Here is a 57,671-nt window from a genome sequence, read left to right on the forward strand (position 1 = left end):
ATGTCTTAACTTTTTCGTAGACGTGCTCTGTATCTCCATTTGGAAGTTTCTTAGTTTCTACGAAGCGGTAACCTGGAATATCTTTCTTAGGTTGTTCGCCATCTTCACTTGGATTTCCTGGAATTTCGTTTCCTTCTTTATCCTTGAATGATGTCTTAACTTTTTCGTAGACGTGCTCTGTATCTCCATTTGGAAGTTTCTTAGTTTCTACGAAGCGGTAACCTGGAATATCTTTCTTAGGTTGTTCGCCATCTTCACTTGGATTTCCTGGAATTTCGTTTCCTTCTTTATCCTTGAATGATGTCTTAACTTTTTCGTAGATGTGTTTTGTATTTCCTTTTTCGTCTACTTCAGTTTTAACAATCTTGTATCCTGGGATATCTTTAGTTGGTTTAGTTCCATCTTCTGTTGGTGAAAGTGGGTTGCCATCTTTATCAACGAATGAAGTATCAGGACGAACTGTTGGAGTGTAAGTAGCTGTTACTGGTGTACCATTCTTATCTACACGTTTAACGGTTACGCCTGTTGCTTTACCTACGAAGTCAGGTTCTGGGGTGAAGGTTACTTTACCGTTTTCATCGATTGTGTATGTTCCTTCACCTGGTACTTTCTTCTCAGTTGTGCCATCGTCAAATGTTGGTTTAACAGTTTCATCGATTTCAACTGGAACTTCCTTACCGTTGATTGTAACTTTTCCACCTTCAAATGTTGGTGTGCCTTCTTGAGGTTGTCCTTTAGGACCTTCTGATTCAGAATCTTTTGAAGTTGGTGTTACTGGAACGACTACAGGAGTGTACTTAGCTGTGATTGGTGTGCCGTTCTTATCTACACGTTTAACAGTTACACCTGTTGCTTGACCAGTGAATGTTTTCTCTGGGGTGAAGGTTACTTTACCGTTCTCGTCGATTGTGTATGTTCCTTCGCCTGGTACTTTCTTCTCAGTTGTGCCATCTTCGAATGTTGGCTTAACAGTTTCGTCGATTTCTACAGTTTTTTCTTCACCATTTACAGTAACTTTTCCACCTTTAAATGTTGGTGTTCCTTCTTGAGTAGCACCTTGAACATTTGTAGTGATGACATCTGAACTTGTTGGTGTTGCTGGTTTCACAACTGGTGTGTAAGTAGCTTTAACTGGCGTGCCGTTCTTATCTTCGCGTTGAACTGTGACACCTGTTCCTTTACCTGTGAAGTTCTTTTCTGGGGTGAATGTAACTGTTCCATCTGGAGCTACTGTGTATGTTCCTTCACCTTCGATAGTTACTGAATCAACTGGATCTCCTGTTTTCGGATCTACCAATTTAGCTGGTTTATCTTCATCAATTTCAACAGTTTTTTCTTCACCATTTACAGTAACTTTTCCACCTTGGAATACTGGTTTGCCTGTTTGAGTTGAACCTTGGATATCTTCAGTTACTGCGTCTGTTCCTGTTGGTGTTGCTTTCTTAACAACTGGAGTGTATTTAGCTGTTACTGGTGTGCCGTTCTTATCTTCGCGTTGAACTGTAACACCTGTTCCTTTACCTGTGAAGTTCTTTTCTGGGGTGAAGGTTACTGTTCCATCTGGAGCTACTGTATATGTTCCTTCACCTTCGATAGTTACTGAATCAACTGGATTTCCTGTTTTTGGATCTACCAATTTAGCTAGTTTATCTTCATTGATTTCAACAGTTTTCTCTTTACCATCGATTGTTACTGTTCCACCCTTGAATTCAGGTTTACCTGTTTGAGTTGAACCTTGAATATTTTCAGTTACAGCATCTGTTCCTGTTGGTGTTACTGGTTTAACTTCCGGTGTGTATGTAGCTTTAGCTGGTGTGCCGTTCTTATCTTGACGAACTACCTCAACACCTTTGGCTACTCCTGTAAATTGTGGTTCTGGCTTGAATGTTACTGTTCCATCTGGAGCTACTGTGTATGTTCCTTCACCTTCTACAGTGACTGAATCAACTTGTTCTCCAGTTTTTGGATCTACCAATTTAGCTGGTACTGTATCGTCGATTTCAACAGTTTTCTCTTCACCGTTAACCATAGCTGTTCCACCTTGGAATACTGGTTTGCCTGTTTGAGTTGCACCTTGAACATCTACAGTTTTAGCTGGTTCTGCTGTTGGTGTTACAGGTACGATAGATGGAGTATAAGTTGTAGAAACTTTTGTTCCATTTGCGTCCTCTGCTTGAACATCAGCAGGTGTAACATTACCTGTGTAAGATTTATCTGTTGGTGTGAAGGTTACTTCACCTGTTGCTGGATCAATTGAGTAAGTACCTACTGGAGTTACTCCGTCCTCAGCATATGCTGGAGTTGTTTGACCAGCTGGAACTTCATTTCCTTCTTTATCAAGAAGCTTGTAAGAGTTCTCTTTGATTGGAGCAATAGTGTCTCCAGGAGCGAATGTTGGAGTTCCTTTTTGAGTTTCACCTTGGATAGCTTCTGATGTAGCCGGTTCTGCTGTTGGAACTACCGGAGTAATCTTCGGTGTGTAAGTTGTTTCTACAGCTGTACCATTCTTATCTTTAGCTTGAACTCGTACTGGTTGTACTTCACCTGAATATGTCTTATCTGTTGGTTCGAATACTGCAACAGCTTTTCCATCTACAGTTTTAAGAGTGTACTTACCAATTACGTTTCCTTCTGGATCTTTAGCTGGTACTTCAGTAGCTGGTTGTCCATCTTCACCTAGAAGTGTGTAAGTAGATGGATCGATTTCTACAGTTTTTTCTTCTCCAGCAATTGTAGTTTTTCCTGCTTCAAATGAAACTGGACTTTCTTGAGTCTTACCTTGAACATCTTCAGTTGTAGCTGGTGTTGCTGTTGGTGTTACTCCTACGATATTTGGAGTATAAGTTGTAGAAACTTTTGTTCCATTCTTATCTTCAGCTTGAACTTTAGCTGGTTGTACTGGTCCTGTGTAAGATTTGTCTGTTGGTGTGAAGGTTACTACACCTGTTGTTGGATCTACAGTGTATTCCCCAACTTTTTTACCACTTGGGTCTAGAGCATCTACTGGTCCATTTGCTTCTGTTCCATCTGGATTTAATAATTTTACAGAACCCTCTTTAATAGGTACTTCTGTATTTCCTTCTGTAAATGTTGGTTTACCTGTTTGAGTTTCACCTTGTACTCCTGTTGAAGTTGCTGGAGCTGCTGTTGGTTTAACAGGTGTTACAGTTGGAGTGTATTTTGCAGTAGCTGTTGCTGTTACAGGTTGACCATTTTTATCTTGACCTACTGGTGCTGTTAATGATACATCAATACCTTTAGCAGTTCCTGTAAATTGTGGTTCTGGAGTAAATGTTACCGCTCCAGTTGTTGGATCGATTGTATAAGTTCCTTCACCTTTTACAGTTACAGTTGTTTCATCAGTTGGTTTTCCAGTCGCTGGATCTACTAACTTAGCTGGGTATTGTGCACTTGGTGTTACTGCATCTGGCGCAGTTCCATCACCATCTTTATCTACGTCAATTGAGAATTTAGGTGTTTTCGTTTGTGGTTTCCCTTGGATATCTGTTGATTCTTCAGGTGTTCCAACGATTTGTTTTGGAGTTACAGTTGGAATGTAACGACCATCCATAGATCCTTTAGTTGCTAAGCCAGTTAGTTGAACTTGTTCACTGACTAATTCTAGTTGGTCTTTAGCTTCACCTGCACCACCGATGATTTGGCGACCTTCATTACCCCAACCAGTAGTGTTACCATTGATATCTGTACGACGAATCGTAATACCATCTGCTGTACCTACAAAGTTTGCTTCTGGGATAAATTCTACATCTACATTTGCACCGTTATCAGTAATCTTGTATTTACCTTGCCCTGGTACAACGTAGTATCCATCAACTAGGTCAGCATCTGTTACTAATGTACCATCTGGTTTAACGATTTGTGATTTAACAGTTGTATCTATTGCATTGTCTTTATCAAAATCATAGTTCTTTTGACCATATGCGTTGAATGCTACAGTAGATGTTTGAGTTGCACCTTGTACATCTGTTGTTTCTCTCTTAGTTCCACGTGGTGGAATTGTTTGTTGGATTTGGAAATCTTCTACTTCACCTGAGTAGGCAATACCAGTAGGAGCCTTGACATCTGCTTTATCGTATGCAATACGAAGACGTGTAGCTAATTTTGTTGCACTGGTATCCACATTTTGAACTGTGTTTGTCCAAGTAAGAGTAACCTTACCATCAGCAGTCACTTCTGTCACACCAGCGGCTTCATCTTCATCGAATTTTCCATTGTTGTTAAAGTCAATCCAACCGTTAACGTAAGCTTTAGCTTCTCCGTCTAGGTGGGCATCGAAAGTCATTGAGTAAGTTCCATCATTAACTTTTTTCAACTTATAGTTATCATTTGGAGCAACATCATCACCCATCAATTGACGAGCACCTTCATCAGCATTACCGATACCATTGATATCATCGTATACAAAGGCATTTGTTTTGTTAATTGGAGTTGTTCGAACATCAACGTCAGCCGGTACAGAACCTAGATATGGTTGGTGTTGACCGTCAGACTTAGAAATAGAGTGGGCTACACGACCGTATGAAGCTGGAGCATCCCCTTCATCTAGGACCATAAATCCTAGCATAGATCCTTGTTGACCTGCAGAAAAGATGTACATACCAATGTTTTTAGCATTACGCGTCATTACCAATGGAGTAGAGAAACCTGAATCACGGTGAGTTGAGACCGGTCCAAAAACTTGTGTCCCTAATCCATCTGTGTGATATTTACCATCTTCTGCTTTCATCGCAATAACAGTATCTGATGTCACAGTTGTATTGAAGAAGCCAGCTGCTTTATCCGCTTTGAATTTTTCAAAGGCTTCTTTCCCTGAACCATTAAGAGTATATTCTACCCCAAATTGTCTACGATAACCATCTTGCCCATGTCCGGCAGAAGGCAATGTTCTGTATTCATAAGTTTCTGCAGTATAAGAACGAGCAGTACTATATCTTGGTGTCGTATTTGATAATTCAGTTACTAATTCAAATCCATCTCCATCTGTTTTGTAGATTTCAACTTCTGACGAACCAGCTTCTTCCCCTGTTAAGAATACAACGTTGGCTGGAACTTCTGTTCCATTTAATGTAGCTTTAACTGAGAATTCTACCCCTACGTTAGCTCCATCTTTAACAGACTGGATAACCGTTTTACCTTTAGTATCCATTCCGTTTGTTTTCGCAACAGAGTAACCTCCTTGCTGTACTACTTTTAATTCAGCTGGATCCCCATTTTTATACTCATTAACAGCATTTGCATCATAACCTGCTCCACCACGTTTTTTGTACTCATCCGTTGAGTTGAATGGCGCTAATTTAGTAACTGTTAAGGTTACAACATAGCCTGGAGAAATTTCTTGTGTAAACTTAGTACCTACTTGAAGTTTACCATCTGGGTCAAGATTTTCAATTTTCGCTTTCGGATTTGAAATGTCAAACCACTTGATTTGTTTTGTCAGACGTTCTGTGTTCTTATCTGCATACTTCTTCCAGTGGTTGATTTGTTCTTCTTCTGATAGAGGTGGAGTCGTAACTGTATCAGCAATGTCTGCTAAGACTGCTGAAAACTTACCATCACGACCAATACCTGCATTTTTCAGCTCGTTGTATACTGCAAGGATTGACTCATTTAAACGTGCAAGTTGTGCTTCTACTTGCTCTTTTGTGACACTCTTATCAGCTAGAAGAGATTTTGTTTCAGCAAGAACTGTTTGGTTTTTAGCTACTGCCGCTTCAACAGCCGCTTTGTTTTCTTCCTTCACTTCCTTTTTAGAAAGTTCAGCAGTTGCTAATTTATTAGTCACTTCTGCTTCAGATGAAGCTTTGTCAAGTGCTGTTTTAGCTTCTGAAAGAGATTTTTCTGCTGGAGTAGCTTTCTTTTCAGCTTCAGCTTTAGCAGCTGCTTTTTCAGCTTCTAATTTTTCTGTTGACCCATAGCATCTGATTCAGCTACGGCTTGACCCAATGCTGAAAGTTTGTCAGCTAAAGTATTCACATCCAATTGACTTGCTTCTGGATTTGAAAGTGTTGCTTTAGCTGCAGCTAAAACTTCCTTAGCTGAGTTTACTACAGACGCATCTGCATTTTTAGCAGATGCTAATTTCATTTCTAAAGTAGCAACATTCGCTTCAAGAGCTGCTTTATTTGCTTTCTTAGCTTCCTGTACTTTAACTTCAGGTTTTGCTTCTTCTACTTTAGTTTCTGGCTTCACGGCTTCCTTTTCTTTATTAGAATCCGCTTGATTTGCTGGGGCAGTAGTTGCCGCTACTGATGCTTCTGCACCTTGAACTTCCGTTGCTGATACCGCACCATTTCCAAGAAACATCAAACCAGCTGCAACTGCTACTGATGCTGCTCCAAAGCTATATTTCCGGATACCATAACGGATGTACTTTTCTACTCTATAATCTTGTTGTTGCTTGCCTTTCATTTAGACCCACAACCTCCTTTTTTTATTTTGATGTCGATTTACAAGTTATTGATATCGCAAACTCACATCTAACCTCAGATGAAAACAAAAGATGTTAGAAGTCATTTTCAATATCATAAAATTGTCTACAACATACAGCTTTATGATATCATATTTCCTAGTCTATGGCAAATAAAATGGCTTATTTTTTTATTCTAAATTTAAAATAAATATTTTCCAAAAACACAATAATTTTCTGACTATTTAACTTGTTTTGTTAGATATATCAAAGAGTTATAGGTTTCATACTATATTTTGTAGTTTTAATATATTAATTTAAATTAACTCTACATGTATATTTTGCTGTTCACAGACAAAAACTTGTCTCTACTGTAAGATACAATTTTTTTGATTCATTATCTATTTTTTCAATAATTTACTCTCCAGCTCATTAGATTTATTTTAAATTCCAGTCAATTAAAAACTCTAGCTAGTTCATAACTCTAAAAATAGCTATCTTTATTTTAGACAGAATGAAGTAGATAGCAAGTAACCTTCTATAAAGAAAAACTTTCTGTCTACTTTATTCCCCCTAACTGTGCTATACTTAATTTAGTACATTCTTTGAGATTGGAGCTAGTATGAAAATCCATAAAACTGTGAATCCTGTTGCCTATGAAAACACCTATTACCTGGAAGGTGAAAAATACCTCATCGTTGTCGACCCTGGTAGCCATTGGGAAGCTATTCGTCAGACAATAGAGAACATCAACAAACCTATCTGTGCTATTCTCTTGACCCACGCCCATTATGACCATATCATGAGTTTAGACCTAGTTCGCGAAACATTTGGTAATCCTCCTGTCTATATCGCAGAGAGTGAAGCCAGCTGGCTCTACACCCCTGTCGATAATCTCTCTGGGCTTCCTCGCCACGATGATATGGCAGATGTGGTCGCAAAACCTGCAGAGCACACCTTTGTCTTTCATGAAGAATACCAACTAGAGGAATTTCGTTTTACTGTCTTGCCAACTCCTGGTCACTCTATCGGTGGTGTTTCTATCGTCTTTCCTGATGCTCACCTAGTCTTAACAGGGGATGCTCTTTTCCGAGAAACAATCGGACGGACCGACCTTCCGACTGGTAGTATGGAGCAACTCCTTCATAGCATCCAGACCAAACTCTTCACCCTGCCAAACTATGACGTCTATCCAGGGCATGGTCCAGCTACTACTATTGCTCACGAAAAGACCTTCAATCCTTTTTTCTAGCTAGCAAAAAACCAAGGAATTTTTATCCTTGGTTTTTGTGTACTGCTATTCAATTCTCCATTCTTTGATTTTAGAATCTAGTCTAGTATTGAATTTCATCGAACATTAGTTAGCTGGCTCAAATTCTTTCCATTCAAATTTAGCTAAATCAAGTTCATTAGAAGAAATCTCTAAGATTTGCTCTGGTTTTTGATCACTACCAATTTGAAAAATACCTTCTTTAATCTTCTGTACTCCGTCTTTATCAAAAGCATACAAACTTAAGTTCATTTCTGGTCGTGTTGACTGCCAGTCTGCATATCTGACTTGACCGTTTTCATAAATAACTAAACTGGAACGAAAACCACCTGCAGAAGCTACATAAGCTGTATGAAGCAACTTGGGTTGTTTATTCTCTAAATAGTAAATGGCCCCTATATATTTTTTATCTCCAATAATCAATTCATCCTGACCATCCTTATTTAAATCAGCAAACACATAATGAAGACTAGCTGGTTTATCGTAGGTGCTTAGTGTAAAGATATAGCCATACTCTTCAGAAAAAATCTTGTTCTGTTTCAACTTTTCATACAAGGATTCTCGGTCGCCACTACTTAAAAGTGCCTGATAGTGATTGTACCGCTCTATTACTTCCTTGTACAAATCTTTTCCTGTTTCGCTTTTCGTTTCCATTGTTGTTGACGGCGTTGCCATTGAAGAACTTGTACTAGTTTGGCTCTCTGACTTCGTAGAGCTTTCCTTCTGTTCCTCTTTGGTAGAAGATGATTGTGTTGCCGAAGGTTCTATTTTTTCATCTTTTTTGTTTGCACCACAAGATGCTAAAACAAAAACAGTAAGAATAGCTGAAAATATCATTAAAAATTTCTTCATATTAACCTCTCTAACCCATCCTATACAGATTTACGGATTTTAGTATTAGATTCAATTCATTACCAAATAATCACGCGGTCTTCTGGTGAACGCCACATACCATCTCCTTCTTTGACATCATAGGTTGTAAAGAAATCATCGAAGTTTGGTACTTGCACATTGACACGGAGTTTGGCTGGTGCGTGCACATCGACACTAGCCAAAAGTTTCATAAATTCTGGACGACCTTTCATGCGCCAGATGCGACCGAAGTTGTAGAAAAATTCTTCTGCTGAGAAGTCTGGTTCTCTCTTGGCTGCTTCAAGCGCTGCAGCGATTCCTCCCAAGTCAGCCACGTTTTCTGATACAGTCAATTTACCGTTGATGGTTGCTCCATAAGAATCTTGTCCATCAAATTGGTCAATGACTTTTTGTGTTTTCTCCTTGAAGGCAGCATAGTCACTCTCTGTCCACCAATCCTTTAGGCTACCATTTTCATCAAAGGAAGCTCCATTGGTATCAAAGGCGTGGGAAATTTCATGGGCAATAACTGCTCCAATACCACCGTAGTTAGCAGAAGATGACTGATGCAAGTCATAGAAAGGTGCTTGTAAAATAGCCGCCGGGAAGACAATCAGGTTCTTCTGTGGATTGTAGTAGGCATTGACCATATGAGCAGGCATGCCCCACTCCTTGTAGTCTACAGGCTGATTCCACTTGCTCCAACTGTGTTTGATTTCCACACGCGCAAAGGCCAGAGCATTGTCAAAAAGACTAGCAGTCTCATCCACTACCTTGTCCTTATAGCGTTCTGGCAATTCTTCTGGGTAACCGATATAAGGCTTGATGACATTGAGTTTGACGATGGCCTTATCACGAGTTTCAGGAGTTAGCCAGTCATTTTTAGCCAAGCGTTCCTTATAGACATCAATCATGGTTGCCACTTTTTTCTCCACATCTGCCTTGGCCTCTGGAGAGAATTTTTCATGGGCATACCAGAGACCCAAGGCTTGTTTGAAAGGACCTTGTGCTAGCTGGTAGGCTGCCTTGACCTTATCTTTGGCTTCTGGAACTCCTGAAAGCGCACGGCTATAGGCACCTGATAGGACACGGATTTCTTCTGTTAAATAGCTGGTAGAGAGATTAACAACACTTAAAATTAAGGTTGCCTTGAGGAGAGGCCAAGCTTCTTCACTATAGAATTGGTCTGCTGCTTGCCAGAAACGTTCCTCGTCTACGATAACCTTGTCTGGTACTTGGCCAAGAATGGCTTGGAAGAAGTCATCCAAAGGTAGGGCAGGCGCAAATTTCTTGAAATCTTCGTAATCATATGGATGGTAGAGTTTAGCATATTCCGAACTTTCTTCATTAGAAAGCACCACTGCCGCAACTCGACGGTCCAATTCAAGTCTTTTCTCAAGCAAGTCTTCAATTTCTGCATCAGAGAAATCATAAGCCTTGAGGAGATTTGCGCTGGTTTCTTTCCAAAGAGTCAAAAGCTCTTCGCGCTGAGGATGGTCTTCTGCATAGTAGGTCGTATCTGGCAAAATCGTGCTTGGAGCGCTGGCCCATAGAACATTGATTCTTGCATCCATAAAGTCTGGCGATACACCAAAAGGAAGGAAGTTAGGTTTTCCTGCAAGCTCAAACTCTGCTAGTCTAGCTGTAAAATCCGCAAAAGTCTCCAATTCTTGGAATTCTTTAAGGAGTGGTAAGACAGGTGTGATACCGTCAGCTTCTCTCTTGTCAAAATCACGAACTAGGTGATGGTATTTGACAAAATTTTCTAAAATAGCATCCTCAGGCACTTCTTCTCCTGCCAACCACTTGTCTGTTGTCGCCAACATCAGGTCTTCAATTTCCTGGTCTAAATCAACAAAACCTCCCGTTTGAGACTTATCTGCTGGGATTTCAGCTGTTTTCTGCCATTCTCCATTGATAGCATCATAAAAATCATCTTGATAACGTGTCATCTTGTTCTCGCTTTCATTTTTTTAAGTTATTGCTAGCTTAACAAAAATTACCTGGGAATGCAATTAAAAATGAACTTTCCTTTTCTTTCATTTTTCAGTTATTATTTTAAATTTTTCAAAAATTAACTTGACTTAATTTTTTTTTTAAGGTATATTAAGAGTCAGGAGGAATACAACTGTATGATACGTATCGAAAACCTCAGTGTCTCCTACAAAGAAACGTTGGCACTTAAGGATATTTCACTAGTGCTCCAAGGACCAACAATTACAGGTATCATTGGTCCAAACGGTGCTGGAAAATCAACACTTTTAAAAGGTATGCTGGGAATTATCCCACATCAAGGTCAGGCATTTCTCGATGACAAGGAAGTAAAAAAATCCTTACACCGAATTGCCTATGTCGAACAAAAAATCAATATCGACTACAACTTTCCCATCAAGGTCAAGGAATGTGTCTCACTAGGACTATTTCCCTCTATTCCTCTCTTTCGTAGTTTAAATGCTAAACATTGGAAAAAAGTAGAGGAAGCCCTTGAAATCGTCGGTCTAGCTGACTACGCAGAACGGCAAATCAGTCAACTGTCTGGAGGTCAATTCCAGCGGGTATTGATTGCCAGATGTTTGGTTCAGGAAGCCGATTATATCCTCTTGGATGAACCTTTTGTTGGGATTGACTCTGTCAGTGAAGAAATCATCATGAATACGCTGAGAGATTTAAAAAAAGCTGGTAAGACGGTTCTCATCGTTCACCATGATCTCAGCAAGGTTTCCCACTACTTCGATCAAGTCTTACTTGTCAATCGAGAAGTGATTGCCTTTGGTCCGACCAAAGAAACCTTTACCGAAGCCAATCTCAAAGAAGCTTACGGTAATCGACTCTTTTTCAATGGAGGTGACCTATGATTGCAGAATTTATCGATGGATTGCAAAAATTCCATTTCTTACAAAATGCCTTGATAACAGCTATTGTCGTTGGGATCGTAGCTGGAGCTGTGGGATGTTTCATCATCCTACGCGGGATGTCACTTATGGGAGATGCCATTTCACATGCTGTCTTACCAGGTGTAGCCCTCTCCTTTATCTTGGGCCTTGACTTCTTTATCGGAGCCATTGTCTTTGGACTGCTAGCTGCTATCATCATTACCTACATCAAGGGAAACTCGATTATCAAAAGCGATACCGCCATCGGCATTACCTTTTCTTCTTTCTTAGCCCTCGGTATCATCTTGATTAGTGTCGCTAAAAGTTCAACTGACCTTTTCCATATCCTTTTTGGTAATATCCTAGCCGTCCAAGATACGGATATGTTTATTACTATGGGTGTTGGGGCAGTCATTCTCTTGTTAATCTGGATTTTCTTCAAGCAACTCTTGATCACTTCCTTTGATGAACTCTTGGCCAAGGCCATGGGAATGCCTGTCAATTTCTATCACTACCTTCTCATGGTACTCCTGACTCTCGTGTCTGTGACAGCCATGCAAAGTGTCGGAACTATCCTGATTGTAGCCATGCTGATTACCCCAGCTGCAACTGCTTATCTTTATGCTAATAGCCTGAAAAGCATGATTTTCCTTTCCTCAACCTTTGGAGCTACAGCTTCAGTTTTGGGACTCTTTATCGGTTATAGCTTTAACGTTGCGGCAGGTTCTAGTATCGTGCTTACAGCCGCTAGTTTCTTTCTCATTAGCTTCTTTATCGCTCCAAAACAACGATATTTGAAACTAAAAAATAAACATTTGTTAAAATAAGGGGTAAAGCCCCAATAAATTGGAGGATCTAATGAAAAAATTAGGTACATTGTTGGTTCTTTTTCTTTCCGCCATTGTTCTCGTAGCATGTGCTAGCGGAAAAAAAGATGCAGCTTCTGGTCAAAAACTAAAAGTTGTTGCTACAAACTCTATCATCGCTGATATTACTAAAAATATTGCTGGTGACAAGATTGATCTTCACAGTATCGTTCCTGTTGGTCAAGACCCACACGAATACGAACCACTACCTGAAGATGTTAAGAAAACTTCTCAAGCTGATTTGATTTTCTATAACGGTATCAACCTTGAAACAGGTGGCAATGCTTGGTTTACAAAATTGGTAGAAAATGCCAAGAAAACTGAAAACAAAGACTACTTTGCAGTCAGCGAAGGCGTTGATGTTATCTACCTTGAAGGCCAAAACGAAAAAGGCAAAGAAGACCCACACGCTTGGCTTAACCTTGAGAATGGAATGATTTTTGCTAAAAACATCGCCAAACAATTGAGCGCTAAAGACCCTAGCAACAAGGAATTCTACGAAAAAAATCTCAAAGAATATACTGATAAGCTAGACAAACTTGACAAGGAAGCTAAGGAGAAATTTAACAACATCCCTGCTGAGAAAAAACTCATTGTAACTAGTGAAGGATGTTTCAAATACTTCTCTAAAGCCTATGGTGTCCCAAGTGCCTATATCTGGGAAATCAACACTGAAGAAGAAGGAACACCTGACCAAATCAAGACCTTGGTTGAGAAACTTCGCCAAACAAAAACTCCTTCCCTCTTTGTAGAATCAAGTGTGGATGACCGTCCAATGAAAACTGTTTCTCAAGACACAAACATTCCAATCTATGCACAAATCTTTACTGACTCTATCGCAGAACAAGGTAAAGAAGGCGACAGCTACTACAACATGATGAAATACAATCTTGATAAGATTGCTGAAGGATTAGCAAAATAATACTCTTCGAAAATCTCTTCAAACCACGTCAGCTTTATCTGCAACCTCAAAGCGGTGCTTTGAGCAACCTGCGGCTAGCTTCCTAGTTTGCTCTTTGATTTTCATTAAGTATAAGCCTCTGAAAAACGTCATTCTTTTTCGAATTGGCGTTTTTTCTATTCCCATATTTCCGGTCAAATAATTGGAAAATTCTAGCTTTTTCAGCTAAAATGGAAGAAAAAAGATTGGAGTATCCTATGGTAACTTTCCTTGGAAATCCTGTTAGCTTTACAGGTAAACAACTACAAGTCGGCGACAAGGCACTTGATTTTTCACTCACTACAACAGATCTTTCTAAAAAATCTCTGGCTGATTTTGATGGAAAGAAAAAAGTCTTGAGTGTCGTGCCTTCTATCGATACAGGCATCTGCTCAACTCAAACGCGTCGTTTTAATGAAGAACTGGCTGGACTGGATAATACGGTTGTCTTGACTGTTTCCATGGACCTCCCTTTTGCCCAAAAACGTTGGTGTGGTGCTGAAGGTATTGAAAATGCCATCATGCTCTCAGACTATTTCGACCATTCCTTTGGACGTGATTATGCCCTCTTAATCAATGAGTGGCACTTATTGGCACGCGCAGTCTTTGTCCTCGATACTGACAATACTATTCGCTACGTTGAATACGTGGACAATATCAACTCTGAACCAAACTTCGAAGCCGCAATTGCAGCTGCTAAAGAACTAAATTAGAAGCCATTGTGGCAGATAGCTAGAGAAATCTAGCTTTTTTTGATATACTAGATAAAGATATTAGACAAGAGGAAACGAATGACCCCGAATAAAGAAGATTATCTAAAGTGTATTTATGAAATTGGCATAGATTTGCATAAGATTACCAACAAGGAAATTGCGGCTCGTATGCAAGTCTCTCCCCCTGCCGTAACTGAAATGATTAAACGGATGAAGAGCGAAAATCTCATCCTCAAGGACAAGGAATGCGGCTATCTACTAACTGACATCGGCCTCAAACTGGTCTCTGAGCTCTATCGTAAGCACCGTTTGATTGAAGTTTTTCTAGTCCATCATTTAGACTATACGAGTGACCAGATTCACGAGGAAGCTGAAGTCTTGGAACACACTGTCTCTGATTTATTCGTGGAGAGACTAGAAAAATTACTTGGATTCCCCAAGACCTGCCCTCACGGAGGAACTATTCCTGCCAAGGGAGAACTCTTAGTTGAAATCAATAACCTGCCACTAGCTGACATCAAGGAAGCTGGTGCCTACCGCCTGACTCGGGTGCACGATAGTTTTGACATTCTCCATTATCTGGACAAGCACTCACTTCACATCGGTGACCAACTCCAAGTCCAGCAGTTTGATGGCTTTAGCAATACCTTCACTATCCTCAGTAAAAACGAGGATTTACAAGTAAGTATGGACATTGCCAAACAACTCTATGTCGAAAAAATCGACTAATTTCTCAAGCACCCTACCAACCCTGAAAGTTTTATTTTCAGGGTTTTATTTCTATCATTTGATTTTACTTTCATTTAGTTGTAGAATATTTGTAAAAAAAAAGAAAGATAGTTTAACCTATGAAAAAATCACTAAAAATTTTTGCGACATCCAAATGGTTTGACCTCTTCGGGGTTGCTTTGGTCGTTGGGATTGCGATTGCATCTGGTTACCTCAACTCCCGCCTCGATAAATTTGTAGACTGGGGACCATGGACAGCACTTGTACCCTTTGGATTGATTTCCGTAACCAACGTTGGGATTTCCATGTTATCCACTCGTTTCACGGGAAAATTAAGCAAATGGGGAAATTACTTTGGTATTGTTAATACCATTTTGTCCGGTGCTATTGATTATATCCTTGGAAATAAGGCAGCTATCATTACCTATCCCGTCACCTTCCTCATTTATACCTTTGCTATTAAGAAATGGGAAGCTTCGCAAGAAGGCAGACCCAACCAAATGAGCCAAAAACAGGTAAAATTAGCGGCCATCATCATTTCAATCATCGCCTTCCTCTTTGCCTTTGCGACCAACTATATCGGCTATGGTGGCAAGATGAATCTCCTTGCCTACGTAACAACTATTGCCTTTGCACTGTCCCTCATTGCCAATGCTTTTAACGCATTGAAACTAACAACACAGTGGGGCTTCTGGTTGATTTACAATTTCGTTCAGCTGACAAAAGCTGGTATTCAAGGAAACTTTGCCAATATCGGAAAATACATCTTTTATATCCTCAATGCAATCGGAGCTTTATTTGTCTGGAATGATGAAGAAGTTAGGTAATAGAAGAAAACTTAAATAAAAAAACAAGTCGACTTAAGAGAATCTCCCTTCTGCTATTTTTATCATTTCACTTGTAACTCCCATTCTTTTGGAGTAGAATGAAGCTAGATAAAAGAGGGAGGTCATCTTATGAAAAATCTCTTTAGACTCCATTTCGTAGCAATTGCAGTTATCGATTTGCTACTATTGGCATTTTTTAGCAAAAGACCCGAGACATCTTTGGACTGGCTCTTGCTCTCTGGTTTTATTTTCCTCCTTGCTCAGAGTCTACTACTATTTCGCTTGGTCGTCCGACTCAAACATCAATTCGCTGAGATTTATCCTCAAATCAATAAAAAGATTCGCTTCTACTATTTAGGGGTTCTCTCCATTGATTTTCTATTTTTTGTCCTCTTAGCCTTCATTAGTTCTCAGCGTTTTTACTCTCTTATGCCAATCATCACTGCTTGCCATTCTACTTTATATTATATGACGGCTGACTACCTAAGAGAACACTATCCAGACTTTTACGACAAACATATCTCTTTATGGAAGTGTCTCTAAGGAAAAGGAGGTTTTAGCATGAAAAAAATCATCTCCATCAAAACCATTCAACTCCTTATCATAGATGGAATTATGCTTGCACTTTTGACATTTAAAGGGGGGCTTACTTGGGACTGGATTTTGATTTATAGCGGTTGGCTCATTTTCTTTCATCCTGTGCTATTGACCTATCTTTCCAACCAACTTTGTGACCACTTTAGTCAACTCTATTCCCAGATTAGACTCAGATTCTGGCGTTTTGCCTTACAAATCATTCTATGGGATATCTTGATAATTCTCTCCTTGATATGTTTAAGTGGTATGCCACTTTTCCTTCAGGGAACTCTCCTAATCTTAGGACACCTCATCTTCTCCTACCGCATAATCCAAAGCCTGAAAAGAGATTTCCCCAAGGCATATCAGGAACCGATTTCATTTTGGAGTATTTTGTGATAGATAAGAAAAACCAAGCCGACTGGGCTTGGTCTTTCTTATCTATTTTTAGTATCAAGGATAATGGTAACTGGACCGTCATTGACCAGTTCAACCTGCATATCCGCTCCAAAGATGCCTGTCTGAACGGGTACTTCTTGCGCTAATTTTTTATTGAATGCATCATAGAAGTCTGATGCCATATCAGGCTTGGCTGCACCTGTAAAGGCTGGACGATTGCCTTTCTTAGTATCCGCAAAGAGGGTAAACTGAGAAATAGAGAGGATTTCTCCTTCAATATCTTTGACAGACAGGTTCATCTTGCCTTCTGCGTCTGAAAAAATCCGCATGTTGACAAGCTTTCTCACAGCATAGTCCAAATCTTCCTCTTGGTCCTCTGGTCCAACACCAACCAGCAATAGGAGCCCCTGATTGATTTTTCCCTGAACCTGACCTTCGATACTCACTTGGGCTTTTTTAACCCGTTGGATAATGATTTTCATAATAGCCTTTCTAGTAAGAGCTAGGACAATTAGCCATTGGTTCGTTTGACAGAATAAACTTCTGGCACACTCTTAATCTTGTCCACGACCGTGGTCAGCGTCGAGAGATTGGCAATGCCAAAGGACACATGGATATTAGCAAACTTCATATCCTTGGTTGGTTGAGCATTGACCGTTGAAATATTCTTGGTTGTGTTTGAAAGAACTTGCAGTACATCGTTCAACAGTCCTGTACGGTTGAGGCCATAAATATCGATATGAGCCATATACTCCTTATTTGAGCTAGAATACTGGTCTTCCCACTCCACATCAAGGAGACGTTGCTCGTAGTTTTCTTGGGCACGCAGGTTCATACAATCCACACGGTGAATAGCTACACCACGACCCTTGGTAATATAACCAACAATATCGTCACCAGGAACAGGATTACAACACTTAGCAATCCGCACTAAGAGGCCTGATGCACCTTCAATGACCACACCACCCTCATGCTTTACCTTGAGGGTTTCTTTATTTTCAACCTTGATCTCGCCACCTTTGACAAGTTCTTCTGCTTCAGCCTTGGCCTTGGCACGTTCTTCCTCACGGCGTTCCTTTTCAGTCAGACGGTTAAAGACGGTAATAGCACCGATTTCTCCAAAACCAATGGCCGCAAAAAGGGATTCTTCTGTCTTGTAGCTAGTCTTTTGCAAAACTTGGTCCATGTGACGCTTGTCCATGAATTTATTAGCTACATAGCCGTTTTCTTGGAACTGAGCCATCAGCATTTCACGACCCTTGTTGACAGACAATTCCTTATCTTGATTTTTAAAGAACTGACGAATCTTGTTACGCGCCTTGCTGGTCTTGACCATATTGAGCCAGTCACGGCTTGGCCCAAATGAGTTGGGGTTGGTGACAATTTCAACCTGATCCCCTGTCTTGAGCTTGGTTGTCAGTGGAACCATACGACCATTGACCTTGGCACCCGTCGCTTTCTCCCCAACTTTTGTATGGATTTCATAGGCAAAGTCAATCGGTCCTGAATCTTTTGGAAGGGAACGGACAGCTCCATCTGGGGTAAAGACGTAAATCTCCTCAGCCAGATAGTTTTCCTTCACAGAGTCCACAAATTCCTTGGCATCATCAGCCTGGTCTTGGAGCTCCATCATCTCCTTGATCCAGTTCATCCCGATAGCTGATTCCTTGCTGTTAACCTGCCCCTTGATGCCCTTCTTATAAGCCCAGTGAGCTGCAACCCCGTACTCAGCGACCTCGTGCATTTCCTTGGTCCGAATCTGGAATTCAATCGGCCCTTTTGGCCCATAGACAGTCGTATGGATAGACTGATAACCATTGGCCTTGCGGTTAGCGATATAGTCTTTGAAACGACCTGGCATTGGTTTCCAAAGCTCATGTACATAACCAAGCATGGCATAAACATCACTTTGGGTATCTAAAATACAGCGAATGGCAATCAGGTCATAGATTTCCTCAAACCGTTTTCTCTTGTCCTGCATTTTGCGGAAAATCGAGTAAATATGCTTGGGGCGACCGTAAATCTTCCCTTTCAAGTGACGATCCGTCGTATATTCCTCTAATTTTGTAACTACCTCATCCACCAAGGCTTCACGCTCTCTGCGTTTTTCCTTCATCATATGGGTAATCTTGTAAAACTCCGTTGGATTAAGATAACGGAAAGATAGGTCTTCCAATTCCCATTTAACGCTAGAAATCCCCAGACGGTGGGCAAGCGGCGCATAGATTTCCATAGTTTCTTTGGAAATACGCTCCTGCTTGTCTTTTCGAAGATGTTTCAGGGTCCGCATATTGTGTAAGCGGTCAGACAGTTTGACCAAGATAACGCGGATGTCCTCAGACATGGCCATGAGCATCTTGCGATGATTTTCAGCCAACTGCTCCTCGATCGATTTGTACTCTACCTTACCGAGCTTGGTAACCCCATCTACGATTACCCGCACATCAGGACCAAACTCTCTTTCCAAATCATCCAGAGTCGCTTCTGTATCTTCTACCACGTCATGCAAGAAACCACAAGCTACCGTTACAGCATCCAGCTTGAGCTTAGCTAAAATACCTGCCACTTGGATAGGGTGAATAATATAAGGCTCACCTGATTTGCGATATTGACCACTATGGCAATCCACCGCATAGACCAAGGCCTTATGGACAAAATGGACATCCTCTTCCGTCAAATATTCTTTGGTTAAAGCGACAACTTCTTCGCCTGTTAAATTCACTTCTTTTGGCATCTCTACTCTCCAATTCTTCCTACCATTTTATCACTTTTTTAAGAATATGAAAACTAGAAAATTCCCTCTCAATCAATCCACATCTCAAAAAACACTGCCAGATTTCTCTAGCAGTGTTTTAAGTTTCTTTTATCTTAGTAAACCGTTCTTTCAGTTTCTACATCGAAGAAGTGTGCTTTGTTCAAGTCAAATCCAAGTTCAACTGTTGCACCTGTTTGCAAGTAGTCACGAGCATCAACTTTGGCAACAAATTCATCTTTACCAACTTGGCAGTAAAGGTGAGATTCTGAACCAAGCAATTCTGATACTGAGATAGTAGCTTTGACAACTGATTCTGGGAATGTTTCAAGGAAAGCAGGTTCTGCATTCACGTCTTCTGGACGGATACCGAAGATCAATTCTTTACCTTCGTAGCCTTTTTCACGAAGAACTTTCAATGCGCCTTCTGGAACTTTCAAACGGAAACCGTCAGAAACAATTTCGCTACCAACTAATTTCACATTGATGAAGTTCATAGCTGGGCTTCCGATGAAGCCTGCTACGAATTTATTAACTGGGTTTTTGTAAACTTCTTGAGGAGTACCGATTTGTTCTACACGTCCGATAGTACCTGTACCAGCAGGATTCTTAGTTGCTGACATGATAACGATACGGTCTGCCAGTGTCATCGCTTCTGTTTGGTCATGAGTTACGTAGATAGTTGTAGCTCCGATACGACGGTGGATTTTAGCGATTTCAGCACGCATAGATACACGAAGTTTTGCATCCAAGTTTGACAAAGGTTCGTCCATCAAGAATACTTTTGCATCACGGACAATCGCACGACCCATGGCAACACGTTGACGTTGACCACCTGAAAGGTCAGCAGGTTTACGTTCCAAGAATTCTTTCAATCCAAGGATTTCAGCTGCTTCTTGCACACGTTTGTCGATGTCTTCTTTGCTGTATTTACGCAATTTCAAACCGAAAGCCATGTTGTCATAAACAGTCATGTGTGGGTAAAGAGCGTAGTTTTGGAATACCATGGCGATGTCACGGTCTTTTGGAGCGACGTCGTTGACAACCACGCCATCGATAGATGCAGTACCTTCTGTGATATCTTCAAGACCAGCAATCATACGAAGAGTTGTTGATTTACCACATCCTGAAGGACCTACGAAAACGATAAATTCTTTGTCTTTAATGTCCAAGTTGAAGTCTTCAACTGAATAGTGTTCGCTATTTGGATATTTTTTGTAAATATTTTTAAGATTCAATTCTACCATGAGGTGAACTCCTTTTGTCTTTTGATAGTTTTATTATAGATGAAAACGCTTTACTTTTCTATGGCAAGGTGACCAAAAAAATAAAAAAGTTCTGTGCAACTTGCACAAAACTTTAGAGAATATCTGGTAAAATCAATTGATAACACAGAGTAAGGTCGGTCAATTCCTTCAACTGAAGCCCTGTCAATTCTTCCCATTTATCAATCTTGTATTGAAGAGAATTACGGTGCAGATAGAGTTGCTGGGCTGTTTTTGTTAGAACAGCACTATTTTCCCAAAGAGAGAGAATGATTTCCTGAATCTGATCCTGCTCCAAAATCATCTGCTGCAAGCATTCCTTGATTGCTCTCAGGTTCACAAGTCTGTCCCCCATACTCCAAAGATAGAGTTGTGAAAAAGTGTGAACACCTTGGTGACCCTGACGCCACCAAGTCTTAAACAAATCCCGCTCCGCTTTAATCAAGTCTGATAGGGCTTGATGTCCTGTCTGAGACCAAATCTGGCCCAACATGATAGAGAGACGAAGTCCAAAGTCATACTCAACCGCTTCAATCGTATCACTTAAAATAGCTCGGACAGAGGTGTACTTATCTTGTTGAAGCACGAAAACATAATCCTGAGCTCCGACCTGAAGCACCGTCTGACAGTTGGGAAAAAGAGTCCGCATCATATCTAGCCAAGAAGCTAGATTTTCCTGCTGAAAATAGGAAAGATGACAATAAACCAACTGAATCTTTTTAAAAGTTTTCGGCGCCTGTCCCTTCCCCTCAATCAGATAGGGATACCAAGGATTGAGCGAACGAGCCTGCTCCTGCTGGGTCAAAAGGGCAACCAACTGCTTTTCACGCTCACTTAACCCAGCTTCCTCCAGCAAAATCCACTGCTGAGAAGCTAAAGGGAGGGTGAGATAGCCCTCTTTCTCTACTGGTTGGTCTGAAATCCAAGCTTCGGGAAACCAGTCTTGTAGTTCTTTTGACATCATATCCTAGCCCTCCACTTTTTGGATGCACCACGAAATCAAGCTCTCAAGACGTTCTAGATTAGCAGTCATATGGAGATAGCCCATGACGGCTTCAAAACCTGTGGACATACGGTAAGTCACTACATCAGCATTTTTAGCCTTGGTGTGGCTATTGGTATTGCGACCACGTTTGTAGATTTCTTCTTCTTTTTCCGTTAGAACTTGCTCCTCCAACATGAGGGCAATCAGGCGAGCTTGAGCCTTGGCTGAAACATACTTGGTCGCTTCTTGATGGAGTTTATTGGGTTTGGTCATGCCTTTGAGGATGAGGTGGCGGCGAATATACATGGAATAAACCGCATCTCCTTCAAAAGCTAGCGCAATCCCGTTAATGAGATTGACATCAATCACGTGTCCACCTCACTCCATCTTTGGTATCAAGGAGCTTAATTCCTTGAGCAGCCAATTGGTCACGGATTTGATCCGCTGTCGCAAAGTCACGATTTGCACGCGCTTCTTGACGTTTTTGGATCAAGTCTTCAATCTCTACATCCAAAACTTCCTCAACAAAGACAATTCCAAAGACTTCTAACATATCCGCAAGAGCTTGCTTAACACTTGCATCATAATTGCCAGAGTTAATCCACTTGGCCATTTCAAAGACTACTGTAATACCGTTGGCAGAGTTGAAATCCTCATCCATAGCCGCTACAAACTTATCTTTAAAGGATTGTAACTCTTGGGCGTCCACATTTCCTGTAAAAGGTTGCTCGTAAGTATTCTTCAGATACTTAAGATTAGTCTCTGCATCGCGCACCGCTTTTTCCGTAAAGTTGATTGGCTTGCGGTAGTGTTGAGTCGCAAAGAAGAAACGGAGTACTTGGCCATCGAGCGTTTTGAGAGCATCATGAACAGTGATAAAGTTCCCCAAGGACTTGGACATCTTGACATTGTCAATATTGACAAAGCCATTGTGCATCCAGTAGTTGGCAAAAGTCTTACCTGTTTTGGCTTCTGACTGGGCAATTTCATTGGTGTGATGCGGAAACTCCAGATCGGCTCCACCACCGTGGATATCAATGGTATCTCCCAAAATCTCTGTCGACATGACTGAACACTCGATGTGCCAGCCCGGACGACCAGGTCCCCAAGGACTGTCCCAAGAAATCTCGCCTGATTTGGCAGATTTCCAGAGGGCAAAGTCTACAGGATTTTCCTTACGAGCTGTTTCTTCATCGGTACGACCTGAAGCACCTAGCTCCAAATCTTCCAAGGTTTTATTGGCCAACTTGGCATAGTTATGAGATTTTTCCACACGGAAATAGACATCTCCTTGGCTCTCATAAGCAAAGCCTTTTTCAATCAAATCTTCCACAAAGCGGATAATGTCAGCCATAAACTCCACCACACGCGGATGGCGAGTCGCAGGTTTGACGCCCAAGGCCGTCACATCCTCACGAAAGGCAGCGATGTACTTGTCTGCAACCTCCTGAGGCGTGATTCCTTCTTCCTTGGCACGGTTGATAATCTTATCATCCACATCCGTAAAATTGGAAATATAGGCAACATCATAACCACGGTATTCAAAATAACGACGAATGGTATCAAAAGCCACCGTTGAACGAGCATTCCCCACGTGAATATAGTTGTACACCGTTGGCCCACAGACATACATCTTAACCTTACCGTCCTCAATCGGTATAAATTCTCGCAAATCACGAGACATGGTGTCATAGATTTTAATCATAAAACATAGTCAGGAAATCCAAAATTCAAGAACAGTTAGTTTCATCACTAAGAGTTCAATTCAATTTCAGTCCGAATCTCTCTACACTTCGGAATCCCTTGCTCCTTTCTCATTCAGATAAACCACCTGGGTCTGTTTGACAAAGCCAATTTTTTCATACAAGCGCTTGGCACCTACATTGCTGTCCTCTACTGCAATCTGAAATTCCTTGTCATTTTGCTCAATTAGTTGGTTGACAAGGGATTTTGCTAAGTAGCTTCCATAGCCTTTCCCACGTTCAAGTTCTGATATTGCTAAACCGTAGAAGTAATTCGTATTAGTCGATAAATCTACCGTGCAAGTTCCAATAATCTGACCGTCTTTTAACAAAATATATAAGCGACTTTCTAGATCCTTCAGAGCTTCAGCGACATATCTATCCACAATCTCTCTAGATTCATGATCTTCTGAGAATGCCTGAAATTTTAACTGACTAATTTGATCCTGATACGAACTATCTGCTAACAAAACTTCAAGATTGGAAACATTTGCTAACGGATAAGGTTTTCTATCCTTACCTAACCAAGTTTCTGTCTCTTCATCCTCGACCAATCCCCAGTTGCTAACAAAATCAGGATGGCGATCTAGAAAAACACGCTCTGTCTGAAAAGTGACTGAATGAATCGGAAAAGAAGCTGTTTCTCTCTCAAAACTAGTAAACAATGCACGCGCAATTCCCTGACGGCGATGATCTGGATGAACCAGTATCGTCACTTCCACATCTTGGTCATCTGCATAGACAGTTAATAAACCAACAAGTTCGCCTTTTTCATAATAAAGGAAAAAGGCGGGCATGTTTGGGTCAAAATTAAGCATGTTAGATAGATAGGGAGCACGATAGGTACCGTCATAGTTTTGGCAACAGTTAATTAGTTTTTTCGCCTCAGATAGCTCCTCTTGGCTTAACTTGTTTCTTGCTTGAATCATATAGGTACCCTCTACAACCCCGACGATCTGTGACTGGCTTCTTTAGCCTGCTCGAGTTTATTGACGTAGTACTCTCGTTTTTCTTCAACTTCGTGGATAGTCGGTTCATCCTTCTGTCCATGAACTCGGACAATCTTGGCCGGAATACCGACAACCGTCACATCACTAGGTACATCTGCTACGACAACTGCTGCAGCACCGACCTTGGCATTTGCACCAATTTCTACAGGACCAATGACTTGGGCATGTGCTGATATAAGGGCACCCTGACGAACGGTCGGATGGCGTTTGCCACAGTCTTTCCCTGTTCCCCCAAGAGTCACCCCATGATAGAGAAGAACGCCTTTTTCAACAATCGCTGTTTCTCCAATCACCAAGCCTGAACCGTGGTCGATAAAGACACCTGAATCGATCTGAGCACCTGGATGAATCTCAATCTGAGTCCAAAAGCGCCAAAACTGACTGTGCATACGAGCCAAGAGTTTGAAGCCATGCTTCCAGAGAAAATGCGAAAGACGGTGGGCCGCCAAGGCCTTGACACCTGGATAAGTCAGCAAAACCTCCAAAGTGGTGCGGGCCGCTGGATCATTTTCTTTTACGATATCAATGGTTTCGCGCCACCATCCCATACATTTCTCCTTTTCTTATTCTGAATCTTTTGGTGTTTCTGTAATTTCTTTCTTAGGTTTGTGATCCTTGTGATGACGTGGGCGGTAAGGACGCTCTGATTTTTCACCTTTTTCATCACGTTCAGGTTTTGGAGGACGAGGAAGAAGGGCTTTCATAGAAGCATCCACACGTCCTTTTTCATCAATCTTGATAACCTTAACATCAACTTCATCCCCGATTGCTACCAAGTCTTCGACATTATTGGTACGCGTCCAAGCCATCTCAGAGATATGAACAAGGGCATCTGTCTTATCAAAGAGGTTGACAAAGGCACCAAATTTCTCGATACGAACGACTTTAGCACGGTAAACTTCATCCACTTTGGCTTCACGGACCAAACCAGCAATAATCTCTTTAGCACGATTAATGGCATCTTGATCGCTAGAGTAGATAGACACATTTCCTTCTTCATCGATATCAATCTTAACGCCTGTTTCAGCGATAATCTTGTCAATGGTTTCTCCACCCTTACCGATGACAATCTTAATCTTGTCCACATCAATCTTGATGGTATCAATTTTCGGAGCAGTTGGAGCCAATTCTGGACGAACTTCTGGAATGGTTGCTTCAATCACATCAAGGATTTCAAAACGAGCTTTCTTGGCTTGGGCAAGGGCTTCAGTCAAGATTTCTGCAGTGATCCCTTGGATCTTGATATCCATTTGAAGGGCTGTAATCCCGTCACGAGTTCCTGCAACCTTGAAGTCCATGTCTCCAAAGTGATCTTCCAAACCTTGGATATCTGTCAAGACTGTATAGTTGTTTCCATCTGAAATAAGACCCATGGCAATTCCTGCTACTGGCGCCTTGATTGGCACACCACCAGCCATAAGGGCAAGCGTTCCCGCACAGATAGAAGCCTGAGATGAAGAACCATTTGATTCCAAGACCTCAGCTACCAAACGGATAGCATATGGGAATTCTTCCAAACTTGGCAAGACTTGAGCAAGAGCACGCTCACCAAGAGCACCGTGACCGATTTCACGACGACCAGGTGCACCGTAGCGTCCAGTTTCCCCTACAGAGTATTGAGGGAAGTTATAATGGTGCATAAAGCGTTTCTTATACTCTGGATCCAAACCATCAATGATTTGAGTTTCACCCATCGGAGCCAAGGTCAAGACTGAAAGGGCCTGAGTTTGCCCACGAGTGAAGAGACCTGAACCGTGCACACGAGGAAGGAAGTCAACAACCGCATCCAAAGGACGGATTTCATCGACCTTACGACCATCAGGACGAATCTTGTCTTCTGTAATCAAGCGGCGCACTTCTGCGTGTTCCATTTGTTCCAAGATTTCAGCCACATCACGCATGATACGATCAAATTCTTCGTGGTCTGCATATTTTTCTTCATACACAGCAGTAACTTGGTCCTTAACTGCTTGAGTTGCAGCTTCACGAGCCAATTTTTCTTCTACTTGAACTGCCTTTTGGAGGTCACTGTTGTAGGCTGCGATAATTTCAGCCTGCAATTCAGCATCCACATGAAGCAATTCTACTTCTGCTTTTTCCTTACCAACTGCTGCAACGATTTCTTCTTGGAAGGCAATCAATTCTTTGACTGCTTCGTGCCCTTTAAGGAGGGCTTCCAGCATGATTTCTTCTGACAATTCTTTAGCACCAGACTCTACCATGTTGATGGCGTGTTTGGTACCAGCTACTGTCAATTCAAGGAGCGATTGCTCTGCTTGTTCTTGCGTAGGGTTGATGATGATTTGACCATCTACATAGCCCACTTGTACCCCAGCAATTGGTCCGTCAAATGGAATATCTGAAATAGACAATGCTAATGATGAACCAAACATAGCTGCCATTGGTGCAGAGGCATTTTCATCATAAGAAAGCACTGTGTTAATCACTTGCACTTCATTACGGAAACCTTCCGCAAACATAGGACGGATTGGACGGTCAATCAAACGCGCTGTCAATGTCGCATCCGTTGAAGGACGTCCTTCACGTTTCATAAAGCCACCAGGAAACTTCCCAGCCGCATACATTTTTTCTTCGTAGTTGACTTGAAGAGGGAAGAAATCTCCAGTTGCCATTTTCTTAGACATAACGGCAGCAGTCAAGACAGTTGACTCACCGTAACGTACAACAACTGCACCATTTGCTTGCTTAGCAACCTGACCAGTCTCTACAATTAACTCACGACCCGCAAAAGTCGTTTGAAACACTTGTTTTGTCATTTTAATCCCCTTTGGATTGATGAAATTATACGCCTTGCCTACAAAGATCAAGATACTAAGGACGTCAAAAGCAAAGTAAAAATAGGAAACTGACGAAGTCTTCGATGAAGACAAGACAGTTTATCTTTTTTACACAGCTTTTCGGCCGGGTTCAATTATACAAGATAGCATTCGATTTCCTAGTGTGCGATGCACACTAGGAAATCTATCTTTTTCACTAGGGATTTAGCCCGTGTTCAACTATTTAGATACTTTGAAAAGTTTAAAAATATTATTCTTTAGTATTTTTCCTTTTTATAGCAGATTTGAATAGTTAAAAACCTGTTTATACCCTCATCTTTGTATCAAGTACGTACAGAGTCTATTTTATCATATTTCTCTTAAAAAGTGCGGTCTTTACCATTAAAAAGGAACCATTCCCCTCACCTGAGAAGAATGGTTTGCTTTTTATTATCCTAGAGACTGGTGATTAAACAAAGCATGTGTTGCTTGGTGGATGTATTTTGCTGTTTCTGCATTGTTCATAGTGTAGAGATGCACTCCAGCAACATCTTGAGTTACCAAGTCCACGATTTGGTCCACTGCATAGGCAAGTCCTGCTGCTCTGAGCGACTCAGGGTCATGCTCATACTTGTCTAAGATAGCTTTAAATTTACGTGGAATATGGATATTCTCACAAGTCTTCAAGAGACGGAGAGCCTGATTTCGATTCAGAATTGGCATAATCCCTGCATGAATAGGAACATCAATCCCAGCCAAGATGCACTTGTCTTGGAAATCATAGAAGCGCTCATTGTCAAAGAAAAGCTGAGTTACGAGGCTGGAACAGCCTGCATCCACTTTCTTCTTAAGATTTTGAATATCTGAAATCTGATTTGGTGAATCTGGATGCCCTTCTGGATAGCATGCTCCGATAATATCAAAGTGAGGAGCTTGTTCCTTGATGAACTCAATCAAGTCAGTTGCGTAGCGGAAATCCTTTTGTGGCTCCACATCTGGAATAATATCCCCACGAAGAGCCAAGATTTTCTGCACGCCAACCTTGTCCAAGTCCGCAATGGTTTCAGCCACCTTGTCCTTAGTCAAATAGATGGCTGGCAAGTGAGCAATAGTCGGAATCGCCAAGTCATTTTGGATAAAGTCAGCCAAGCGAACCGTCGTTTCCTTGATATTAAACTTATTATTGCTGGCAGTTACACTAATAAAGTGGGGAGCCAACTCCTGCATATCTTGAAGAGCAGAAATAATTTTATCATTACCCACGGCTGGGTTTGGAGGGAACACTTCAAATGAGAGTGACGGTGTTTGGCGTGACATAGTCCTTATCCTTTTCTTTTTGATTTCATTTTGAACAACCGTTATAGGGAGAAATCTAATCTTACAATTTCTCACGCGCAGCTTTAGCTGCTTCAACAAGGCGGATCAAGCTTTCTTTTGTTTCTGGAATACCACGTGTTTTCAAACCACAGTCAGGGTTGATCCAAACTTTCTTGCTTGGCACTTTAGCAAGAATGGCTTCGATAGTATTATCGATTTCGCCTTCGTTCGGCACACGAGGTGAGTGGATATCGTAAACCCCAGGTCCCACTTCAGTTTGGAAGTTTTTCGCTTTGAGTTCGTCCAAGATTTCAAGGTTTGAACGGCTAGCTTCAAAGGAAATAACGTCCGCATCCATGTTGTCGATAGCTGGGATGATATCTGTAAATTCTGAGTAACACATGTGAGTGTGGATTTGTGTGTCTGGCGCTACTGTTGAGTGTACCAAGCGGAAGGCAGGAATTGCCCAGTCAAGGTAGTCTTCGTACCAGTCGCTACGACGGAGTGGCAATTTTTCACGAAGAGCAGCCTCGTCGATTTGGATGATTTTCACACCAGCAGCTTCAAGGTCAAGCACTTCATCCTTGATAGCAAGGGCGATTTGAAGAGTAGAATCCTTGATAGAGATGTCTTCACGTGGGAATGACCAGTTGAGGATGGTAACAGGTCCAGTCAACATACCTTTAACAGGTTTGTTTGTACGGCTTTGTGCATAGCTAGACCATTTAACAGTGATAGGGTTAAGACGAGTGACATCACCCCAGATGATTGGTGGTTTAACTCCACGCATACCGTATGATTGTACCCAACCATTTTTAGAGAAGAGGTAACCTGACAAGTTTTGACCGAAGTACTCAACCATGTCATTACGCTCAAATTCACCGTGAACAAGGACATCAAAGTCGATATCTTCTTGCCATTTGATCCATTCATCGATCGTTTCAGCAAGGAAAGCATCGTACTCTTCTTGAGACAATTCACCTTTACGGTAAGCCAAACGTTTAGCACGAACTTCTTTAGTTTGAGGGAATGAACCGATCGTTGTTGTTGGAAGAGCTGGAAGTTTGAAAGCTTCTTCCTGGATAGCTTCACGTTCTGCAAAGGCTGGCAAACGAGTGTAGTCTGCGTCTGTCAAGCCAGCGATACGCGCACGAAGTTCCGCATTTTCACCAACACGCTCAGTCGCAAAGAGTTCTTTGTTAGCTGCAAGTGCTTCTTCACCTTGACCATTGCGGATAGCATCCAAATCACGAATCTCATCCAATTTTTCAACTGCAAAGGCAAAGTGGTTCAAGATTGCTGGTTCAAATTCTTCATTAGCAGTTGTAAATGGCACATGAAGAAGTGAGCATGAGCTTGTCAATACAATGTTTTCAGCTGGGATTTGCTCAAGAACGGCCAAGCTCTTTTCGTAGTTGTTGCGCCAGATGTTTTTACCATTGACAATACCTGCATAAAGAGTCTTGTCAGCTGGGAAACCACCTTTAACCAATTCAAGAGTTTTCTTACCTTCAACGAAGTCAAGACCGATAGCATCTACTGGCAAGTTTACAAGGTCAGCGTAAACGTCACGAACATCTCCGAAGTAAGTTTGAAGCAAGACTTCAAGACCTTTTTTGTCAGCCAAAAGCTTGTTGTAGAGGTTCAAGAAGAGAGCTTTTTCTTCAGATGTCAAATCTTTTACAAGAGCAGCTTCGTCGAGTTGGATACGAGTCGCACCAAGTTCAGCCAATTTAGCAAAAACGTCTTGGTAAGCAGCCACTAAGCTGTCTACGAAGTCTTCTGCTTTCACGCCTTCTTCAAAGTCTGACAATTGAAGGAAAGTGAATGGACCTACAAGAACTGGACGAGTGTTCAATCCAAGTTCTTTGGCTTCTTGGAACTCATCAAAGATTTTGTGACCTGCAAGTTTGACTTGAGTGTCTTTTTCAAATTTAGGAACGATGTAGTGGTAGTTGGTGTTGAACCATTTCTTCATTGGAAGGGCGCGAACGTCTCCTTTTTCTCCTTGGTAACCACGACCCAAAGCGAAGTAGCGCTCAAGGTCAGACAAGTCCAAGTTTTGAACTGAAGCAGGTACCACGTTGAAAAGGAAAGCTGCATCTAGGAAGTTGTCATAGTGAGAAAAGTCATTTGATGGGATTTCAGTGATGCCTTTTTCTTTGACAATGTTCCAGTGTTTAGCACGCAAGTCTTTTGCGGCTGCCAAGAGTTCTTCTTCTGAGATTTCTTTTCTAAAGTATTTTTCAGTTGTAAATTTTAATTCGCGGAATTCGCCCAAACGAGGGAAACCGATGATTGTAGTTGACATGATGTGTCCTCCAAAATTTGTTGTTGAAACTATCTTAACAGAAAAGAAATCATCTGTATAATTGTAAAAAATTAGGCTTTGATATAGTTTGAAACTATATCTCTGTTTTAAACAAAGGAAAAAGACCTGAGACAAATGCCTCAAATCCTTTGTGTAGCTTGTTTTATAGCTCAATTTCAGTTAGAATACTCAAACGCGTTATTAGTAATTCTTATAAGTGACTATGGCTTGTTATTAGAAAAGACTATAAGTCAATCCCCTTCTCTCGGAGATTTGCCAGACACTCCTTATAGTAGGCAGCATCGTGCTCCTTGTAAATAGGGCTCGTCAAAGTCTCCTCAGGTAAATCCTCATAAGAAGGACAAATCTTACCACGGTAGTTCTTGTCCAGCCACTCTGGACTGACCTTAAAGCCTCGTTTCACCATCTCCTTCATGATCAAGTCATGATAAGCATAGAGACGATAGGGCGAGTGGGTAAAGACATAGTCCACCGTTGAATGCTTTCTGCCCCAGCCATTGCCACGCAGGGCGCAACACTCTCGATGTTGCCCCAAGAGTTGAGGACGAGGAAGCTGTGAAATCAAAGCCTCATGCCAAAGTCTCATGGGAGTCTCCTTCCAGTAAAGTCGAATGTTGCAAATAGGTATTTGGATAGCAATCAAGCAAGTCTCGAGTCTTAGTAATCAAGTCTTCCTTAGAAGCCTGACCAAAGCGGTAGCAATCCAGCAAGAGCATATAGTCCTTGCGCTCAGCATCTGTCGCTTTCTTTTTGAAATAGCCCCAAATATGCTGAAAGGCATTGCAAACCTGACCCCTATGCTCTGGAATCTGGCAGGCACGATCAATCATCTCTTGAACCTGAGTCACTTCCACCACTTCTTGCTTGAGATACTGACGAATCTCATTGTATATGTTACTGGAATAGCTCAAAACGAGGTATTTATTTCTAGCCCAGAGTTTCTGACAAAGGGCACGTTGGTTGTTATTTTCCATATTTCTCCTTACTTTCTACTAGTTCCCCAGAAATATGGAAACAAAGTTATTTTTATAAAATGAGCGAATTATGAGCGAATAAAGAGTGTTTTTTGTAGAGCCTGATTTTTATAATAAGTCTTAGTCGACAATCCTTAAATACCTGAATAAGTCTCTACTAACAACTGAATCTTACGTAAAACTTCTTGCTTTTTCCGTTCACGCGCTCCCTGTCTACGAGAAGTTGGTGGAATAATCGAATCTAAATCAGTCCCACTGTTTTCAGCATAACCTCGTTGAATTGATTTGTCGATGAATAATTGATAATCATCTACAAGTTTCTCAGACTCAGCTAGGTCATGAATCGCGATTTTCTTACGCTCCTTACCATATTCGTAGAAAGCATTGATAATACCATCATGGTCTTTCAATTTTTGCAAATCAGTGTCATTGATAAATCCAATAACCAACTCTTCTTTGGCACGAATATCGATACTAGAACGAATCACACGGCTAACTTCAGCTTTCATTGCTTCTTTAGACTCAGAATTCTTAGATTTTTCAACAATCAATGCCAAAATATAGTCTAGATTAATCTCATCTGTTTTTAAGAGTTCGATTTCAAATTCAACATCTGAAAGATCAACATCCAACTCCTTGGTCTTTTCATAATTTTTAAGGTTCAAAAATTCATCTCGAATTTCCACATAAGTGCTTCTTAAATCCTGAAGATAACCTTCTGAAATAGGTTTGTCGATTTCTTGGAATTCGTCATAATTTCGAAGAACATTATCAAGCTTCAACAACTCACCAAATAACTTAACAAATTCTTTTTTATCATGCTCTGTTTCAATTTCTTGTGGATTAGGGAATCTTTCCAAAATTTCCTGACAAACCGCAGTATAGCCTTTGACCTCAATACCCGTTACTTGATCCACGAAACCATCCATGTATTCACTAAAGCTTTTTTCTAAGATGATTTCAAGCTTATTGGTGTCTCCAAAAGTCTTAATAGCTTCTTGCGTAGCCTTTTCTAAATCACGGAAACAAACAATATTCCCAAAAGGTTTAACCTTGTTAAAAATTCGATTAGTTCTAGAAAAAGCCTGAATCAATCCATGATAACGTAGATTTTTATCGACAAAAAGTGTATTCATAGTCGGGGCATCAAATCCCGTCAAGAACATACCAACTACAATCAGCAAATCCACTTCCTTGGATTTAACTCGTTTGGAAAGGTCACGATAGTAATTTTGAAACTCTTTCCCATCAGCTGAGAAGTTGGTCTTGAACATGTGATTATAATCATTAATCGCTCTAGAAAGAAACTCTTTAGAAGATAGAGGCATGGCTGTATCTTGAGGCTCTAGCTCTTCATCTTGAATTTCTCCATAAGCTGACTGTTCTTCGTTAGGCGCAAAGCTAAAAATAGTCGCAACTTTCAATCGTTTAGCTTCTGGTAAAGCTGCTTGTTGTCGCTGGAGTTCGTCATAGTATAACTTAGCAGCTTCAATACTTTGTACAGCCAGCATAGCATTAAATCCAGCCAATTGTTTTTGTTTATGAGTATAGTATTGATTTCGGTGTGTTTTTGTATTATACACGCGAAGTAAGTATTCTGTGATGGTTGCTATCCTTTCTGGATGCAAAAGGAGTTCCTTCTCCATCTTTTTGAGTTTCTTCTCATCAAGCTCTCGGCCAACTGCTTTTTCAGCTTCTCTATACTTATTGATTTCAGGCTTAATATAGTTGTAATCAACCTTGAACTTCAATACTTTTTTATCTCGAATAGCATCCGTGATAACATAATTATGGAGCTGTTCTCCAAAAACTTCTTGTGTCGTTTCTCCCGTTAAGCTATTTTCTGGGAAAATTGGTGTCCCTGTAAATCCAAATAGGGCATACTGTTTAAAAGCCTTCTTAATACGCTTTTGAGCCTTCCCAAACTGTGAACGATGACACTCATCAAAAATCAAAACGCATTTTTTACTATATATCTCATGATTTGGATTTGCTGTTATAAATTTGTTTAGCTTTTGAATAGTTGTGACAACGATTCGATCATCATTTTCTTCGATACTGCGTTGGAGTTCTTTTGTATTGTTACTACCATTGACTGAATTTGGTTGGAATTTTTGATATTCCTTCATGGTTTGATAGTCTAAGTCTTTTCTATCTACAACGAAGATCACTTTGTCAATGTAGTCCAACTCGGTCGCTAAGCGCGCTGTCTTAAAGCTGGTCAAGGTTTTCCCTGACCCTGTCGTATGCCAGATATAGCCACAAGCATTGATTGTTCCAAAATTCTTCATCTCATTCGAGGAATGGATTTTTCTCAAAATACTCTCAGTAGCTGCTATCTGATAAGGACGCATAATGAGCAAGGTATTATCCACATCAAAAACACAATACTTGGTCAAAACTTCCAAGAGGACACGCTTGCTTAAGAAAGTAACGGTAAAATCTTCCAATTCGTGAATAGTCTTATTCTTACGGTCTGCCCACTCACAGGTAAACTCATAGTGATTTTTATTTTGAGCTGTCGTATTTGCAAAGTAGCGTGTATAAGTGCCATTCGAAATCACAAAAATCTGAACATACTTATACAAAGAATTTTCGCTGTTAAAGCTTTCCTTACTATAACGGTGAACCTGATTAAAGGCTTCTTGTAGACTAACTCCACGCTTCTTCAATTCAATCTGAACTAGCGGAAGACCATTGACTAAAATGGTCACATCATAACGGTTGGTATGACTCCCCACTTGCGTCACTTGGTTGATGACCTGCATACTGTTGTTGTGAATGTTTTTCTTGTCAAGGATAAAAATGTTTTTAATCCGTCCATCATCAAAAACAAAGTCATAGATATGATTTTCTTGGATTTTTCGTGTTTTTTCAACCAAACCTTCATTGGGACAGTCTAAATACTCGACTACAAAACGTTGCCATTCAGCATTCGTAAAGATCACCTTATTAAGCTTTTCAATTTGGACCTTTGCATTTGCTAAAAGCTCCGCAGGTGTATGGATATCCAATCGTTCATAATTGAGACCATTGACTAAATCCATAAGCAATTGTCTTTCCAAATCTGCCTCAGACTGAAATTCTCTATCTGTGCGATACTCTGGTTGATACTCAGCCAAGAGAATCCCTTCATTTGTTTCCGCAATTACTTCATGTACTTTTGAATAATCAACCATTGCATGCTTCCTTTTTTTATTTTAATTGAGATTCTATCTCAAAATGATTAAAGAATTTATCTAGTAAAGTTTAATAATTGTTCTCTCCAGTATTCATACTGTTTCTGTCTTAGTTCGATTTCTTTTGGAAGGCCCTCAGAAAGAGAGTTGGTTAAAGTATTGAAATTGTCAAGGGTAGAGACGATTCTTACTTGTTCAGTAAGAGATGGTAAGTAGAACGTTACTTTATCAATAATATCCTTAGACAATCTAGGAATACTAGCCTTTCGAACCTGTGATTTGAGTCTATCTTGCTTACTTAACAAGACATAGTACATAAATTTATCAGAAATATTATCTGACGTCTCTAACGTGTAGACATCATCTGCTGCCCAAAAGTCCACAGTGCTATACCCAATTTCACCAGCCGCCCCTGCACAAATTACAAAGCTAGTATTTTTCACTCTGTTTGATTCGGTATAATATCCTAAGGGGGCCAAACTATTTTGATAAACTGGAACACTTCCTGAAGTAGTTAGTTGCTTTCTAACAAGTCGTTTCCCACGTTGCAAATTGACAACTTGTCCCACCTTCACTCGAATTGGCCCAAATACCCACTGTAAAAGCTTGATAATAGCGGAGTTGTCCCACTCCTCTACTCTACTCTCAGTGTACTCGCCTTCGGCGACGAATGTCAAGAGTTTTTCTCTAAAATATTCATACTGTTTTTGTCGAAGTTCAATCTCTTTGGGCAGTCCGATGTTGAGGGCATTACAAACCTTGTCAAAATTGTCCAGAACTTGAACAATACGAGACTGGATTTCGAGAGAAGGGACTGGGATTTTGAATTTTTCAGTATCATTACTAGAAATTTGTGGCATCTGCATATTATTAGCGATGTTTTGAAAATGTTCTTTATTATGAACTAAGTAATGATAAATATATCTTAAATTGATATTTTCATTGTCTGAACTGTATGACCAAAATTCATTTTTAAAACTAAATGGTTTTGTACAATATTCAAAATCAATAATCCCGCGAGATTTTACAATAATTGCTTCTTCAGTATGAATATCTTTATCAGGAATATCTCCATAGTTCACATCAGCGTAAGTCTTTCCTCCTGCGAAGATACGGATTGGTGCACCATCTTTGTGAAGTAGTTTCATCTGACCAGCTGTAATTTTAGTCCCTTTTCCTTTTTTTAGACACTCACTTAACATCTTCCACTCAACCTGATAAACTTCATCCTCAAAGGATAAGAGTTTATCTCGATAATAAGAATATTGCTTTTTACGTGAGGTCAATTCTGAGGTCAATTCTGTAACATACTCAGTCATTTTGTCAAGTTTTTGCACGATTTTTTCTTGAATTTCTAACGGAGGAATAGGGATGGAAATTCTTGAAACATCCTTAGGATACACGTGTGGTACTCCTGATCCTTTTTTTAGACTAAAAAGTATTCCTTGTTTTTCAAGGAGATAATGGTATAAATACTTTGTACTTAACATTTTATCAAATGGTTTAATAGAAAAAGCATCTGATACAAATATCGGTTCATTCCAATACATCACAAAACCTGCATATGCACCACTACCTGCAACAGTTATTGTTTCACCTTCTCTGTTAAAGTCTCCATGGAAGTATGCAGGCTTCTGACCTCCAGAAATAACTGGATAAGGTCCATCAGTAGCTGTTTTAGAGGTAATTGTTTTTCCACGTTTTAGAAATACCACTTCCCCTAAATCTTTCCACTCAACAGGACAGTTTTGGATTTCCTCTAGGATGTTCATATTATACTTCCTCATTTCTTTAGTACTTTTTCCCACTCCTCTACAAATCCAATATGATGCAGATGAATTACTGCTTGATAACGTTTAATGAGTGCTGACAATTCACCTAGAAATCCTTCATTCCATTTTTTCTTATCAGGATGGAGGCTTTTAACCGCATAAAGTTGTGCCATTAGTCTATTTTTCAATTTACTATTTTCGTTCATGAAAGTAGGGAGTTGACCAGGGACCTTTGTGAAGCTTGTATAATATAAACGATTATAGTGGGCACAGTAATTTCTTAGAACCACTGCAACTTCTAGATAGGTTCTAACTTGAGTAGACTTTATACCAACATTTTTAGCAATATCTTTCTGGATATCTATCGGAGAATCTGCAAAAAATTTCGAAGTCATTCCAAAAGTAAAAAATTCTACTAAAACCCAGATAGGAAATTCTCCATCATATTTTCGGTGGTGATGCTTATAAATAGGGCTTTTCTTCCTATGTTCCAACTCCTTTTCAACATTTCCTAAAAATTCATTATGTTTATGAAATTTATTAAAAGCAGTCGCTTCTTTATAAGCTAAAGCTCCGTATTTATTTCCATGATGATAGGCGACTTGAGTCCTAAAATACAACTCAATGTCCTCTAAATACTTGAAAATAAGCAAACGTAACTCTGAATCAAAACAAGCAATTCCATAAATTTTCTCCAAAGAAACCTTGCTGGAATCATACTTCTGCGTCTCTTTGTCACGAAAAGGTAAAAAATAAGCAGTTAGCCGATAATAATTAACCTTTTGTAAAATATCAATCGCATACTCATTTGATTTGATATCTTTACATCCGTGCTCAATTAATTTGGCCACCTGCTCATCCCAAGTTTTAAATTCTTTAATTTTCATAGTAACTTCCGTATAAAAAAATGTCCGCCTTGTCACATCAAAGAGAGGTGGGCGGTCCTATTAATTCTATTATACCGTTTTTAACAGATAATTCAAGGATTTTTTACTATTTTTGGAATTATTTTCAATATTTTCAATATAGTATACACGGTAGCCAATCGCTAAAATCATATCGAGATTATAGTAGGCGACTTTTTTTGACTGAGTTTTACCAGCCATTGCACCATGAAGCAGTGGTTGTCAACTGATAGTTGACAACCACTGCTTCATCCAACTCACCATCTTCAAAAATAGCCTTAATATGTTTACTAATATTTTGCTTGGAAGTTTGAAAGAGCTCAGCTAGTTCTTGTTGAGTCAGCCAAACCGTTCCATTATCCAAGTGGAGTTCAATAGCTGACTCACCATCATCTGTTCGATAGAGAATCACATCATTTGCCATAGCTCAGCTCCTCGACAATCTTATCTATCTCTGCACGCAAGTGGTCAATCTTAGTAACGGTCTCAGCTATTTCTTTATTAAGCACATCAATATCAATCTTCTCACGTGTATCTTCTTGTTCGACATAGGTTGAAACAGATAGGTTATAATTCTGCTCTGAACCAATCACATCATTATCAACAAGAGCAGATTTATAGTCAACATTTTGATAATTAGAGAATAATTCAACTATATGTTCGATATTGCTACCCGTCAAAACATTGTTGTTAGTCTCTTTTTTGAATTCCTTACTCGCATCGATAAAGAGCGTTTTGTTCTCTAGTTTATTTTTTGCCAAAACCAAGATAGTCGTTGCGATAGAAGTTCCAAAGAAGAGATTGTCTGGAAGGGAAATCACTGCTTCAACAAAGTTGTTATCTACTAGATACTGACGAATGGTCTTTTCAGCTCCTCCACGATAGAAAATTCCTGGAAAACATACAATAGCTGCTCGACCTTTATTGGATAAGTGATTTAGACTATGCATGATAAAGGCAAAGTCAGCTTTTGATTTAGGAGCTAGCTTACCAGCTGGAGCAAAGCGGTCATCATTTATTAGAGTTGGATCTCCATCTCCCACCCATTTGACAGAATACGGAGGGTTAGAAACGATAGCATCAAATGGCTTTTCTTCTAAATGCTGAGGATTTAAAAGGGTATCTCCTCGCTTAATATCAAAGTTATTGTAGTTGATATTGTGCAAGAACATATTCATACGAGCCAAGTTATAGTTGGTCATGTTAATTTCTTGACCAAAGAATCCATCTTCTAGAATATGGTCTTCATATTGTTTTTTCATTTGAAGAAGGAGAGAGCCTGAACCACATGTTGGGTCATAGACCTTGTTAATCTTGTCCTTGCCGACCATCACTAGACGAGCTAGTAGTTTAGAGACTGTCTGAGGTGTGAAAAATTCACCCCCACTTTTTCCTGCATTACTTGCATAGTTGGAAATCAAGAACTCATAAGCATCCCCAAAAGCATCAATGTCATTTTCCTCAAAGTTACCAAAGTTAATGCTATTGATACCATTTAGGATATCAGATAGGCGCTTATTTTTTTCTGGAACAGTCCCACCAAGGATGTTGCTTCTTGTATCCAAGTTATCAAACAGACCTTTGATATCATCTTCTGATTTGAAGCCAATCGCTGACTTCTCAATAGCTTGAAAAATATTGGCCAATTCTTCGTTTAAATTTTCATTTTGTGAAGCATCCTTGACTACATTTTCAAATAGTTGACTCGGAAGGATAAAGAATCCCTTATCCTCAACTGTCCCTGGTTTAAAATCTTGCTCAGCTTCTTGGTCACTCAATTCAGCATAACGGAATTCTAGATCCCCAGCCTCATGCTCAGCGCGGTCAAAATAATCAGCCATATGCTCTGAAATAAAGCGATAGAAAAGGATTCCTAAAATGTATTGTTTAAAATCCCAACCATCTACAGCTCCTCGAACATCGTCCGCAATCGACCAAATCTTACGATGCAGTTCCTTGCGTTCTGCATTTTCTTTACTTGCCATTTTCACTTCCCTAATTCAATGCATTATCCTTTATATTTTATCATATTTTAAGAAAAAGCACTTAAACCAAGAATAAAAGTGCGTCCTAAAAGTTAGACAGAAAAAATCTAACTTTTGGGATGCAGTACAGAAGAGCGAGTGATGTTCATTTTAGAGTGAATCCTATATCCTAATGCTTTTTCAATTTTTTTCTTTCTATTTTTTAATTGTGATAACATTAGATTAGAAGTATTTGGACTAATTTTATCAAATATTTCCTGGGATCTCTGAGCATATTTTATAAAATTACTAGGATATTTTTTTGATTTTCCAAAATCAGTATACAACGAGTAAATTTTGTGACGATTTGGTAGCTTCTTTAATCCTTTCTTTCTTTGAATACATTTAGATTTGTATATCAATTTTCTACCTTCACGGTAAAATTTATAGATACTCTTTTCACGAATTTTGACATTATTACCATCAAATCGAAAACCTAAATAATCTATACCATTTACTTTGTTGTGTTCATCCAATACCACATTATCATTAATAAAAAATTTTTTATTTTTATCAGTCTGTAAATGAATTTTATTTTCATCTGATAGTTCTTTTAATAAATTTGTAATCTCCTCTACAAAATTATTTCCATACCTAGAATACAGTTTTTCAACATCTAATACAATTATAAAATCATCAGAATATCTTTGATAAAAACCATCAAATTCTTTTGAAAGTTCAGCTAAGCTCCTATCAAAATCAATAGCATAGATATTAGCAAGAACTCCACTTAATGAATTTCCTTGAGGGATTCCAAAAATATTTTTGTTTAATTTGCATTTATTATATTTTTGAAATTTTCTAAAATCACCTATACTTCGAAAATAACTAACATCATTTTTCAGTACCAAAGAATCATCAGAAAAATCTAAAGTACTTTTTTCAATAAAGGCAAATTTAGTTAGTGATTTATATATGTTATACCAATCACTGGGTAATTGTTGAACTTTTAATACTCTCTGCAATCTATCCTTTAATAATTTGTGATCCAATGTATCAAAAAACTTTTCAAAATCACCAATAATTACCAAAGCATTGTCTTGCTTCTCTATAAAAGAAATCGCCTCCGCAGCAAAATTTATACTACTTTGATGTTGTTTATTCGTACGATATGCCACCGAGAAGAAATTTAATTCATTATCCTCCATCCACTCATTGTAGCAAATATTTAGTAATTCAGAGTAATATTTATATATCAAACCATCTAAATGGCCTGCATACATTAGAGGACGAATTTTAAACTTTACAGGTCTACCATCAATATCACTAAACTCATAACCAACGTACTTAGAATTTTTCCGCTCATAACGCAAAAAAGGAAGAAAGCTATGACGAGCAACTTTCTCTGGGTCTGTAATATAATCTATTACCCTATCAATCATTATCCTTTTATCAATATGACGATATTTCTTACACTTATACGATTTGAAATTTATTTTTTCCATAAAACAAAAGGAGCAATATTAGCAATAGGTCGGTATTCCTATAATAAAAGCTAATATTGCACACTTATTAATTTATTTTATAATACCGAATACCAAATTAGTCACGAATGTTAGAACGATTTCTTCAAAGAAATCCATCAGTAGTCCCTCCGATTCTGTAAACTGGTTGATTTGACTAAGAGTCGAACGTAGACGAGGACGTTGTCTAAGTTCGAATCCAAACTGCCGACCGAGGCAGATTGCAACGATAATCAAAATTAACATCTTCTCACCTATATTAATTATAGCACAATTTGTAGCTTGTGAGCAAGCGTCTATCATTGTGACAGATAAATTCGACTTCCCATACGGCTAAACCTATGGACAACTTTATTTTACCATTTAAAAAAACGAAGTCAAGTAATAATTAATTCCATATCTAACTATATTTAGCGATTATTTCAGAACTGATTAATATTAAAATTAACTAACGATTCGAAGGATTCATACTGGACATAAACTTCGTCCATCAGATAGAGACCCTTACTATTTTTAGATTTTAACTTTTCTAGCCTTAGAATACATATAAACTTTAGTAAATACGACTATTCGAAAGCTCGAAGACCTCAAAACTTTCTCATATAAGCTATTCGAAACGTAATTTACTTATAAATTTATGTAATTACACTTATTCTAAAACTAGAATACATGTAAACTTTAGTATGCAGAGCTATTCTAAGTCTCGAAGGCCTGTATTCCCATCCATTCCTCATCAAAAACACTCATTCCCCCTTTCTCCTCCAAAATATGGTATAGTAGAACTATACTATCTATGAGGAGTTTACATGTCACAGGATAAACAAATGAAAGCTGTTTCTCCCCTTCTGCAGCAAGTTATCAATATCTCATCGATTGTCGGCGGGGTTGGGAGTTTGATTTTCTGTATTTGGGCTTATCAGGCTGGGATTTTACAATCTAAGGAAACCCTCTCTGCCTTTATCCAGCAGGCAGGCATCTGGGGGCCACCTCTCTTTATCTTTTTACAGATTTTACAGACTGTCGTTCCTATCATTCCTGGAGCCTTGACATCGGTTGCTGGGGTCTTTATCTACGGCCACATCATCGGGACTATCTACAACTATATCGGGATTGTGATTGGCTGTGCCATTATCTTTTATCTGGTGCGCCTCTATGGGGCTGCCTTTGTCCAGTCTGTCGTCAGCAAGCGTACCTATGACAAGTATATCGGCTGGTTGGATAAGGGCAATCGTTTTGACCGTTTCTTTATCTTTATGATGATTTGGCCCATTAGTCCAGCTGACTTTCTCTGTATGCTGGCTGCCCTGACCAAGATGAGCTTCAAGCGCTATATGACTATCATCATTCTGACCAAGCCCTTTACCCTCGTGGTTTATACCTACGGTCTGACCTATATTATCGACTTTTTCTGGCAAATGCTTTGACATGTAAAAAATCCGTTTGGTTTCCCAAGCGGATTTTTAGAACGTAGATTGACTATAGCTTGATACTAAATATACTTTGGTATGAAAATCATACCTATTTTTCGATAGTGAGGCGAGGACTTACCTAGCCTTTCCGCCGTGATAGAAACACCTGAAATCTAATGGTTTCAGGTGTTCGGAAACTTTGAGACATTAGGCTCAAAGTTTAGGTATGGAATTTCGAAGAAAGTCGCTACCGTCCGTAATCACTTAAGGAAAAGCTCAAAAATATTGTTTTCAACTACAAAATCCGTTTGGTTTCCCAAGCGGATTTTGTGCTTTATTTTGAAACTTCTTTTGCAAGAACAAAGTTTCCAAGAGTAGCAGAACCATTTCCTGCGACTGCTGGAGTGACGATGTACTCACGCACATCTGGCACTGGTAGGTAACCATTGAGAAGAGCTGTAAATTTCTCACGGACACGATCCAGCATGTGTTGTTGAGCCATGACCCCTCCACCAAAGACAATCACGTCTGGTCGGAAAGTCACTGTCGCATTAACCGCGGCTTGAGCGATATAGTAGGCTTGAACATCCCAAACAGGGTTGTTGAGTTCAATGTTTTCCCCACGAACACCTGTACGAGCTTCCAAACTTGGACCAGCTGCATAGCCTTCCAGACATCCTTTATGGAAAGGACAAACACCCTTAAACTCTTTTTCAATATCCATTGGGTGTCTAGCAACATAATAATGACCCATCTCAGGGTGACCCACACCGCCGATAAACTCACCACGTTGGATAACACCTGCACCGATACCTGTACCGATTGTGTAGTAAACCAAGTTTTCGATACGACCACCAGCATTGTTACGGGCAACCACTTCACCATAAGCAGAGCTGTTTACGTCTGTTGTGAAGTACATTGGCACGTTGAGGGCGCGACGAAGGGCACCAAGCAAGTCCACATTTGCCCAGTTTGGTTTTGGAGTCGTTGTGATAAAACCATAAGTTTTTGAGTTTTTGTCAATATCAATGGGACCAAATGAACCAACTGCAAGACCAGCAAGGTTATCGAATTTTGAGAAGAACTCAATGGTTTTATCGATTGTTTCGATTGGAGTTGTTGTTGGAAATTGTGTTTTTTCTACAACGTTAAAGTTTTCATCACCGACAGCACAGACAAACTTTGTACCGCCCGCTTCCAAGCTTCCATATAATTTTGTCATGATAAACCTCTTGTTTTTATTTTCTTTATTATAGCATATTTTAAAAATCTAAGTTTCTCAATTTTTTAGATTTTCCTCTGTAAATCTTACCATTCAAGCAAAAACGAACAAACATGTCATTTGTTCGTTTTCACATTAGAGAGGATTGATTAGATTTTCACTTCGATCACAGCATCCCCCTTCGCAACTGAACCTGTTGCGACTGGAGCTACTGAAGCGTAGTCAGCTGTATTTGTAACGATAACCATTGTTGTATCATCAAGTCCAGCTGCAGCGATTTTGTTTGAGTCAAATGTTCCAAGAACATCGCCAGCTTTCACCTTGTCACCTTGAGCAACTTTTGCTTCAAAACCTTCACCATTCATAGATACAGTGTCAATACCAACGTGGATCAAAACTTCAGCACCATCAGTTGTTTTCAAACCAAAAGCGTGTCCTGTTGGAAAGGCAATTGAAACTTCAGCATCAGCTGGTGCATATACCACACCTTGGCTAGGTTTCACAGCGATACCTTGTCCCATAGCTCCACTTGAGAATACTGGGTCATTAACATCAGCAAGAGCAACAACGTCACCAACGATAGGAGTTACAAGTGTTTCATTTTGAAGAGTTGCTGGAATGTTACCAGTTGTTTCTTCTTGGACCAAACGTTCTGTCTCTACTTCAGTAGCAACTTCTTTTTCATCCTCATAACCAAACATATAAGTAAGAGCGAAACCAAGAACGAATGATACAGCTACCATAAGAAGGTATTGTGCAAGTTGTCCGTTACCGATGTAAAGCATTGTACCAGGGATGACGGTGATACCATTACCAGTACCTGCAAGTCCAAGGATAGAAGCCAATCCACCACCGATTGCACCAGCAATCAATGAAAGGAAGAATGGTTTACGGAAACGCAAGTTAACCCCGAAAATAGCAGGCTCTGTAATACCTAGGAAGGCAGAAAGAGCAGCTGGGAAAGCAAGTGTTTTTAGTTTTGGATTTTTAGTTTTAACACCAACCGCAACAGTCGCAGCACCTTGAGCTGTCATAGCAGCTGTGATGATCGCGTTGAATGGGTTAGCATGGTCAGCAGCAAGCAATTGAACTTCAAGCAAGTTGAAAATGTGGTGCACACCTGACACGACAATCAATTGGTGAACCCCACCGATCAAGAAACCACCAAGACCAAATGGCAAGCTGAGGATCGCTTTTGTAGCGATAAGGATGTAGTTTTCAACGACGTGGAAGACCGGTCCAATGACAAAGAGTCCAAGGATAGACATGACCAAAAGTGTAACAAATGGCGTTACCAAGAGGTCAATGACATCTGGAACAACCTTGCGGACAGCTTTTTCAAATTTAGCTCCGACAACCCCGATGATGAAGGCTGGAAGAACAGAACCTTGCAAACCAACAACAGGGATGAAACCAAAGAAGTTCATAGCTGTTACTTCACCACCTGAAGCGACTGCCCAAGCGTTTGGAAGCGAGTCAGAAACAAGCATCATACCAAGAACGATACCAACGGCTGGATTTCCACCGAATACACGGAAGGTTGACCACACAACCAAACCTGGCAAGATGATAAAGGCTGTATCTGTCAAGATTTGCGTGTAAGTTGTCACGTCAGCTGGAAGTGTCATTCCAAGAGCAGTCAATAGACCACGTACACCCATGAAAAGACCTGTTGCTACGATAACTGGGATGATTGGAACGAAAACGTCACCGAAAGTACGGATAGCACGTTGGAACCAGTTCCCTTGTTTGGCAGCTTCTGCTTTCATATCATCTTTAGATGATGTTGGCAAACCAAGTGCAACAACTTCATCGTACATTTTGTTAACTGTACCTGTACCAAAGATGATTTGGTATTGACCTGAGTTAAAGAAAGCACCTTGAACTTTTTCCAAGTTCTCAATCACTTCTTTATTGATTTTTCCTTCATCTTTGACCATGACACGAAGACGAGTCGCACAGTGGGCAACACTGTTGACATTTTCACGTCCGCCCAAGGCATCGATGACTTTTTTTGCAATTTCCTGATTGTTCATTTGCAAAAATCTCCTTATATAAAATTTTGTTCTTGTTTGAAAGCGATTTTATCCGCCCTACGACTATTATTTTATCATGTTTTAGAAATATGTCAAGCGTTTTGCAGAAAAAATATTCTATCCACTTAGTAAGCATGCTTTAGATTGATTGATTTTGACTGTTTTATCAGGTATTCCTTGAAAAAATAAGTTTAAAATCTTATTTAAAAGGGTTTTGTTTCATTCTCTTTCATATTTTCGTGAAAATTTGATTGATTTCCTGCATTTATTTTGTGACAAACGTTTGACAGTTTTTTCTTTTTTTTAACATAAAAGGCTTGCTTTTTTTTCCGAAAACGGTTACTATTAAAAGTGATAAGATTTTTGGAGGAATGAATGAATGAAATGGACAACTGAGCGTCGTTACAGACTTTATCAAGATTGGACGCAAGAAGAAATTCAACATATAAAAGAAAATATGGCACAATCTCCATGGCATACTCATTACCATGTTGAGCCAAAAACAGGACTCCTAAACGACCCAAATGGCTTTTCTTACTTTGATGGAAAGTGGATTGTTTTTTATCAGAACTTTCCTTTTGGTGCAGCCCATGGTTTGAAATCTTGGGTTCAATTGGAAAGTGAGGACTTGGTTCATTTCACAGAAACTGGAGTCAAAGTTTTGCCTGACACTCCATTAGATAGCCACGGTGCCTACTCTGGTTCTGCCATGCAGTTTGGCGATAACTTATTCCTATTTTATACAGGAAATGTCCGCGATGAAAATTGGATCCGTCACCCATACCAGATTGGGGCTTTGATGGATAAGGAAGGCAATATTACGAAGATTGACAAGATCTTAATTGACCAGCCGGCAGACTCTACAGACCACTTCCGCGATCCGCAAATTTTTAATTTTAAAGGTCAATACTATGCCATCGTCGGTGGACAAGATTTGGAGAAAAAAGGCTTCGTTCGTCTCTACAAAGCTATTGACAACGACTACACAAACTGGCAAGCTGTTGGCGACCTTGACTTTGCTAACGACCGCACTGCCTATATGATGGAATGCCCAAATCTGATCTTTGTAGGGGAGCAACCTGTCCTTCTTTACTGCCCACAAGGATTGGATAAGAAAGTTCTAGATTACGATAATATCTATCCAAATATGTATAAGATTGGGGCTTCCTTTGACCCTGAAAATGCCAAAATGGTAGATGTGTCTCAACTTCAAAACATGGACTATGGTTTCGAAGCCTATGCAACTCAAGCCTTCAACTCTCCTGATGGACGTGCTCTAGCTGTTAGCTGGCTTGGTTTGCCAGATGTTTCTTACCCTTCTGATCGTTTTGACCACCAAGGAACCTTCTCTTTGGTCAAAGAACTCACTATCAAAGACGGTAAACTCTACCAATACCCAGTCGCAGCTGTCAAGGACCTTCGTGCTTCTGAAGAAGCCTTCTCAAATCGTGCCCAAACCAATAACACTTACGAACTTGAACTCAACTTGGAAGCCAATAGCCAGAGCGAGATTGTCTTACTTGCTGATAAAGAAGGCAAGGGACTTTCCATCAACTTTGACCTTGTAAATGGTCAAGTGACAGTAGATCGTAGCCAGGCTGGTGAACAGTATGCCCAAGAATTTGGAACTATTCGTTCTTGCCCAATCGAGAATCAGGCTACTACTGCTACAATCTTCATCGATAATTCTGTCTTTGAAATTTTCATCAATAAAGGAGAAAAAGTATTTTCTGGTCGTGTCTTCCCACATGCGGACCAAAATGGGATCCTAATTAAATCTGGAAACCCAACTGGAACTTACTATGAATTAGATTATGGTCGCAAAACTAACTGATGTCGCCAAACTTGCAGGCGTCAGCCCTACTACCGTTTCTCGGGTTATCAATAAAAAAGGCTATCTATCTGAAAAAACCATTCAAAAGGTCAATGAAGCTATGCGAGAATTGGGCTATAAACCCAACAACCTGGCTCGCAGTCTACAAGGAAAATCAGCTAAGTTAATCGGCTTGATTTTCCCCAATATTTCTAACGTTTTCTATGCAGAATTGATTGATAAGTTGGAACACCAACTCTTCAAAAATGGATATAAGACCATCATTTGCAACAGCGAGCACGATTCTGAGAAGGAACGCGAATACATCGAAATGTTGGAAGCTAATCAGGTAGACGGCATCATTTCTGGTAGTCACAACTTGGGAATCGAAGACTACAATCGTGTGACAGCACCGATTATTTCCTTTGACCGAAATCTGTCTCCAGACATTCCAGTCGTTTCCTCTGACAATTATGCTGGTGGGGTTCTCGCAGCCCAGACCTTAGTCAAGACAGGTGCCCAGTCTATCATCATGATTACAGGGAATGACAATTCTAATTCGCCAACCGGACTACGCCACGCTGGCTTTGCATCTATTCTCCCCAAAGCACCTATTATCAATGTTTCCAGTGACTTTTCTCCAGTCAGAAAAGAAATGGAAATCAAGAATATCTTGACCCATCAAAAACCAGATGCCATCTTTGCTTCGGATGATTTGACCGCTATTCTAGTCATTAAAATTGCCCAAGAACTGGGTATTTCTGTTCCTGAAGAGCTCAAGGTCATCGGCTATGATGGTACCTACTTTATCGAGAATTACTATCCTCATTTGACGACTGTGAAGCAACCTATGCAAGAGATTGCCCAACTCACTGTTGACCTACTCTTACAAAAAATCGAAGGTAAGGAAGTCGCGACAACTGGTTACTTCTTACCAGTCACCCTATTACCAGGAAAAAGTATTTAATACTCTTCAAAAATCTCTTCAAACCACGTCAGCGTCGCCTTACCGTAGATATATGTAACTGACTTCGTCAGTCTTATCTACAACCTCAAAGCAGTGCTTTGAGCAGCTTGCGGCTAGCTTCCTAGTTTGCTCTTTGATTTTCATTGAGTATAAGCACAAGAAAACTCAGACTGCCTTCGTCTGAGTTTTTTATAATCTTAAATTTTCGAGATAGCGCTGGGCTGTCTCAAGGTTAAAGGTTTTATCTGCGATAAGTTGCTCGACTAGGGGAGCAACTTCAGATTCACTGGCACCTGCTAGGAGAGCCAAGGATTTGGCCTGCAATTTCATGTGCCCTTGCTGAATCCCTGTGCTCACCAAGGCTTTGAGAGCCGCAAAGTTTTGGGCAAGACCGATAGACACGATAAGCTGGGCTAATTCTTTAGCAGAAGGATTTCCCAGTAGTTCATGACTGAGGGCTACACGAGGGTTGAGACCGATAGAGCCACCCTTTGTCGCTACAGGCATAGGCAGGGTCATCTCACCGACCAATTCTTCTCTCTCAACGTCCAGTGTCCATTGACTAAGACCTTGATAGTGTCCTTCTCTACTAGCAAAGGCATGAGCTCCTGCCTCAATAGCACGCCAGTCATTACCAGTTGCAATCAAAACAGCATCAATACCATTAAAAATCCCTTTATTGTGGGTAGCAGCTCGATAAGAATCAGCTTGCGCAAATTGGCTAGCCAAAGCCATTCTCTCCGCAATTTCTCGTCCTTGATCCTTTTGGCGGCTCAAGTAACGAAAGGCGATGCGACAGCTTGCAGTCACCAGAGAATCAGTCGCGTAATTAGACAGGATTCCCATAAGACTCTGTCCCTGACTGAGTTCTTCTAAGACTGGTTTCAAGGCTTCCAGCATGGTGTTGAGCATATTGGCTCCCATAGCTTCCTGGGTATCGACATGGAGATAAACAACGAGAAAGTCAGTTTCGCCTTTTATCTGCTCTACATGCAAATCACGCGCCCCACCCCCACGTTTGACGATAGAAGGATAGGCCTGATTGGCAAGTTCCAAGAGCTCAGTCTTTTTGTTTGTAATCTTCTCTTGAGCTTGTTCAGGTTCAGCAACTTGATAAAGGGCTACCTGACCAATCATCCGGCGCTCATGAACCTGAGCAGTAAAGCCACCTGCTCGCTTGATGATTTTACTGGCATAGCTGGCCGCAGCAACCACTGAGGGTTCTTCTGTCACATAGGGAACTGTGTATTCCTGACCGTTAACGAGAACCTCTGGGACTAGCGAATAAGGCAGAGAAAAAGTTCCCACTACATTCTCACTCAGCTGGTCTGCGACAGTCACACTAATCTGTTCACCCTGCTCTAGACTAGCTTGCTTCTCAGGACTAAGGAGCGCCTTAGCTTTTAACAGCTCAAGGCGCTCATGGTATGATTTTTTAGAAAATCCATTCCAACTTATCTTCATTATTTTTCAACCTTGCTATAACGGCGTTGGTGGTCCACAATTTCAACCAAGGCATAGTCTTGATTTTCATAGCCAGCAAACTGAGCAGAATTTGTTTCATCTAAGTCTACTTCCTCAAAGAAGACTTTTTCATAGTCAGCAACAGACAGGGCAGTTCGTTGGTTGAGCTTGTTCAAACGGTCCTTATCCAGATAAGCTTCATATCCTTCAATCAATTCACCACTGAAGAACTCAGCTACAGCCCCACTTCCGTAACTATAAAGGGCAATTTTATCCCCAGCCTTCAAGCTATCTGTATTTTCCAAGAGAGACAAAAGTCCAAGGAAAAGCGAACCTGTATAGATATTCCCCACCTTTTGACTGTAGAGAATAGACTGGTCAAAATGCTTTTGCAAGAGGTCTTTTTTCTCTTGAGGCAGGCTCTTATCCATGATTTTTTTCAAGCCTTTTAGTGCTAATTTAGGATAAGGCAAGTGGAAGCAAACCGCAGCAAAATCATCTAAGGTAAGCTGGAAGCGTTTTTGGTATTCAAGCCAAGTCGTTTTCAAACTATCCAAATATTGTTGGGTAGAATAGACACCATTTACATACGGAGTTGTTGAGTAATTTGGACGCCAGAAATCCATGATGTCACGAGTCTGAGCCACATTGTCGTTATTAAAGGCCATAATACGTGGATTTTGTGTAATCAACATAGCCACACTTCCTGCACCCTGAGTGGGTTCTCCTGGAGTTTCAATACCATATTTGGCAATATCGCTTGCGATGACCAAGACCTTGGACTCTGGAGAATTTTCCACATGCAATTTGGCATAATGAAGGGCCGCTGTCGCTCCATAGCAAGCTTCTTTAATCTCGAAACTACGAGCAAAGGGCTGGATGCCCAGCAAACCATGCACAAAGACGGCCGCAGCCTTACTCTGGTCAATTCCTGACTCGGTAGCCACAATGACCATGTCAATTTCTTGTCTCTCTTGCTCAGTTAAAATAGAGTCACTTGCACTGGCCGCCAAGGTCACGATATCCTCAGTTAGGGGTGCAATACTCAATTCCTTGAGCAAAAGTCCTTTGCTTAATTTTTCAGGGTCAATACCCCTCGCTTCTGCTAAGTCTTGTAATTTCAAGACATATTGACTGGTCGCAAAACCAATCTTATCTATACCGATTGTCATATTTACCTCTGTTTTATCATTCATTGTAAAAAATCGTTCTATACTATTTTATCACAAATGGCAGTAAAAGAGAGAAAAAAGACTTGATTCACCAAATCAAGTCTCTTGTTCGTCTAACGATTTTGCTGTTTTCGTAAGTAGGAATACAGTCTGAGAATCACTGTTCCGCTAGCCATTCCAATGGAAATCACCAAAGCCAACATGACAACTAAAGTTGCACTGGCAATGGCGTGACTATAGTCTCCAGTCACAAAAAAGGCAGTTGTCCGATAAGAAAGGTATCCCGGAACCAGTGGTGCCAAGATTGCCAAGATAAAGACAACAGCAGGGGTCTTGTAAAGAATACTTAAAATCTGGCTGACACAAGACCCGATAATGGCGGCAATGAAGGTAGCTACAATGACATTGGTTGGTTCCTTGAGCAAGAGATAGATTAGCCAAACAGCCATGCCCAAAATCCCTCCTGGTAAGAGCATAGACCGCTGAACATTGAGTACGATTAAAAAAGTGATGATAGCAAGAAGACTTGCTACTGCTTGTAATAAAAAGGTTGTTAGTGTCATATTAGTTCATCAATACCAAGGCGACAGAAGTTCCTGCCCCTAAAGCAAGGGTAATGAGTAGGGATTCAAACATCTTACTCATACCAGAGTTTATGTGGTTGGTCATAATATCACGAACCGCATTGGTCAAGGCAATCCCTGGTACAAACGGCATGACCGCACCAGCTATAATCAAGTCTGCTGTCGAAGGAAAGCCTGTGTAGCGAGCCCAAAATTGAGCAATCATCCCAAAGACAAAGGCTCCAGCAAAGGCTGTTACAAAGGGAATTCTGATAAACTTCTCCACATAGAGGGAAAAGGCAAAACCAAATAAAGTAGCCACTCCTGCCCCAAGTGCGTCGTAGATATTTCCACTAAACATAATTGAAAAGAAAGGGGCACTAAAGGTCGCAGCCAGAGTCACCTGTAACTTGGTATAGGGAAGCGGTTGGGCTTGCAAAGTCGTCAATTGCTTGAAGGCTGTCTCTAAATCAATCTGCCCCCCAACCAGCTGACGAGAAATCTGGTTCACATCGCAGACTTTTTCGATGTTATAAGAAGAGGAGGTTACACGCTTCATGCGCGAAATATTGGTATTTTCAATAGAGAAAAAGATTGCAGCAGGCATGGCAAGAACATTGCAATCCACAATCCCCTGCGAATGCGCAATTCGGATCATGGTATCTTCTACACGATGAATCTCTGAGCCACTTTTGAGAAGAATGGTTCCAGCTAACATAATCACATCGATGACGGCATTTAATTCTCTTGATTCTTCCATGCGTTCCTCCTTTTATCAACTCCTTCTATTCTATCACAAATCTGGAGTCAAAAAAAATCTTTGCCATGAAATCATGACAAAGATTGAATTATGTATATGAAGTCTATTGATTTCGTTGACTTCCAGTTCCATCTTGTGTAGGTGTTGTTGGATGGTTACCTTGTGTTGGGTTTGTAGTATCAGTTTGACCAGAATTATGTTCTGACGAAGGTAGACTACTTGAAGGTGAAGTTTTTTTAGGTTTATAAATATATAGTTTAACTATCGGATTGCTTAAATCGAGTTTTTCATCCGGTGCAGGACTTTGTTTCGCAATCTCGCCTTCTTTAATTCCTTCTTGTCCTATCTCCACTTCTTTAATTTCAATTCTATCTTCACTAATACCTATACTTTTAAGATTATTTCTAGCAAATTCAAGACTCGAGCCAATGTAGTTTGGCATTGAAATAAAATTTACTTTTTTAGCAACAGTTTTAGCAACAGTCAGAACTATTTGAGTTGCCTTGCTAAGATCATAGGTTGTTCCCTCCGGTAAACTTTGTTTCATGATTGTACCAGCTTCGATTTCGTTGGATTCTTCTTCCTCAATCTTAATTAGATTTTCTGGAACCTTCTTACCTTTCAACTCTGCCACTACATCACTAGATTTTCTTCCAAGATAATTTCCGAGTTGGAAAGACTGCTGACCAGAAGACACAATCAAATTAATTTTTGTTCCTTCTTTGCGTGTCGTACCGGCGTCAGGATCGGTACGAATAACACGACCTTCTTCAACCTTATCACTAGCCTCTGTTTTTTCTTCACCAACCTCAAAATTGGCTTTCTTAAGCGCTTCTTTAGCCTCAGCAACCGTCTGACCTGCCACCTTTGGAACGGCAATGGTAGCGGGCGTTCTATATAAAATCCATACCAAGGATGCCACAACTAACAAGAAGGTCGCCAATAAAATTGGATAACGTGCTTTCAGGCGACGCCGTTTGGTTGGCTTTGGACTAGGTACTGGTTTTTCTGTCTGATGAGGCTGGGGCTTAGATTGAGGTCTTCCCTCTTGTACCGGAGCTTTAGGAATAGAAGTCAGAGTACTTTGTGGAACTTTAGGAAGAGTTTTAGTATCTGCCTTAGTTGCATCGTCAAAGACTAGCTTTGGTTCATTACGACGATTATTAGACAAACTACTCGACAAATCCACATACATTTCAGCGACTGATTTGTAGCGATCTGTCAATTTCTTGGCAGTTGCCTTAATAACAACATTTTCTAAAGCCTGAGGCACAGATGGATTTTCAGCTATAACCGATGGCAATGGTTTCTGGAAATGCTGGAGGGCGATGGTCACTGCGCTATCCCCATCGTAAGGAATATGACCTGTCAGCATCTCATAGAAAATAATCCCCATGGCATAGATATCACTCTGCACAGTTGCTTTAGAACCACGCGCCTGCTCTGGAGACAAATAATGAACGGAACCTAGCATTGAGTTGGTCTGAGTCAGACTTGTCTCTGCAAAGGCTACTGCGATCCCAAAGTCTGTAACTTTGGCAGTCCCATCTGGGGTCAAAAGGATATTTTGCGGTTTCAAATCCCTGTGAACAATCCCTCGAGTATGGGCTAAGCGCATAGCCAGAAGGATTTGTCCCATGATTCGAATCGCTTCTTCATTTGAAAGAGGGTGATGTTCCTTGATATAGCGTTTGAGATCTAACCCAGCAACATATTCCATTGCGAGATACTGTTGTCCCTCTTCTTCACCGATATCTGTAATCCGAACGATATGAGGATGGTCCAAATCCGCCATGGCTCTTGCTTCCCGCTGGAAACGCGCCACAGCAATCGGGTCTGTCTGGTAGTTGGTTCTCAGGACCTTTACTGCCACTTCTTCCCCGTCTAGAATCAAATCTTTAGCCAAGTAAACATCTGCCATGCCTCCTCGACCAATCTGTTTGAGAATCCGATACCGCCCGGCAAAAATCTTGCCGATTTGGATCATTCTGTTTCCTCCTCATTAACAGCAATAAGGGCAACTGTGATGTTGTCTAAACCACCTGCATTGTTGGCAAAACGGATCAAGGTTGCTGCCTTATCTGCCAAAGAAATATCGCTGGTTACAATATCAGAAATCTCACTGCCTGAAATCATATTTGTCAAACCATCACTATTGAGTAAGAGATAGTCACCAGGCTCAAGGGTGATCATTCCAAAATCAGGCTGAATTTCGTCTTTTTGACCGATTGACTGGGTAATAATATTTTTCTGTGGATGGCTAGCAGCTTCTTCAGGTGTCAATTGACCTGCCTTAAGCAATTCATTGACCAAAGAATGGTCGCTCGTTAACTGGTGGTATTCTTCTCCACGAATCAAACCGATACGAGAATCCCCAATGTGGGCATAGATAGCCTGATTATCAATAATCGCTACAGCCTCAAGGGTTGTTCCCATTCCTTTATAGGCTTCATTTTGTCCCAATTGGTTAATCCTTTGATTTTCAATCTCAAGGTTGTTAGCAAACCATTCACGCACTTCATTAACTGTATCGATTTGAGTATCCACCCAAGCTACACCTAGGTCTGTTACCGCCATTTCACTAGCGATATTCCCCGCGCGATGACCTCCCATACCATCAGCTAGGATAATCATGGTACGCCCAGCTCTATTGACATAGTGGTTGACATAGTCTTGGTTATTTGTTCGTTTCTGACCAACATCTGTTAATAATGAAATTTCCATGTGTTAGTTCCTTCCTAATCTGATATCCTGCGAAATTGGCTGATGAAGAATCCATCACTTCCATACAATTCAGGGGTGATGAGGATACAGCCATCTTTCATGATATCCTTACATTCATGTTCTAGTTTCACCTGCTCAAATTCAGGATGACTTTCTAAAAATGCCTGTACGACTTGAAAGTTCTCCTCTGAGACAATAGTACAGGTACTATAAGTTATTATACCACCTTTGCCTAGTGTTTGACAAACACTACCTAATATTTCTAGCTGAATTTCCTGTAAGGATGCAAAATCTGCCGTTTCTTTGTTGTATTTGATATCAGGTTTCCGGCGTAGAAGACCGATTCCTGAACAGGGAGCATCCACTAAAATCTTGTCAAAGGAATTCTGACCAAAAAACTCATGCACCTTTCTGGCATCCAATTTTTGCGTTTGAACCCGTTCTGCGACCCCCAAACGTTGGGCATTTTCTTGAATTAAGTCCAACTTATGGTCGTACAAGTCCAGAGCAGTAACCTGACCTGTCGTAAGATAAGAGGCTATATGAGCTGTTTTCCCACCCGGAGCCGCACAAGAATCAAGCACTCGCTCATCTCCCTGCAAATTCAAAGTCGGAGCAACCAATTGACTGGACTCGTCTTGAATGGTAATGGCTCCCTTCGCAAACAAATCATGACCTGCAAAGTGCCCCTGCTCCTTAACCAGACCAGAAGGAGACAAAGGTGAATCACTAGCCTCCAACAAGGCTTGGATTTCCTCTTTTCGACTTAAATCAGTCACACGAATACTGGCTTTGTTGCGCACCAGAAGACTTTCAAAGATGGCTTGTGCTCGCTCTTCTCCATATTCTTCCTTGAGCTTAGCAACTAGCCAAACCGGTAGAGAATAGGCAATGGAATCACGTTTGTTTTTTCGTTTGATGCTGGCAATATCTGGCCAGCCTTCACGCAAGATACGGCGAAGGACAGCATTGACCAATTTTTCACTGCCTTTTTTACGGACTTTGGCCAATTCCACTGCTTCATTAACCACAGCATGGTCTGGAATCTTATTCAAATAGCGAAGTTGGTAGGCACTCATGAGAAGAAGGACATAGAGCCAACTGTCTAACTGGTCTCTATCATCGATAAAGTGGGATAGGTACCATTCCAGAGTCAGTTTACGGGCTACCGTTCCATAGACCAGCTCGGTCGCCAAACCCTTGTCCGCTGCTGAAAGTTGACTTCCCTTGAGATGTTTATTCAAGGAGATATTTGAGTATGCTTGATTGATAAAGACATCCTCTAATACTGCTAGAGCTAGACTTCTAGCCGTTTCTACTTTAGTCACCAAATCGTTCTCCTACAGTCAATGTACGTCCAACTCCGTTGAGAAAGGAAGCAATGTCCATCTTAGGTTTACCTGCTGGCTGAACTTGTTTGAGAGACAAAGCTCCTTCTGCCGTTGCGACAATCAATTCTTTCTTACCAATTGAGAGGATCTCACCTGGATTTCCCTGACCTTCTACTGGTAGGGCTTCATAAATCTTAAAGCGGTCGCCCTTAAGAAAAGTATGGGCAACAGGCCACGGATTCATTCCACGGATTTGGTTGAAAAGTTGACGATTGCTTTTAGTCCAATCTAGTTTTTCTTCTTCTGGCTTGATATTTGGCGAGAAGGTAACCTGACTTGGATCTTGCGGTTCAGGTTTGATGTCACCAGCAATATAGGCAGGCAAAGTGTCCAAAAGCAAATCTCGACCAACAATCGCTAATTTCTCAAACAAGGTGCCAACATTGTCCTCATCTGTGATAGGAATGCTACGACGGGAAATAATATCTCCTGCATCCATTTCCTTGACCATTTCCATAATGGTCACACCAGCTTCCTCATCCCCTTGAATCAAGGCATAATGGATAGGCGCACCACCACGGTGTTTAGGAAGGAGGGAGGCATGAACATTGACCGCAAAATCCATGCTATCAAGAAGTTTACTTGGAAGAAATTGCCCAAAAGCAGCAGTCACAATTCCATCTGCTCCTAGCTTCATAATAGCTTCCATCTCTGGACTTCCAGATAATTTTTCAGGTTGGTAGATAGGAAGTCCTGCTTCTTTGGCAGTCTGCTTGACTGGAGTTTCTTTGATTACTTTTTTACGGCCGACAGCACGGTCTGGCTGGGTCACAACAGCTAGAATTTCGTAACGGTCATCTGTCAAAAGTCCTTTTAAGACTGTTGCTGAAAAATCGGGTGTCCCCATAAAGATTAATTTTGTCATATCTTCTCCTTCTTATAAAAATTGCTGTGGCTCATGGTCAATGCTGAGACGGAGCTCACTATTTTCCCTTTCTTGAGTCAAGGCCAAGACCTGGTTGAGGGTCGGACCAAGCTCATCTTCTAAACGGTATTTAATTAAAATCTGGTAATGATAAAGGTTGTGGGTACGAGCAATAGGTTTGGGTGTTGGCCCAAGGATGTTACTGGTTTCGGACAAACCTGACCGCAAAATGTTCATAACTTCATAAGCACGTTTAACCACCTCTTCTTCTTTCTTGTGAGAAAGGGTAATACCAATCGTGAAATAATAAGGTGGA

General features: G+C 40.5%; 47 protein-coding genes and 1 pseudogene (1 of these 48 running past the window's edge). 13 read left to right on the plus strand and 35 right to left on the minus strand.

What is annotated here, in order from left to right; genetic code table 11:
• Both PAN07_RS12295 and PAN07_RS17465 read right to left on the minus strand, forming a co-directional pair.
• On the minus strand, window positions 1-5,803 hold a 5,803-nt coding region (locus PAN07_RS12295), incomplete at its 3' end, for a GEVED domain-containing protein (RefSeq protein WP_346658459.1).
• Between the two features lie 110 nt (window positions 5,804-5,913).
• Window positions 5,914-6,429: a YSIRK-type signal peptide-containing protein gene (locus PAN07_RS17465; RefSeq protein WP_346658460.1), complete on the minus strand. Its 516-nt coding sequence runs from the start codon at window positions 6,427-6,429 to the stop codon at window positions 5,914-5,916.
• Window positions 6,430-7,049: 620 nt separating this feature from the next.
• Here PAN07_RS17465 and PAN07_RS12300 point away from each other — a divergent pair.
• On the plus strand, window positions 7,050-7,679 hold the full coding sequence (locus PAN07_RS12300; protein ID WP_042750483.1) for an MBL fold metallo-hydrolase: 630 nt from the start codon (window positions 7,050-7,052) through the stop codon (window positions 7,677-7,679).
• Window positions 7,680-7,784: 105 nt separating this feature from the next.
• On the opposite strand, the gene PAN07_RS12305 is transcribed toward PAN07_RS12300, so the two are convergent.
• Entirely contained in the window at window positions 7,785-8,549 is a 765-nt protein-coding gene (locus PAN07_RS12305) for a hypothetical protein (RefSeq protein ID WP_265472569.1), read from the minus strand.
• A gap of 59 nt (window positions 8,550-8,608) precedes the next feature.
• On the minus strand, window positions 8,609-10,501 hold the full coding sequence (gene pepO, locus PAN07_RS12310) for an endopeptidase PepO (RefSeq protein WP_269797995.1): 1,893 nt from the start codon (window positions 10,499-10,501) through the stop codon (window positions 8,609-8,611).
• 180 nt (window positions 10,502-10,681) lie between these two features.
• Here pepO and PAN07_RS12315 point away from each other — a divergent pair, with 180 nt between their 5' ends.
• The 9 genes from PAN07_RS12315 to PAN07_RS12350 all read left to right on the plus strand — a co-directional run bounded on the left by PAN07_RS12315 (window position 10,682) and on the right by PAN07_RS12350 (window position 16,472).
• On the plus strand, window positions 10,682-11,404 hold the full coding sequence (locus PAN07_RS12315; RefSeq protein ID WP_000619162.1) for a metal ABC transporter ATP-binding protein: 723 nt from the start codon (window positions 10,682-10,684) through the stop codon (window positions 11,402-11,404).
• Window positions 11,401-12,249, plus strand: a complete 849-nt coding sequence (locus PAN07_RS12320; RefSeq protein ID WP_004263061.1) for a metal ABC transporter permease — start codon at window positions 11,401-11,403, stop codon at window positions 12,247-12,249. The genes PAN07_RS12315 and PAN07_RS12320 overlap by 4 nt, the downstream gene beginning before the upstream one ends.
• Before the next feature lie 31 nt (window positions 12,250-12,280).
• Window positions 12,281-13,210, plus strand: coding sequence for a metal ABC transporter substrate-binding lipoprotein/adhesin PsaA (gene psaA, locus PAN07_RS12325; RefSeq protein WP_033682181.1), 930 nt, complete (start codon window positions 12,281-12,283; stop codon window positions 13,208-13,210).
• 236 nt (window positions 13,211-13,446) lie between these two features.
• Window positions 13,447-13,941: a thiol peroxidase gene (gene tpx, locus PAN07_RS12330; protein ID WP_033682328.1), complete on the plus strand. Its 495-nt coding sequence runs from the start codon at window positions 13,447-13,449 to the stop codon at window positions 13,939-13,941.
• 78 nt (window positions 13,942-14,019) lie between these two features.
• Window positions 14,020-14,670, plus strand: a complete 651-nt coding sequence (locus PAN07_RS12335; RefSeq protein ID WP_004263083.1) for a metal-dependent transcriptional regulator — start codon at window positions 14,020-14,022, stop codon at window positions 14,668-14,670.
• Window positions 14,651-14,833, plus strand: a complete 183-nt coding sequence (locus PAN07_RS17470) for a hypothetical protein (protein WP_042898761.1) — start codon at window positions 14,651-14,653, stop codon at window positions 14,831-14,833. Before PAN07_RS12335 ends, PAN07_RS17470 begins: the two co-directional genes overlap by 20 nt.
• The gene (locus PAN07_RS12340) at window positions 14,790-15,497 is read left to right on the plus strand and encodes a nicotinamide mononucleotide transporter (protein ID WP_180364271.1); all 708 of its coding nucleotides are present in this window, start codon (window positions 14,790-14,792) and stop codon (window positions 15,495-15,497) included. The genes PAN07_RS17470 and PAN07_RS12340 overlap by 44 nt, the downstream gene beginning before the upstream one ends.
• A 129-nt stretch (window positions 15,498-15,626) precedes the next feature.
• Window positions 15,627-16,040, plus strand: a complete 414-nt coding sequence (locus PAN07_RS12345) for a hypothetical protein (RefSeq protein WP_125416135.1) — start codon at window positions 15,627-15,629, stop codon at window positions 16,038-16,040.
• A gap of 18 nt (window positions 16,041-16,058) precedes the next feature.
• Window positions 16,059-16,472: a hypothetical protein gene (locus PAN07_RS12350; RefSeq protein ID WP_125416137.1), complete on the plus strand. Its 414-nt coding sequence runs from the start codon at window positions 16,059-16,061 to the stop codon at window positions 16,470-16,472.
• A 38-nt stretch (window positions 16,473-16,510) separates the two neighbouring features.
• Here the strand turns inward: PAN07_RS12350 and dtd are convergent, their stop codons facing one another.
• The 20 genes and pseudogenes from dtd to PAN07_RS12450 form a co-directional block, all read right to left on the minus strand.
• On the minus strand, window positions 16,511-16,954 hold the full coding sequence (gene dtd, locus PAN07_RS12355) for a D-aminoacyl-tRNA deacylase (RefSeq protein WP_049552187.1): 444 nt from the start codon (window positions 16,952-16,954) through the stop codon (window positions 16,511-16,513).
• A 29-nt stretch (window positions 16,955-16,983) separates the two neighbouring features.
• Entirely contained in the window at window positions 16,984-19,206 is a 2,223-nt protein-coding gene (locus PAN07_RS12360) for a bifunctional (p)ppGpp synthetase/guanosine-3',5'-bis(diphosphate) 3'-pyrophosphohydrolase (protein WP_269797996.1), read from the minus strand.
• 134 nt (window positions 19,207-19,340) lie between these two features.
• Window positions 19,341-20,471 carry a sn-glycerol-3-phosphate ABC transporter ATP-binding protein UgpC gene (gene ugpC, locus PAN07_RS12365; RefSeq protein WP_000229953.1) on the minus strand — a complete coding sequence of 377 codons (1,131 nt, stop codon included), beginning with the start codon at window positions 20,469-20,471 and terminating at the stop codon, window positions 19,341-19,343.
• A gap of 112 nt (window positions 20,472-20,583) precedes the next feature.
• The gene (locus PAN07_RS12370; RefSeq protein WP_269797997.1) at window positions 20,584-21,453 is read right to left on the minus strand and encodes a PucR family transcriptional regulator; all 870 of its coding nucleotides are present in this window, start codon (window positions 21,451-21,453) and stop codon (window positions 20,584-20,586) included.
• A gap of 3 nt (window positions 21,454-21,456) precedes the next feature.
• Window positions 21,457-21,843: a Mini-ribonuclease 3 gene (locus PAN07_RS12375; RefSeq protein WP_049511045.1), complete on the minus strand. Its 387-nt coding sequence runs from the start codon at window positions 21,841-21,843 to the stop codon at window positions 21,457-21,459.
• Window positions 21,836-23,179 carry a cysteine--tRNA ligase gene (gene cysS / locus PAN07_RS12380; protein WP_269797998.1) on the minus strand — a complete coding sequence of 448 codons (1,344 nt, stop codon included), beginning with the start codon at window positions 23,177-23,179 and terminating at the stop codon, window positions 21,836-21,838. The genes PAN07_RS12375 and cysS overlap by 8 nt, the downstream gene beginning before the upstream one ends.
• Window positions 23,180-23,260: 81 nt before the next feature.
• Window positions 23,261-24,145: a GNAT family N-acetyltransferase gene (locus PAN07_RS12385; RefSeq protein WP_269797999.1), complete on the minus strand. Its 885-nt coding sequence runs from the start codon at window positions 24,143-24,145 to the stop codon at window positions 23,261-23,263.
• A gap of 11 nt (window positions 24,146-24,156) precedes the next feature.
• A complete protein-coding gene (gene cysE / locus PAN07_RS12390; protein WP_115904920.1) occupies window positions 24,157-24,774 on the minus strand; it encodes a serine O-acetyltransferase in 618 nt (205 codons plus the stop codon).
• Window positions 24,775-24,789: 15 nt separating this feature from the next.
• Window positions 24,790-27,003, minus strand: coding sequence for a polyribonucleotide nucleotidyltransferase (pnp, locus tag PAN07_RS12395; RefSeq protein ID WP_115904921.1), 2,214 nt, complete (start codon window positions 27,001-27,003; stop codon window positions 24,790-24,792).
• A gap of 450 nt (window positions 27,004-27,453) precedes the next feature.
• The gene (gene metF / locus PAN07_RS12400) at window positions 27,454-28,320 is read right to left on the minus strand and encodes a methylenetetrahydrofolate reductase [NAD(P)H] (RefSeq protein WP_261121388.1); all 867 of its coding nucleotides are present in this window, start codon (window positions 28,318-28,320) and stop codon (window positions 27,454-27,456) included.
• 61 nt (window positions 28,321-28,381) lie between these two features.
• Window positions 28,382-30,631, minus strand: a complete 2,250-nt coding sequence (gene metE / locus PAN07_RS12405) for a 5-methyltetrahydropteroyltriglutamate--homocysteine S-methyltransferase (protein WP_084862958.1) — start codon at window positions 30,629-30,631, stop codon at window positions 28,382-28,384.
• Between the two features lie 244 nt (window positions 30,632-30,875).
• Window positions 30,876-31,238 carry a TIGR02328 family protein gene (locus tag PAN07_RS12410; RefSeq protein WP_084862956.1) on the minus strand — a complete coding sequence of 121 codons (363 nt, stop codon included), beginning with the start codon at window positions 31,236-31,238 and terminating at the stop codon, window positions 30,876-30,878.
• A complete protein-coding gene (locus PAN07_RS12415) occupies window positions 31,222-31,626 on the minus strand; it encodes a YbgA family protein (RefSeq protein WP_247933451.1) in 405 nt (134 codons plus the stop codon). Before PAN07_RS12415 ends, PAN07_RS12410 begins: the two co-directional genes overlap by 17 nt.
• A gap of 134 nt (window positions 31,627-31,760) precedes the next feature.
• A complete protein-coding gene (locus PAN07_RS12420; RefSeq protein WP_269798000.1) occupies window positions 31,761-34,805 on the minus strand; it encodes a type I restriction endonuclease subunit R in 3,045 nt (1,014 codons plus the stop codon).
• Between the two features lie 56 nt (window positions 34,806-34,861).
• Window positions 34,862-36,577: a restriction endonuclease subunit S gene (locus PAN07_RS12425; RefSeq protein ID WP_261141358.1), complete on the minus strand. Its 1,716-nt coding sequence runs from the start codon at window positions 36,575-36,577 to the stop codon at window positions 34,862-34,864.
• 11 nt (window positions 36,578-36,588) lie between these two features.
• Window positions 36,589-37,464: an Abi family protein gene (locus PAN07_RS12430; protein WP_120769863.1), complete on the minus strand. Its 876-nt coding sequence runs from the start codon at window positions 37,462-37,464 to the stop codon at window positions 36,589-36,591.
• 144 nt (window positions 37,465-37,608) lie between these two features.
• A pseudogene (locus tag PAN07_RS12435) lies at window positions 37,609-37,906 on the minus strand (cell filamentation protein Fic); the annotation flags it as partial.
• On the minus strand, window positions 37,896-39,467 hold the full coding sequence (locus PAN07_RS12440; protein WP_120769862.1) for a type I restriction-modification system subunit M: 1,572 nt from the start codon (window positions 39,465-39,467) through the stop codon (window positions 37,896-37,898). The gene PAN07_RS12440 and the pseudogene PAN07_RS12435, both read right to left, overlap by 11 nt.
• Before the next feature lie 107 nt (window positions 39,468-39,574).
• Window positions 39,575-40,888, minus strand: a complete 1,314-nt coding sequence (locus tag PAN07_RS12445; protein ID WP_162927859.1) for a reverse transcriptase domain-containing protein — start codon at window positions 40,886-40,888, stop codon at window positions 39,575-39,577.
• Between the two features lie 135 nt (window positions 40,889-41,023).
• Window positions 41,024-41,215: a hypothetical protein gene (locus PAN07_RS12450; RefSeq protein ID WP_120769860.1), complete on the minus strand. Its 192-nt coding sequence runs from the start codon at window positions 41,213-41,215 to the stop codon at window positions 41,024-41,026.
• A 560-nt stretch (window positions 41,216-41,775) separates the two neighbouring features.
• On the opposite strand from PAN07_RS12450, the gene PAN07_RS12455 reads away from it, so the two are divergent.
• A complete protein-coding gene (locus tag PAN07_RS12455) occupies window positions 41,776-42,393 on the plus strand; it encodes a TVP38/TMEM64 family protein (RefSeq protein WP_000076168.1) in 618 nt (205 codons plus the stop codon).
• A gap of 319 nt (window positions 42,394-42,712) precedes the next feature.
• Here the strand turns inward: PAN07_RS12455 and scrK are convergent, their stop codons facing one another.
• Both scrK and PAN07_RS12465 read right to left on the minus strand, forming a co-directional pair.
• Window positions 42,713-43,600, minus strand: a complete 888-nt coding sequence (scrK, locus tag PAN07_RS12460) for a fructokinase ScrK (RefSeq protein ID WP_049492068.1) — start codon at window positions 43,598-43,600, stop codon at window positions 42,713-42,715.
• Window positions 43,601-43,749: 149 nt separating this feature from the next.
• Window positions 43,750-45,636, minus strand: a complete 1,887-nt coding sequence (locus tag PAN07_RS12465; protein WP_084862947.1) for a sucrose-specific PTS transporter subunit IIBC — start codon at window positions 45,634-45,636, stop codon at window positions 43,750-43,752.
• A gap of 379 nt (window positions 45,637-46,015) precedes the next feature.
• Between PAN07_RS12465 and PAN07_RS12470 the strand changes: the two genes are divergently transcribed.
• Together PAN07_RS12470 and PAN07_RS12475 are read left to right on the plus strand one after the other, a co-directional pair.
• On the plus strand, window positions 46,016-47,470 hold the full coding sequence (locus PAN07_RS12470; protein WP_261116612.1) for a glycoside hydrolase family 32 protein: 1,455 nt from the start codon (window positions 46,016-46,018) through the stop codon (window positions 47,468-47,470).
• Window positions 47,451-48,416 (plus strand): LacI family DNA-binding transcriptional regulator, encoded by a 966-nt coding sequence (locus PAN07_RS12475; protein WP_247930437.1) that lies wholly within the window; start codon window positions 47,451-47,453, stop codon window positions 48,414-48,416. The genes PAN07_RS12470 and PAN07_RS12475 overlap by 20 nt, the downstream gene beginning before the upstream one ends.
• A 189-nt stretch (window positions 48,417-48,605) precedes the next feature.
• Here PAN07_RS12475 and PAN07_RS12480 read toward each other — a convergent pair whose 3' ends face one another.
• The 9 genes from PAN07_RS12480 to PAN07_RS12520 form a co-directional block, all read right to left on the minus strand.
• Window positions 48,606-49,880, minus strand: coding sequence for a hydroxymethylglutaryl-CoA reductase, degradative (locus tag PAN07_RS12480; protein WP_261083969.1), 1,275 nt, complete (start codon window positions 49,878-49,880; stop codon window positions 48,606-48,608).
• On the minus strand, window positions 49,880-51,052 hold the full coding sequence (locus PAN07_RS12485; protein ID WP_269798001.1) for a hydroxymethylglutaryl-CoA synthase: 1,173 nt from the start codon (window positions 51,050-51,052) through the stop codon (window positions 49,880-49,882). The genes PAN07_RS12480 and PAN07_RS12485 overlap by 1 nt, the downstream gene beginning before the upstream one ends.
• Window positions 51,053-51,165: 113 nt before the next feature.
• On the minus strand, window positions 51,166-51,615 hold the full coding sequence (locus PAN07_RS12490; protein ID WP_025171133.1) for a threonine/serine exporter family protein: 450 nt from the start codon (window positions 51,613-51,615) through the stop codon (window positions 51,166-51,168).
• A gap of 1 nt (window position 51,616) precedes the next feature.
• Window positions 51,617-52,375, minus strand: a complete 759-nt coding sequence (locus PAN07_RS12495) for a threonine/serine exporter family protein (protein WP_000392950.1) — start codon at window positions 52,373-52,375, stop codon at window positions 51,617-51,619.
• Between the two features lie 103 nt (window positions 52,376-52,478).
• Entirely contained in the window at window positions 52,479-54,362 is a 1,884-nt protein-coding gene (pknB, locus tag PAN07_RS12500) for a Stk1 family PASTA domain-containing Ser/Thr kinase (RefSeq protein ID WP_269798002.1), read from the minus strand.
• Window positions 54,359-55,099, minus strand: a complete 741-nt coding sequence (locus tag PAN07_RS12505) for a Stp1/IreP family PP2C-type Ser/Thr phosphatase (protein ID WP_000406256.1) — start codon at window positions 55,097-55,099, stop codon at window positions 54,359-54,361. The genes pknB and PAN07_RS12505 overlap by 4 nt, the downstream gene beginning before the upstream one ends.
• A 14-nt stretch (window positions 55,100-55,113) precedes the next feature.
• Window positions 55,114-56,427 carry a 16S rRNA (cytosine(967)-C(5))-methyltransferase RsmB gene (gene rsmB / locus PAN07_RS12510; RefSeq protein ID WP_269798003.1) on the minus strand — a complete coding sequence of 438 codons (1,314 nt, stop codon included), beginning with the start codon at window positions 56,425-56,427 and terminating at the stop codon, window positions 55,114-55,116.
• Window positions 56,420-57,355, minus strand: a complete 936-nt coding sequence (fmt, locus tag PAN07_RS12515) for a methionyl-tRNA formyltransferase (RefSeq protein WP_269798004.1) — start codon at window positions 57,353-57,355, stop codon at window positions 56,420-56,422. The genes rsmB and fmt overlap by 8 nt, the downstream gene beginning before the upstream one ends.
• Before the next feature lie 12 nt (window positions 57,356-57,367).
• Window positions 57,368-57,671: the 3' end of a primosomal protein N' gene (locus PAN07_RS12520; RefSeq protein WP_269798005.1), read on the minus strand. The gene runs 2,093 nt beyond the window's last position; the window shows 304 of its 2,397 coding nt (coding positions 2,094-2,397); its start codon lies beyond the right edge, outside the window; the stop codon is at window positions 57,368-57,370.

It is taken from the genome of Streptococcus sp. SM5, assembly GCF_027497975.1.

Coding starts and splice junctions, on each gene's coding strand:
- PAN07_RS17465 (WP_346658460.1), bottom strand. CDS start 6,429: ATGAAAGGCAAGCAACAACAAGATTATAGAGTAGAAAAGTACATCCGT.
- PAN07_RS12300 (WP_042750483.1), top strand. CDS start 7,050: ATGAAAATCCATAAAACTGTGAATCCTGTTGCCTATGAAAACACCTAT.
- PAN07_RS12305 (WP_265472569.1), bottom strand. CDS start 8,549: ATGAAGAAATTTTTAATGATATTTTCAGCTATTCTTACTGTTTTTGTT.
- pepO (WP_269797995.1), bottom strand. CDS start 10,501: ATGACACGTTATCAAGATGATTTTTATGATGCTATCAATGGAGAATGG.
- PAN07_RS12315 (WP_000619162.1), top strand. CDS start 10,682: ATGATACGTATCGAAAACCTCAGTGTCTCCTACAAAGAAACGTTGGCA.
- PAN07_RS12320 (WP_004263061.1), top strand. CDS start 11,401: ATGATTGCAGAATTTATCGATGGATTGCAAAAATTCCATTTCTTACAA.
- psaA (WP_033682181.1), top strand. CDS start 12,281: ATGAAAAAATTAGGTACATTGTTGGTTCTTTTTCTTTCCGCCATTGTT.
- tpx (WP_033682328.1), top strand. CDS start 13,447: ATGGTAACTTTCCTTGGAAATCCTGTTAGCTTTACAGGTAAACAACTA.
- PAN07_RS12335 (WP_004263083.1), top strand. CDS start 14,020: ATGACCCCGAATAAAGAAGATTATCTAAAGTGTATTTATGAAATTGGC.
- PAN07_RS17470 (WP_042898761.1), top strand. CDS start 14,651: ATGTCGAAAAAATCGACTAATTTCTCAAGCACCCTACCAACCCTGAAA.
- PAN07_RS12340 (WP_180364271.1), top strand. CDS start 14,790: ATGAAAAAATCACTAAAAATTTTTGCGACATCCAAATGGTTTGACCTC.
- PAN07_RS12345 (WP_125416135.1), top strand. CDS start 15,627: ATGAAAAATCTCTTTAGACTCCATTTCGTAGCAATTGCAGTTATCGAT.
- PAN07_RS12350 (WP_125416137.1), top strand. CDS start 16,059: ATGAAAAAAATCATCTCCATCAAAACCATTCAACTCCTTATCATAGAT.
- dtd (WP_049552187.1), bottom strand. CDS start 16,954: ATGAAAATCATTATCCAACGGGTTAAAAAAGCCCAAGTGAGTATCGAA.
- PAN07_RS12360 (WP_269797996.1), bottom strand. CDS start 19,206: ATGCCAAAAGAAGTGAATTTAACAGGCGAAGAAGTTGTCGCTTTAACC.
- ugpC (WP_000229953.1), bottom strand. CDS start 20,471: ATGGTAGAATTGAATCTTAAAAATATTTACAAAAAATATCCAAATAGC.
- PAN07_RS12370 (WP_269797997.1), bottom strand. CDS start 21,453: ATGATGTCAAAAGAACTACAAGACTGGTTTCCCGAAGCTTGGATTTCA.
- cysS (WP_269797998.1), bottom strand. CDS start 23,179: ATGATTAAAATCTATGACACCATGTCTCGTGATTTGCGAGAATTTATA.
- PAN07_RS12385 (WP_269797999.1), bottom strand. CDS start 24,145: ATGATTCAAGCAAGAAACAAGTTAAGCCAAGAGGAGCTATCTGAGGCG.
- cysE (WP_115904920.1), bottom strand. CDS start 24,774: ATGGGATGGTGGCGCGAAACCATTGATATCGTAAAAGAAAATGATCCA.
- pnp (WP_115904921.1), bottom strand. CDS start 27,003: ATGACAAAACAAGTGTTTCAAACGACTTTTGCGGGTCGTGAGTTAATT.
- metF (WP_261121388.1), bottom strand. CDS start 28,320: ATGTCACGCCAAACACCGTCACTCTCATTTGAAGTGTTCCCTCCAAAC.
- metE (WP_084862958.1), bottom strand. CDS start 30,631: ATGTCAACTACAATCATCGGTTTCCCTCGTTTGGGCGAATTCCGCGAA.
- PAN07_RS12410 (WP_084862956.1), bottom strand. CDS start 31,238: ATGAGACTTTGGCATGAGGCTTTGATTTCACAGCTTCCTCGTCCTCAA.
- PAN07_RS12415 (WP_247933451.1), bottom strand. CDS start 31,626: ATGGAAAATAACAACCAACGTGCCCTTTGTCAGAAACTCTGGGCTAGA.
- PAN07_RS12420 (WP_269798000.1), bottom strand. CDS start 34,805: ATGGTTGATTATTCAAAAGTACATGAAGTAATTGCGGAAACAAATGAA.
- PAN07_RS12425 (WP_261141358.1), bottom strand. CDS start 36,577: ATGAACATCCTAGAGGAAATCCAAAACTGTCCTGTTGAGTGGAAAGAT.
- PAN07_RS12430 (WP_120769863.1), bottom strand. CDS start 37,464: ATGAAAATTAAAGAATTTAAAACTTGGGATGAGCAGGTGGCCAAATTA.
- PAN07_RS12440 (WP_120769862.1), bottom strand. CDS start 39,467: ATGGCAAGTAAAGAAAATGCAGAACGCAAGGAACTGCATCGTAAGATT.
- PAN07_RS12445 (WP_162927859.1), bottom strand. CDS start 40,888: ATGATTGATAGGGTAATAGATTATATTACAGACCCAGAGAAAGTTGCT.
- PAN07_RS12450 (WP_120769860.1), bottom strand. CDS start 41,215: ATGTTAATTTTGATTATCGTTGCAATCTGCCTCGGTCGGCAGTTTGGA.
- PAN07_RS12455 (WP_000076168.1), top strand. CDS start 41,776: ATGTCACAGGATAAACAAATGAAAGCTGTTTCTCCCCTTCTGCAGCAA.
- scrK (WP_049492068.1), bottom strand. CDS start 43,600: ATGACAAAATTATATGGAAGCTTGGAAGCGGGCGGTACAAAGTTTGTC.
- PAN07_RS12465 (WP_084862947.1), bottom strand. CDS start 45,636: ATGAACAATCAGGAAATTGCAAAAAAAGTCATCGATGCCTTGGGCGGA.
- PAN07_RS12470 (WP_261116612.1), top strand. CDS start 46,016: ATGAAATGGACAACTGAGCGTCGTTACAGACTTTATCAAGATTGGACG.
- PAN07_RS12475 (WP_247930437.1), top strand. CDS start 47,451: ATGGTCGCAAAACTAACTGATGTCGCCAAACTTGCAGGCGTCAGCCCT.
- PAN07_RS12480 (WP_261083969.1), bottom strand. CDS start 49,880: ATGAAGATAAGTTGGAATGGATTTTCTAAAAAATCATACCATGAGCGC.
- PAN07_RS12485 (WP_269798001.1), bottom strand. CDS start 51,052: ATGACAATCGGTATAGATAAGATTGGTTTTGCGACCAGTCAATATGTC.
- PAN07_RS12490 (WP_025171133.1), bottom strand. CDS start 51,615: ATGACACTAACAACCTTTTTATTACAAGCAGTAGCAAGTCTTCTTGCT.
- PAN07_RS12495 (WP_000392950.1), bottom strand. CDS start 52,375: ATGGAAGAATCAAGAGAATTAAATGCCGTCATCGATGTGATTATGTTA.
- pknB (WP_269798002.1), bottom strand. CDS start 54,362: ATGATCCAAATCGGCAAGATTTTTGCCGGGCGGTATCGGATTCTCAAA.
- PAN07_RS12505 (WP_000406256.1), bottom strand. CDS start 55,099: ATGGAAATTTCATTATTAACAGATGTTGGTCAGAAACGAACAAATAAC.
- fmt (WP_269798004.1), bottom strand. CDS start 57,355: ATGACAAAATTAATCTTTATGGGGACACCCGATTTTTCAGCAACAGTC.